Origin of the sequence: Streptomyces sp. NPDC021562 (assembly GCF_040640875.1) — a bacterium.
In the GTDB taxonomy this organism is placed as follows: domain Bacteria; phylum Actinomycetota; class Actinomycetes; order Streptomycetales; family Streptomycetaceae; genus Streptomyces.
Genome location: NZ_JBFACN010000006.1, coordinates 1 through 56,517 on the forward strand (window position 1 = coordinate 1; position 56,517 = coordinate 56,517).

The 56,517-nt window shown below is 72.3% G+C and carries 51 protein-coding genes (1 of these 51 only partly in view); 20 read left to right on the forward strand and 31 right to left on the reverse strand.

Translation table 11 applies throughout. The features are described from left to right. Positions 1-664 precede the first annotated feature (664 nt). Positions 665-1,711: a tryptophan--tRNA ligase gene (trpS, locus tag AB0G52_RS10915; protein WP_361335825.1), complete on the forward strand. Its 1,047-nt coding sequence runs from the start codon at positions 665-667 to the stop codon at positions 1,709-1,711. A 30-nt stretch (positions 1,712-1,741) separates the two neighbouring features. Here the strand turns inward: trpS and proC are convergent, their stop codons facing one another. The 6 genes from proC to AB0G52_RS10945 form a co-directional block, all read right to left on the reverse strand. Next, on the reverse strand, positions 1,742-2,554 hold the full coding sequence (gene proC / locus AB0G52_RS10920) for a pyrroline-5-carboxylate reductase (protein WP_132889322.1): 813 nt from the start codon (positions 2,552-2,554) through the stop codon (positions 1,742-1,744). A gap of 103 nt (positions 2,555-2,657) precedes the next feature. Next, the gene (locus AB0G52_RS10925) at positions 2,658-3,440 is read right to left on the reverse strand and encodes an ABC transporter permease (protein WP_361335829.1); all 783 of its coding nucleotides are present in this window, start codon (positions 3,438-3,440) and stop codon (positions 2,658-2,660) included. After that, entirely contained in the window at positions 3,437-4,246 is an 810-nt protein-coding gene (locus AB0G52_RS10930) for an ABC transporter ATP-binding protein (protein ID WP_132889324.1), read from the reverse strand. Before AB0G52_RS10930 ends, AB0G52_RS10925 begins: the two co-directional genes overlap by 4 nt. An 86-nt stretch (positions 4,247-4,332) precedes the next feature. Continuing rightward, entirely contained in the window at positions 4,333-5,130 is a 798-nt protein-coding gene (locus AB0G52_RS10935; protein ID WP_361335832.1) for a class I SAM-dependent methyltransferase, read from the reverse strand. A gap of 91 nt (positions 5,131-5,221) precedes the next feature. Further along, complete coding sequence (locus AB0G52_RS10940) at positions 5,222-5,728, reverse strand: EamA/RhaT family transporter (RefSeq protein ID WP_132889326.1); 507 nt, start codon at positions 5,726-5,728, stop codon at positions 5,222-5,224. 55 nt (positions 5,729-5,783) lie between these two features. Further along, complete coding sequence (locus AB0G52_RS10945; RefSeq protein WP_132889327.1) at positions 5,784-6,104, reverse strand: SH3 domain-containing protein; 321 nt, start codon at positions 6,102-6,104, stop codon at positions 5,784-5,786. Between the two features lie 180 nt (positions 6,105-6,284). Between AB0G52_RS10945 and AB0G52_RS10950 the strand changes: the two genes are divergently transcribed. Continuing rightward, positions 6,285-8,405, forward strand: coding sequence for a serine/threonine-protein kinase (locus AB0G52_RS10950; protein ID WP_361335836.1), 2,121 nt, complete (start codon positions 6,285-6,287; stop codon positions 8,403-8,405). A gap of 65 nt (positions 8,406-8,470) precedes the next feature. Here AB0G52_RS10950 and ilvD read toward each other — a convergent pair whose 3' ends face one another. From ilvD to AB0G52_RS10970, 4 genes are all read right to left on the reverse strand, one after another. Next, positions 8,471-10,324: a dihydroxy-acid dehydratase gene (ilvD, locus tag AB0G52_RS10955; protein ID WP_132889329.1), complete on the reverse strand. Its 1,854-nt coding sequence runs from the start codon at positions 10,322-10,324 to the stop codon at positions 8,471-8,473. A gap of 145 nt (positions 10,325-10,469) precedes the next feature. After that, entirely contained in the window at positions 10,470-11,087 is a 618-nt protein-coding gene (locus AB0G52_RS10960) for a TetR family transcriptional regulator (RefSeq protein ID WP_132889330.1), read from the reverse strand. Next, complete coding sequence (locus tag AB0G52_RS10965; RefSeq protein ID WP_132889331.1) at positions 11,084-11,914, reverse strand: sugar phosphate isomerase/epimerase; 831 nt, start codon at positions 11,912-11,914, stop codon at positions 11,084-11,086. The genes AB0G52_RS10960 and AB0G52_RS10965 overlap by 4 nt, the downstream gene beginning before the upstream one ends. 88 nt (positions 11,915-12,002) lie before the next feature. After that, on the reverse strand, positions 12,003-12,935 hold the full coding sequence (locus AB0G52_RS10970; RefSeq protein WP_361335839.1) for a Ppx/GppA phosphatase family protein: 933 nt from the start codon (positions 12,933-12,935) through the stop codon (positions 12,003-12,005). Between the two features lie 80 nt (positions 12,936-13,015). Between AB0G52_RS10970 and AB0G52_RS10975 the strand changes: the two genes are divergently transcribed. After that, a complete protein-coding gene (locus AB0G52_RS10975; RefSeq protein ID WP_132889335.1) occupies positions 13,016-13,882 on the forward strand; it encodes a hypothetical protein in 867 nt (288 codons plus the stop codon). Positions 13,883-14,000: 118 nt separating this feature from the next. Here the strand turns inward: AB0G52_RS10975 and AB0G52_RS10980 are convergent, their stop codons facing one another. Further along, positions 14,001-15,698: a hypothetical protein gene (locus AB0G52_RS10980; RefSeq protein ID WP_361335842.1), complete on the reverse strand. Its 1,698-nt coding sequence runs from the start codon at positions 15,696-15,698 to the stop codon at positions 14,001-14,003. Positions 15,699-15,905: 207 nt separating this feature from the next. On the opposite strand from AB0G52_RS10980, the gene radA reads away from it, so the two are divergent. Continuing rightward, a complete protein-coding gene (gene radA, locus AB0G52_RS10985) occupies positions 15,906-17,315 on the forward strand; it encodes a DNA repair protein RadA (protein ID WP_132889338.1) in 1,410 nt (469 codons plus the stop codon). Positions 17,316-17,395: 80 nt separating this feature from the next. Next, positions 17,396-18,520: a DNA integrity scanning diadenylate cyclase DisA gene (disA, locus tag AB0G52_RS10990; RefSeq protein ID WP_132889339.1), complete on the forward strand. Its 1,125-nt coding sequence runs from the start codon at positions 17,396-17,398 to the stop codon at positions 18,518-18,520. 103 nt (positions 18,521-18,623) lie between these two features. Here disA and AB0G52_RS10995 read toward each other — a convergent pair whose 3' ends face one another. After that, positions 18,624-19,478 carry a hypothetical protein gene (locus AB0G52_RS10995; protein WP_361335846.1) on the reverse strand — a complete coding sequence of 285 codons (855 nt, stop codon included), beginning with the start codon at positions 19,476-19,478 and terminating at the stop codon, positions 18,624-18,626. Positions 19,479-19,669: 191 nt separating this feature from the next. On the opposite strand from AB0G52_RS10995, the gene AB0G52_RS11000 reads away from it, so the two are divergent. From AB0G52_RS11000 to cseC, 5 genes are all read left to right on the forward strand, one after another. Further along, on the forward strand, positions 19,670-20,545 hold the full coding sequence (locus AB0G52_RS11000; protein ID WP_132889341.1) for an A/G-specific adenine glycosylase: 876 nt from the start codon (positions 19,670-19,672) through the stop codon (positions 20,543-20,545). 282 nt (positions 20,546-20,827) lie between these two features. Next, positions 20,828-21,367 carry a SigE family RNA polymerase sigma factor gene (locus AB0G52_RS11005; protein ID WP_132889343.1) on the forward strand — a complete coding sequence of 180 codons (540 nt, stop codon included), beginning with the start codon at positions 20,828-20,830 and terminating at the stop codon, positions 21,365-21,367. Then, positions 21,355-22,020 (forward strand): hypothetical protein, encoded by a 666-nt coding sequence (locus tag AB0G52_RS11010; RefSeq protein WP_132889345.1) that lies wholly within the window; start codon positions 21,355-21,357, stop codon positions 22,018-22,020. Before AB0G52_RS11005 ends, AB0G52_RS11010 begins: the two co-directional genes overlap by 13 nt. Positions 22,021-22,059: 39 nt before the next feature. After that, on the forward strand, positions 22,060-22,764 hold the full coding sequence (cseB, locus tag AB0G52_RS11015; RefSeq protein WP_132889347.1) for a two-component system response regulator CseB: 705 nt from the start codon (positions 22,060-22,062) through the stop codon (positions 22,762-22,764). An 11-nt stretch (positions 22,765-22,775) separates the two neighbouring features. Continuing rightward, entirely contained in the window at positions 22,776-24,134 is a 1,359-nt protein-coding gene (cseC, locus tag AB0G52_RS11020) for a two-component system sensor histidine kinase CseC (RefSeq protein ID WP_132889349.1), read from the forward strand. A gap of 304 nt (positions 24,135-24,438) precedes the next feature. Here the strand turns inward: cseC and AB0G52_RS11025 are convergent, their stop codons facing one another. Beyond that, the gene (locus tag AB0G52_RS11025; RefSeq protein ID WP_132889351.1) at positions 24,439-26,037 is read right to left on the reverse strand and encodes an MDR family MFS transporter; all 1,599 of its coding nucleotides are present in this window, start codon (positions 26,035-26,037) and stop codon (positions 24,439-24,441) included. Positions 26,038-26,197: 160 nt separating this feature from the next. Here AB0G52_RS11025 and AB0G52_RS11030 point away from each other — a divergent pair, with 160 nt between their 5' ends. Continuing rightward, entirely contained in the window at positions 26,198-26,797 is a 600-nt protein-coding gene (locus AB0G52_RS11030) for a TetR/AcrR family transcriptional regulator (RefSeq protein WP_361335852.1), read from the forward strand. On the opposite strand, the gene AB0G52_RS11035 is transcribed toward AB0G52_RS11030, so the two are convergent. Further along, positions 26,794-27,345: a M23 family metallopeptidase gene (locus AB0G52_RS11035; RefSeq protein ID WP_361335855.1), complete on the reverse strand. Its 552-nt coding sequence runs from the start codon at positions 27,343-27,345 to the stop codon at positions 26,794-26,796. The two genes, AB0G52_RS11030 and AB0G52_RS11035, sit on opposite strands and share 4 nt — an antisense overlap. 384 nt (positions 27,346-27,729) lie before the next feature. Between AB0G52_RS11035 and AB0G52_RS11040 the strand changes: the two genes are divergently transcribed. Continuing rightward, entirely contained in the window at positions 27,730-30,843 is a 3,114-nt protein-coding gene (locus AB0G52_RS11040; protein WP_361335857.1) for an NACHT domain-containing protein, read from the forward strand. Between the two features lie 107 nt (positions 30,844-30,950). Here the strand turns inward: AB0G52_RS11040 and AB0G52_RS11045 are convergent, their stop codons facing one another. Beyond that, the gene (locus AB0G52_RS11045) at positions 30,951-33,476 is read right to left on the reverse strand and encodes an ATP-dependent Clp protease ATP-binding subunit (RefSeq protein ID WP_132889358.1); all 2,526 of its coding nucleotides are present in this window, start codon (positions 33,474-33,476) and stop codon (positions 30,951-30,953) included. A gap of 429 nt (positions 33,477-33,905) precedes the next feature. On the opposite strand from AB0G52_RS11045, the gene AB0G52_RS11050 reads away from it, so the two are divergent. Next, positions 33,906-34,571 carry an SCO3374 family protein gene (locus AB0G52_RS11050; protein ID WP_361335861.1) on the forward strand — a complete coding sequence of 222 codons (666 nt, stop codon included), beginning with the start codon at positions 33,906-33,908 and terminating at the stop codon, positions 34,569-34,571. Here AB0G52_RS11050 and AB0G52_RS11055 read toward each other — a convergent pair. The 10 genes from AB0G52_RS11055 to AB0G52_RS11100 form a co-directional block, all read right to left on the reverse strand. Continuing rightward, positions 34,550-34,885: an Lsr2 family protein gene (locus AB0G52_RS11055; protein WP_132889364.1), complete on the reverse strand. Its 336-nt coding sequence runs from the start codon at positions 34,883-34,885 to the stop codon at positions 34,550-34,552. The genes AB0G52_RS11050 and AB0G52_RS11055 overlap by 22 nt on opposite strands. Positions 34,886-35,156: 271 nt before the next feature. Then, positions 35,157-35,690 carry an amino-acid N-acetyltransferase gene (locus AB0G52_RS11060; RefSeq protein WP_132889366.1) on the reverse strand — a complete coding sequence of 178 codons (534 nt, stop codon included), beginning with the start codon at positions 35,688-35,690 and terminating at the stop codon, positions 35,157-35,159. A 9-nt stretch (positions 35,691-35,699) separates the two neighbouring features. Beyond that, a complete protein-coding gene (locus AB0G52_RS11065) occupies positions 35,700-36,122 on the reverse strand; it encodes a BlaI/MecI/CopY family transcriptional regulator (protein WP_361335865.1) in 423 nt (140 codons plus the stop codon). 131 nt (positions 36,123-36,253) lie between these two features. Continuing rightward, entirely contained in the window at positions 36,254-36,436 is a 183-nt protein-coding gene (locus AB0G52_RS11070; RefSeq protein WP_132889370.1) for a hypothetical protein, read from the reverse strand. Positions 36,437-36,576: 140 nt separating this feature from the next. Further along, positions 36,577-37,197 (reverse strand): hypothetical protein, encoded by a 621-nt coding sequence (locus AB0G52_RS11075; RefSeq protein ID WP_361336203.1) that lies wholly within the window; start codon positions 37,195-37,197, stop codon positions 36,577-36,579. Between the two features lie 542 nt (positions 37,198-37,739). Beyond that, positions 37,740-38,537: a type III pantothenate kinase gene (locus AB0G52_RS11080; RefSeq protein WP_132889372.1), complete on the reverse strand. Its 798-nt coding sequence runs from the start codon at positions 38,535-38,537 to the stop codon at positions 37,740-37,742. 4 nt (positions 38,538-38,541) lie between these two features. Then, positions 38,542-39,528, reverse strand: a complete 987-nt coding sequence (gene nadC / locus AB0G52_RS11085; RefSeq protein WP_361335869.1) for a carboxylating nicotinate-nucleotide diphosphorylase — start codon at positions 39,526-39,528, stop codon at positions 38,542-38,544. Positions 39,529-39,533: 5 nt separating this feature from the next. After that, positions 39,534-41,255 carry an L-aspartate oxidase gene (locus tag AB0G52_RS11090; RefSeq protein WP_361335872.1) on the reverse strand — a complete coding sequence of 574 codons (1,722 nt, stop codon included), beginning with the start codon at positions 41,253-41,255 and terminating at the stop codon, positions 39,534-39,536. Beyond that, the gene (gene panC, locus AB0G52_RS11095; RefSeq protein ID WP_132889377.1) at positions 41,252-42,253 is read right to left on the reverse strand and encodes a pantoate--beta-alanine ligase; all 1,002 of its coding nucleotides are present in this window, start codon (positions 42,251-42,253) and stop codon (positions 41,252-41,254) included. The genes AB0G52_RS11090 and panC overlap by 4 nt, the downstream gene beginning before the upstream one ends. Then, positions 42,250-43,206, reverse strand: coding sequence for a DUF2520 domain-containing protein (locus AB0G52_RS11100; protein WP_132889379.1), 957 nt, complete (start codon positions 43,204-43,206; stop codon positions 42,250-42,252). The genes panC and AB0G52_RS11100 overlap by 4 nt, the downstream gene beginning before the upstream one ends. Before the next feature lie 149 nt (positions 43,207-43,355). Between AB0G52_RS11100 and AB0G52_RS11105 the strand changes: the two genes are divergently transcribed. Next, positions 43,356-44,570 (forward strand): beta-eliminating lyase-related protein, encoded by a 1,215-nt coding sequence (locus tag AB0G52_RS11105; protein ID WP_361335876.1) that lies wholly within the window; start codon positions 43,356-43,358, stop codon positions 44,568-44,570. Between the two features lie 58 nt (positions 44,571-44,628). Further along, positions 44,629-45,729, forward strand: coding sequence for a DUF5937 family protein (locus AB0G52_RS11110; protein ID WP_132889383.1), 1,101 nt, complete (start codon positions 44,629-44,631; stop codon positions 45,727-45,729). Positions 45,730-45,894: 165 nt separating this feature from the next. Here the strand turns inward: AB0G52_RS11110 and AB0G52_RS11115 are convergent, their stop codons facing one another. Beyond that, positions 45,895-46,482, reverse strand: a complete 588-nt coding sequence (locus tag AB0G52_RS11115) for an NAD(P)H-dependent oxidoreductase (RefSeq protein ID WP_361335879.1) — start codon at positions 46,480-46,482, stop codon at positions 45,895-45,897. A gap of 90 nt (positions 46,483-46,572) precedes the next feature. Here AB0G52_RS11115 and AB0G52_RS11120 point away from each other — a divergent pair, with 90 nt between their 5' ends. Continuing rightward, positions 46,573-47,061, forward strand: coding sequence for a MarR family transcriptional regulator (locus tag AB0G52_RS11120; RefSeq protein ID WP_361335882.1), 489 nt, complete (start codon positions 46,573-46,575; stop codon positions 47,059-47,061). A gap of 42 nt (positions 47,062-47,103) precedes the next feature. Here AB0G52_RS11120 and AB0G52_RS11125 read toward each other — a convergent pair whose 3' ends face one another. Both AB0G52_RS11125 and AB0G52_RS11130 read right to left on the reverse strand, forming a co-directional pair. Further along, positions 47,104-47,778: a response regulator transcription factor gene (locus AB0G52_RS11125; protein WP_132889389.1), complete on the reverse strand. Its 675-nt coding sequence runs from the start codon at positions 47,776-47,778 to the stop codon at positions 47,104-47,106. 84 nt (positions 47,779-47,862) lie between these two features. After that, complete coding sequence (locus AB0G52_RS11130) at positions 47,863-49,068, reverse strand: sensor histidine kinase (protein WP_132889391.1); 1,206 nt, start codon at positions 49,066-49,068, stop codon at positions 47,863-47,865. A gap of 118 nt (positions 49,069-49,186) precedes the next feature. Between AB0G52_RS11130 and AB0G52_RS11135 the strand changes: the two genes are divergently transcribed. After that, positions 49,187-50,209 (forward strand): SAM-dependent methyltransferase, encoded by a 1,023-nt coding sequence (locus AB0G52_RS11135; RefSeq protein WP_132889393.1) that lies wholly within the window; start codon positions 49,187-49,189, stop codon positions 50,207-50,209. Positions 50,210-50,213: 4 nt separating this feature from the next. On the opposite strand, the gene AB0G52_RS11140 is transcribed toward AB0G52_RS11135, so the two are convergent. Continuing rightward, a complete protein-coding gene (locus tag AB0G52_RS11140; RefSeq protein ID WP_361335887.1) occupies positions 50,214-51,365 on the reverse strand; it encodes an NADH-quinone oxidoreductase subunit D in 1,152 nt (383 codons plus the stop codon). Between the two features lie 31 nt (positions 51,366-51,396). On the opposite strand from AB0G52_RS11140, the gene AB0G52_RS11145 reads away from it, so the two are divergent. Continuing rightward, entirely contained in the window at positions 51,397-51,900 is a 504-nt protein-coding gene (locus AB0G52_RS11145) for a PH domain-containing protein (RefSeq protein ID WP_132889397.1), read from the forward strand. After that, positions 51,897-53,225: a PH domain-containing protein gene (locus tag AB0G52_RS11150; protein WP_361335890.1), complete on the forward strand. Its 1,329-nt coding sequence runs from the start codon at positions 51,897-51,899 to the stop codon at positions 53,223-53,225. Before AB0G52_RS11145 ends, AB0G52_RS11150 begins: the two co-directional genes overlap by 4 nt. A 360-nt stretch (positions 53,226-53,585) precedes the next feature. Here the strand turns inward: AB0G52_RS11150 and AB0G52_RS11155 are convergent, their stop codons facing one another. After that, complete coding sequence (locus AB0G52_RS11155; protein ID WP_361335892.1) at positions 53,586-54,815, reverse strand: hypothetical protein; 1,230 nt, start codon at positions 54,813-54,815, stop codon at positions 53,586-53,588. A gap of 97 nt (positions 54,816-54,912) precedes the next feature. Next, positions 54,913-56,037, reverse strand: coding sequence for an alpha/beta hydrolase-fold protein (locus tag AB0G52_RS11160; protein WP_361335895.1), 1,125 nt, complete (start codon positions 56,035-56,037; stop codon positions 54,913-54,915). Positions 56,038-56,261: 224 nt separating this feature from the next. Between AB0G52_RS11160 and AB0G52_RS11165 the strand changes: the two genes are divergently transcribed. Then, a protein-coding gene (locus AB0G52_RS11165; protein WP_361335898.1) for a phosphatidylglycerol lysyltransferase domain-containing protein crosses the window boundary here: on the forward strand, positions 56,262-56,517 show its 5' end (the start). Its footprint extends 1,556 nt past the window's final position; the window shows 256 of its 1,812 coding nt (coding positions 1-256); its start codon is at positions 56,262-56,264; the stop codon falls past the right edge of the window.

Genomic DNA, 56,517 nt, shown 5'->3' on the forward strand with positions numbered 1-56,517 from the left:
TGAGTTCTCAAGGAACGGTCGCTTCCTTTGTACTCACCCTCTCGGGCTTTCCTCCGGGCTTCCCTTCGGTCTTGCGTTTCCGACTCTATCAGATCTTTTTCCGATCCGATTTCCTCGGTGCTTTCCAGGTTCCCGCTCTCGCGTTTCCCTTTCCGGCGCTTCCGACTCTATCAGATCCTTTCGGCCCTGATCCCCAGTCAGCGGGGTTTGTCATCCCGACTGTTGGGCCGTTCCGACGAGTGAGACTTTAGCGGATTCCCGGCCTCCGAGCTAATCGGGGGCCGCGTCCTTTCGAACGTGGATTCCTCATTTCGCGAATACGCACGCCGAAGCAACACGACACCATGGCGCCGATTGCTGGTTGGTACTTGCGGAATGGCTGTCCGGGGACCGACCGGGGTCGGCGCTCACGTCGGACAACTCGGAGAACACTACGTAGCCACTCGGGGTGTGTCAACTTGCGGCAGCGCGGCATCCCGGCGGCGTATGGTGGCCGACATGACTACGCGTACGTGTACCCAGCAGTGGTGGGCCGCCTGACGGCGGCCGCGCTCACGTACGTATCCAACGGCCGCCGCCTCGGCGGCCGTTCGTGTTTCTCCCTCCGGAACTCCTGAGGGCCGGCCGCCCGGGACGGCGGCTCCGGCCAGGAGGTGGAGAAGGAATGACACGGGTCTTCAGCGGGATCAAGCCGACCGGGCACCTGACCCTGGGGAACTACCTGGGGGCCATGCGGCAGTGGGCCGCGGTGGACCAGCACCGGGCCGACGCCGTGTTCTGCGTCGTGGATCTGCACGGGATGACCGTGGACCACGACCCGGCGCGGTTGCGCAGGCTCACCCGGCAGGCGGCGACGCTGCTGCTGGCGGCGGGGCTGGATCCGGAGCTGTGCACCGTGTTCGTCCAGAGTCACGTCGACGAGCACACCCGGCTGTCGTACCTCATGGAGTGCGTGGCGACGGACGGTGAGATGCGGCGGATGATCCAGTACAAGGAGAAGGTCGCGAGCGAGGGGACCCGGGGGCGCGGGGTGCGGCTGTCCCTGCTGACCTATCCGGCGCTGATGGCCGCGGACATCCTGGCGTACGGGGCGGACGAGGTTCCGGTCGGCGACGACCAGACGCAGCACGTGGAACTGACGCGGGACCTGGCGGTGCGGTTCAACCAGCGGTACGGGCACACGTTCGTGGTGCCGAAGGCGACGGTGGCGACCGTCGCAGCGCGGGTGATGAACCTGCAGGATCCGACGTCGAAGATGGGGAAGAGCGACGACTCGGGGCCCGGGATCGTCTACCTGCTCGACGAGCCGGACGTGATCCGGAAGAAGGTCATGCGGGCGGTGACCGACAGCGGGCGGGAGATCGTGTACGACCGGGAGGAGCGGCCGGGGGTCGCGAACCTCCTGGAGATTCTCGCTGCGTGCACGGACGGGAACCCTGAGTCACTGGCAGCCGTTCACGATTCGTACGGCGCTCTGAAGCGGGCCACCGCGGAGGCGGTGGTGGAGGTGCTGAGGCCCGTGCAGGCCAGGCACAGGGAGTTGTGTGCCGATCCGGGTTATGTGGAGGAGGTGCTGCGGCATGGGGCGGACAAGGCGCGGGCGATCGCCCGGCCGATCGTCGATACGGCGTACCAGGCGATCGGGCTGCTGCCGCCGGGGGCCTTCTCGGGGACGGCCGCACCGGAGCCGGCGGTGAACGCGGCGCGGTAGTCCGCCGTCCCCTTGGGGTGGGCCCGGGCCTCAGTCCTTGTTGCCGGAGGCCAGCTCGCGGCTGCGGTCGCGGGCTGCCTCCAGGGCTGCGATGAGGGCGGCCCGGACGCCGTGGTTCTCCAGTTCGCGGATGGCGTTGATGGTGGTGCCGGCGGGGGAGGTGACGTTCTCGCGGAGCTTGACGGGGTGTTCGCCGCTGTCGCGGAGCATCACGGCGGCGCCGATCGCCGACTGGACGATCAGGTCGTGGGCCTTGTCGCGGGGCAGGCCGAGCAGGATGCCGGCGTCGGTCATGGCCTCGACCAGGTAGAAGAAGTACGCCGGGCCCGAGCCGGAGAGGGCGGTGCAGGCGTCCTGCTGGGACTCGGGGACGCGCAGGGTCTTGCCGACGGCGCCGAAGATCTCCTCCGCGTGGGCGAGGTGGGCGGCGGTGGCGTGGCTGCCGGCGGAGATGACGGACATCGCCTCGTCGACGAGGGCCGGCGTGTTGGTCATGACGCGGACGACCGGGGTGCCCGTGGCGAGGCGCTCCTCGAAGAAGGAGGTGGGGATGCCTGCGGCGCCGCTGATGACGAGGCGGTCGGCGGGCAGGTGGGGGGCGAGTTCGTCGAGGAGGGTGCCCATGTCCTGGGGCTTGACGGTGAGGATCAGGGTGTCGGCGGTCTTCGCGGCCTCGGCGTTGGTGACCGGGGTGACTCCGTGGCGGGCGCGGAGTTCTTCGGCGCGTTCGGGGCGGCGGGTGGTGACCAGGAGGTCGGCGGGTGCCCAGCCGCCGCGGATCATCCCGCTGAGCAGGGCTTCGCCGATCTTGCCGGTGCCGAGGACTGCGACTTTCTGACTCATGCGGTTCAGTCTGGCACCGGCCTCGGGGCGGCGGGGATGGCTGTCCGCTGGACGGACGCGCGCCGGTGTCCTGGCCGCGTCGTGGGTACGACGTCCTCGGTGGCTAGTCCGTGCGGCGCTTCAGGGTGGCGGCTCCCAGGATCAGGACGAGCAGGGCGCAGCCGGCGACGATCAGGATGTCCCTGACGAAGGCCGTGGTCATGTCGGTGTGGTGGAGGACCTCGTTCATGCCGTCGACGGCGTAGGACATGGGCAGGGCGTCGGAGACGGCTTCCAGGACGGGGTGCATGTCGGAGCGAGGGGTGAAGAGGCCGCAGAGGAGGAGCTGGGGGAAGATCACCGCGGGCATGAACTGGACCGCCTGGAATTCCGAGGCCGCGAAGGCCGAGACGAAGAGTCCGAGGGCCGTGCCGAGCAGGGCGTCGAGCAGGGCGACCAGGAGCAGGAGCCAGGGTGAGCCGGTGACGTCGAGGCCCAGGAACCAGACGGCCAGGCCGGTGGCCAGGGCCGACTGGACGATGGCGAGGATGCCGAAGGCGAGGGCGTAGCCGGCGATGAGGTCGGCCTTGCCGAGGGGCATGGCGAGGAGGCGTTCGAGGGTGCCGGAGGTGCGTTCGCGCAGGGTGGCGATGGAGGTCACCAGGAACATGGTGATGAGCGGGAAGATCCCGAGGAGCGAGGCGCCGATGTTGTCGAAGGTGCCCGGGCTGCCGTCGTAGACGTAGCGGAGCAGGACCAGCATCAGGCAGGGGATGAGGAGCAGCAGCGCGATCGTGCGGGGGTCGTGGCGGAGCTGGCGCAGGACGCGGGCGGCGGTGGCGGTGGTGCGGGAGAGGTTGAGGACGCTCACGGGTGCGGCCGGGGTGGTCGCCTGCTGGGTGGTCATCGTGCCGTTTCCTTTGCGCGGGACTGGGCGGCCGCCGCGTCGACGAGGTGGAGGAAGGCGGCTTCGACGGTGTCGGAGCCGGTGCGGGTGCGGAGGGCTTCGGGGCTGTCGTCGGCGAGGATCTCGCCGTCGCGCATGAGCAGGAGGCGGTGGCAGCGCTCGGCCTCGTCCATGACGTGGGAGGAGATGAGGAGGGTGGCGCCGCGGTCGGCGGCGATGGCGTGGAAGAGCTGCCAGAGGTCGCGGCGCAGGACGGGGTCGAGGCCGACGGTGGGTTCGTCGAGGACGAGGAGTTCGGGGGCGCCGAGCAGGGCGACGGCCAGGGAGACGCGGTTGCGCTGGCCGCCGGAGAGGTTGCCGGCGAGGGCGTCGGCGTGGCTGGTGAGGTCGACTTCGCCGAGGACGCGTTCGACGTCGGTGCGGCGGTCGGCGGTGGGACGGGCGGGGTCGAGGACGGAGCCGAAGTAGTCGAGGTTCTGGCGGACGGTCAGGTCGTCGTAGACGGAGGGGGCTTGCGTGACGTAGCCGATGCGGGTGCGCAGGGTGGGGTGGCCGGCGGGGCTGCCGAGGACGTCCAGGGTGCCGGTGACCCTGGCCTGGGTGCCGACGATCGCTCGCATCAGGGTCGACTTGCCGCAGCCGGAGGGTCCGAGCAGACCGGTGATCTGCCCTCGGGGGACGGTGAAGTCGAGGCCGCGCAGGACGGTGCGGGGGCCGCGGGTGACGACGAGGCCGGTGGCCTGGACGGCGGGGGGCAGGGCTGTGCTGCCGGGGGCCTGGGGCGGCTCCGGCGAGTAATTCACCATGTGATGAATAATGCGCCGGGGGGAGGGGGCCGTCAAGGAGCGGGGTGCGCACCACTGCCGACCCAGGACACGTCGCCCGGTCCGGCTCAGTCGTTGCGGGCGACGAGGAGGAGGACGTCGTATGTCTCCTCGACGACCGCGTCCGGGAAGGCCTTCAGGAGGTGGGAGCGTTCCTCGGCGAGGAAGGCGGTGCGGCGGTCCTCGGGGATGACCAGGAACGCCGAGTGGCTGCCGATGTTGGCGAGGTGGGTGTCGACGGAGACGCGGCGGCTCCAGCGGACCTCGCGGCGGGTGAAGCGGAGGCGGCCGCTGGGGTCGGCGAGGTCCGTGCGGTCGGCGGTGCCGCGCTTCTCGGCGGCGGTGGCCACGCCGAAGAAGCGGCTCAGGCGGTCGTCCTGGGCGGCGATCCAGTCGACGTCGAGGGGGGTGGTGTTCCACCACAGCGCCAGCGCGCCGCCGGGACGCAGGACGCGCAGCGCCTCCGGCACGGAGCGGGCGGTGTCGGTCCAGTGCCAGGCCTGGGCGTAGGTCAGGAAGTCGGCGGTGTCGGCGGCGAGCGGGAGGGCGTTGCCGTCGCCGCGGACGATCGGGATGTCGGGAAGGGTGGCCCGGAACTGCGCCGCCATGCCCTCCCCCGGCTCCACCGCGAGCACGTCGGCGCCGCGCGCGTGCAGCAGGGCGGTCGCGATGCCGGTGCCCGCGCCGACGTCGACCGCCGTGGCCCCGGCGAGGGACCGGCCGGCCTCTTCCTCGACGGCGTCGAGGAGGGCGGGCGGGTAGGAGGGGCGGTTCGCGGCGTACTGGGCCGCGGCGGCGTTGAAGGAGTGGGCGCGGGAGGTGTCGGAGGGGGTGGGGGCCGGGGGGCGTGACTGGCTCGTGGTCATGCGGTCATCGTCCCGGTGGCGGGGCGGGGGCGACAGGGGATTTCCGAGCGGGCGGCTCGGGTGGCGCACGGGGCGCACCGTGCGTGCGGGCTCAGCGCTTCCGCTTCTTCTTCGAGGGGTTGCCCGTGCGGCGGGTGGTGCGGCGTTCGTGTTCCTGGACGGCGGTGTCGTACTCGGCGCGGTGGAGTTTCTCGCCGGGGGCCTCGGTGAGGGAGCGGAAGAAGTAGGCGAGCAGGGAGCCGACGAAGCCGATGGCGAGCAGACCGCGCAGGGAGGCCTGGCGTTCGGGGTCGGGGCGCTTGCCGAAGGAGTCCCAGGTGGTGCGGAAGGCGAGGGCGCTGCAGATGGCGAACATCGCGACGACGAGGACGGTGACGAAGGTCCCGGTGTCGGCGAGCTGCAGGCCCTCGTAGGCGAGGCGCAGGACCAGGCAGGAGGCGACGGCGGCGGCGAGCGAGCCGATGGCGACGCCGGTGCGGCGGGCGGTGTAGCCGTCGTCGTGGTGCACCCAGGACGTGCCGAAGAAGCGGAGGGGCTCGGGGCGGGGGCCGCCGGCGGAGCCCGCGGGGCCGTCCGGGGTGCCTGTTTCGTCGCTCACGGGACGATTATGGCGCCGGGGGTGCCGCGGGCTCCGGTCCGGGGCTGGTGCGGGCTCAGCCGCAGCGGTCGGCCACGTAGCCGTCGCTGCCGGTGTGGACGTAGGTGTCCGAGACGTATTCGCCGTTGTCGATGTTGTCCCAGATGTTCGACGTGCCGTAGTAACCGGAGACCGTGGTGCCGGGAGTCTGGCAGAAGATGGGGACGCGGGTGCCCTCGGGGAGGGTCCGCGTGATGCTGTAGTTGGTGCCGGGGCCGCTGCGGACGTTGAGGCGGACGCCCGGCGCGACCGCGTATGTCGCGACGGATGCCGCCGACGCGGTCACGGCCGCGCCCTCTCCGCTGCTCCCGGCTTCCTGCACGTGCTCGACAGACATGTGGTACTCCCCCCACTGGACCCATGAGTGCCATGGAGTCCCGTTGATTCCCCTGGATCGAGCCACGAAACACCCGTCCGCAACTCGAACGCGGAGGCTAGCAAGCCGCCTCTGTGTCGCACGAGTCATCGACTAGGCTCCGTGCGTCGCGCTCCGCGGAAACAGCACGGGGGTGGTCCCTTGACGCCACAGCGCAACACCGGAGCGGGCGCGGAAGCGGAACTTCCCGAGTACGCCGGGCACTACCGCCTGGAGTCCTGCCTGGGCTCGGGTGGCATGGGCGTGGTGCATCTGGCCCGCAGCACCTCGGGGCTGAAGCTCGCGGTGAAGGTCGTGCATGCCGAGTTCGCCAAGGACCGTGAGTTCAGGGGGCGTTTCCGGCAGGAGGTGGCCGCCGCGCGCAAGGTCAGCGGTGCCTTCACCGCTCCCGTCGTGGATGCCGATCCGGAGGCCGAACGGCCGTGGATGGCCACCCTCTTCATTCCCGGCCCGACGCTCTCCGAGCATGTGAAGCGGAACGGGCCGATGTCCCCCGCCCAGTTGCGCCGACTGATGGCGGGGCTGGCGGAGGCGCTGGGCGACATCCACCGGGTCGGCGTGGTGCACCGGGATCTCAAGCCGAGCAACGTGCTGCTCGCCGAGGACGGTCCCAAGGTCATCGACTTCGGGATCTCCCGGCCGAAAGACAGCGAGCTGCGCACCGAGACCGGCAAGTTGATAGGCACCCCGCCGTTCATGGCGCCCGAGCAGTTCCGGCGGCCGCGTGAGGTGGGGCCCGCCGCGGACATCTTCGCGCTGGGGTCGGTGCTGGTGCACGCGTCGACCGGGCGGGGTCCTTTCGACTCGGACAGTCCGTATGTCGTCGCCTACCAGGTCGTGCATGACGAGCCGGACATCACCGGGGTGCCGGAGGAGTTGGCTCCGCTGGTGCTGCGGTGCCTCGCCAAGGAGCCCGAGGACCGGCCGACGCCCGACGAACTGATGCGGGAGATCAGGTCGTTGGCCGCGTCGTACGACACGCAGGCGTTCATACCGGCACAGCGGATCAAGGACGGGGACGGCGTCGGTGATGCGCCGGAGGCGCCGTCCCCCGCCGCGCCGGAGCCGAAAGCGCGAGGGCCGTGGCAGGCCACCCGGCGGCGGGTGGCCTTCGCCGCCGGGTCGGGCGTCCTGGTCCTGGGCGGCCTGGTCGGCTCGGCGCTGTGGCCCGGGGACAGCGATCCGAAGCCCGTGGGCAGCACCGGACATGGCACCACGACCGCGTTCGAGGCGTGGCAGGCGGACGCGGGGACCAAGGACGGCACCGGGATGCCGCACTGCGTGGCCGGGGCCGGGAAGCTGCTGTGTTTCCGGTCGGGTCTGGCCTTCGCCCTCGACCCTGCCGACGGACATCTGCTGTGGCGGCACAGGGTCGTGGAGGAGCGTACGAGCGGCTCGCCGTTCCTGTCGGGCGGGCTGCTGCTGTTGCCGACGGACGGGGGCCGGCACGTCGAAGCCCTGGATCCCGCCTCGGGTTCGTCGCGGTGGACGCTGGACCTTCCCGCGTCCCAGAGCCTGGAGGCCACCCGGAGCATGCTGGTGGCGGTCGGGTCCGACGGGGTGCTCAGCGGCGTGGACAGCGGGTCCGGCCGTACGCGGTGGAGCCGGCCGCTGTCAGGTGGCGGCGCGCCGTCCCTGGACGCGTTCGCCGGAGATCCGCTGGTCTACGCGTCCAGCACCTCCGACCACGGCACGCACACCGTGGTCACCGCGCTCGATCCGGCCACCGGCGCCGAGCGATGGGAGGCCCGGCTGGCAGGGGATCTGCGGCCGGTCGGCAGTGCGGGCGGGTCCCTGTTCCTGCTGTCCGTGAAGACCTCCGCCGGGGAGACGGACGGGGTCGTGCGCTACACCCCGGCCTCCGGAGCGAACCGTCGGGTGGCGCTGCCGGTGCCCCGGGTGGCGCCGGGGGCCACGGTGCGCGGTGACGTGGTCAGTCTGCTGTCCGCCGGCGGTTCGCTGGAGTCCGTCGACGTGGAGAGCGGCAAACAGCTCTGGTCGCTCCAGACCTCGGTGAGCCGGGGCTCGGCGCCCGTGACCGACGGCCGGTACGTCTACTTCACCGCGGCCGACGGACGCCTGCTCGCCGCCGACGCCCGCAAGGGGACCCTGGCCGGCCAGACCCCGGCGCGGCTCGGCGCGAACGCGAGTGAGGTCACGGCGTCGCTGCCGGCTCCGCTGATCCTCGACGCCCACGTCTACGCCACCGCCCCCGACGGCACCGTGTTCGCCGTGGACGCGCGGGATCCGCGGGGCTGGTGACGTCGTAGGGACGGAGCAGGGGCCGCTCCCGTGCGGGAGGCGGCCCCTGGTCAACCCGTCGGGGTTCAGCCCAGCTTGGACACGTCGCGGACCGCGCCCTTGTCGGCGCTGGTGGCCATCGCCGCGTAGGCCCGGAGCGCCGCCGAGACCTTGCGCTCGCGGTTCTTCGGGGCGTACGCGCCGTTCAGGGCCTGCTCGCGGCGGGACAGCTCGGCCTCGTCGACGAGGAGCTCGATCGTGCGGTTCGGGATGTCGATGCGGATGCGGTCGCCGTCCTCGACGAGGGCGATCGTGCCGCCGGAGGCCGCCTCGGGGGAGGCGTGGCCGATGGAGAGGCCCGACGTGCCGCCGGAGAAGCGGCCGTCGGTGATCAGGGCGCAGGTCTTGCCGAGGCCGCGGCCCTTGAGGAAGGACGTCGGGTAGAGCATCTCCTGCATGCCGGGGCCGCCCTTGGGGCCCTCGTAGCGGATCACGACCACGTCGCCGTCCGTGACCTGCTTGTTGAGGATCTTCTCGACGGCCTCCTCCTGCGACTCGCAGACGACCGCGGGGCCCTCGAAGGTCCAGATGGACTCGTCGACGCCGGCCGTCTTCACCACGCAGCCGTCGACGGCCAGGTTGCCCTTGAGGACCGCGAGGCCGCCGTCCTTGGAGTAGGCGTGCTCGACGCTGCGGATGCAGCCTTCCGCCGCGTCCTCGTCCAGGGCCTCCCAGCGCTCGGACTGGGAGAAGGCCTCGGCGGAGCGGACACAGCCGGGGGCCGCGTGCCACAGCTCCACGGCCTCGGGGGACGGGGAGCCGCCCCGCACGTCCCAGGTCTTCAGCCAGTCCGCCAGGGAGGGGCTGTGGACGGAGTGCACGTCCTCGTTGAGGAGGCCGCCGCGGTGCAGTTCGCCGAGGAGGGCGGGGATGCCGCCGGCGCGGTGCACGTCCTCCATGTAGTAGGTGCGGGTCTTGGCCACGTTCGGGGCGACCTTCGCGAGGCAGGGGACCCGGCGGGAGACCGCGTCGATCTCGTTCAGGCCGAAGGGGACGCCCGCCTCCTGGGCGGCCGCCAGCAGGTGCAGGATCGTGTTGGTCGAGCCGCCCATCGCGATGTCCAGCGCCATCGCGTTCTCGAAGGCCGCGAAGGTGGCGACGGAGCGGGGCAGGACCGTGTCGTCGTCCTGCTCGTAGTAGCGGCGGGTGATGTCCATGACCGTGCGGGCCGCGTTCACATAGAGCTGCTTGCGGGCCGTGTGGGTGGCCAGGACCGAGCCGTTGCCGGGGAGGGAGAGACCGATCGCCTCGGTCAGGCAGTTCATCGAGTTGGCGGTGAACATGCCGGAACAGCTGCCGCAGGTCGGGCAGGCGTTCTCCTCGATGCGGAGGATGTCCTCGTCGGAGATCTTGTCGTTCACCGCGTCGGAGATCGCGTCGACGAGGTCGAGGGTGCGGACCGTGCCGTCCACCAGGGTCGCTCGGCCGGCCTCCATGGGTCCGCCGGAGACGAAGACCGTCGGGATGTTCAGGCGCAGGGCGGCCATCAGCATGCCCGGGGTGATCTTGTCGCAGTTGGAGATGCAGACCAGGGCGTCGGCGCAGTGCGCCTCGACCATGTACTCGACCGAGTCCGCGATCAGGTCGCGGGAGGGCAGGGAGTACAGCATGCCGCCGTGGCCCATCGCGATGCCGTCGTCCACGGCGATCGTGTTGAACTCGCGCGGGATGCCGCCGGCCTCCGTGATCGCCTCGGAGACGATCCGGCCGACCGGCTGGAGGTGGGTGTGGCCCGGCACGAACTCCGTGAAGGAGTTCGCGACGGCGATGATCGGCTTGCGGCCGATGTCCGCACCGGGTACACCGGAGGCGCGCATAAGGGCGCGGGCGCCCGCCATGTTGCGACCGTGGGTGACAGTGCGTGACCTCAGCTCGGGCATCGTCGCTCGCTCCTTCAGACAGATAGGGCTGCTGACGAGCGTACGCCCGTTGCCCACGGCTCGGGACGCGCCGTCCGGAATGCGGGACGGATGTCTCAGGATGTCCCAGCGGGCAGGCCGGTGACCGGCCGGACCGGGGACGCGGTCAGGGAGCAGTCAAGTGCCCCTGCACCACCGGAGCGACCCGCGCCACGATCTGCTCCAGGTCCGCCGACGCCAGCGGCTCCACCTTGATCACATAGCGCAGCATCGCGCAGCCGACCAGTTGCGCGGCCGCCAGTTCGGCGCGCAGCTCCGCGTCCGGGAGGTCCACCTGTCCGGCGATCCGGCGCAGCAGCTGGGTGGCGATCAGGCGGCGGAAGACAGCGGCCGCGGTCTCGTTGTTGACGGCGGAGCGGACGATCGCCAGCAGGGGCGTACGGGTGGTGGGGTTCTCCCAGACACCGAGGACGAAGCGGGTCAGGCGTTCGCCGACGCCGTCCGGCGGGCCGTCGGCGAGCGCGGCGGGCGCGTTCAGCGCGGGGGCGAAGACGACCGAGATGGCGGCCTCGAAGATCTGTTCCTTGGTGCCGAAGTAGTGGTGGACCAGGGCGGAGTCGACCCCGGCCGCCTTGGCGATGCCGCGTACGGACGTCTTCTCGTAGCCCCGTTCGGAGAACTCCTCGCGGGCGGCGGCGAGGATGCGGTCCCGGGTGCCGGCCGACTCGGTGCGCGGCGGCCGGCCACGGCGGCGGGCGCCGGGGCCGTGGTCGGCGTCGGTCATCGGCGGGGCACCCGCACCGCGGAGGCCAGATGCAGGCGGGTGAAGGCCAGCGCCTCCGCGAGGTCGGCCTCGCGCTCCGCGCCGGACATCGCGCGCCGGGTGTTGACCTCGATGACGACGTGCCCGTCGAAGCCGGTGAGCGCGAGGCGCTCCAGCAGCTCGGCGCAGGGCTGGGTGCCGCGTCCCGGCACCAGGTGCTCGTCCTTGGCGGAGCCGCGGCCGTCGGCGAGGTGGACGTGGCCGAGCCGGTCGCTCATGCGGTCGAGCATGGCCAGGGCGTCCACGCGGGACGTCGCGGCATGGCTGAGGTCGATCGTGAAGTGCCGGTAGTCGTCCTTGGTGACGTCCCAGTCGGGGGCGTACGCGAGCATCTCGCGGTCGCGGTAGCGCCACGGGTACATGTTCTCCACCGCGAACCGTACGTCCGTCTCGTCGGCCATCCGCCAGATCCCCTCGACGAAGTCGCGGGCGTACTGGCGCTGCCAGCGGAACGGGGGATGGACGACGACCGTGGAGGCGCCCAGTTTCTCGGCGGCGGCCCGGGCCCGCTGGAGCTTGACCCAGGGGTCGGTGGACCAGACCCGCTGGGTGATCAGCAGACAGGGGGCGTGCACGGCGAGGATCGGGATGCGGTGGTAGTCGCTGAGCCTGCGCAGGGCCTCGATGTCCTGGCTGACCGGGTCGGTCCAGACCATGACCTCCACGCCGTCGTAGCCGAGGCGTGCGGCGATCTCGAAGGCCGTCGCCGTCGACTCCGGGTACACGGAGGCCGTGGAGAGCGCGACCTTCGCATCCGGGATGCGGACGACGTCCCTTGGATTTGCCACGAGGGACAGGTTACGGGGTGCGGGCGGGTGGGCACGGGGCGGCTGCTCGCCGTTGTGACCACCGCCATGCTCCGCGCCCCCGGAGCGGCTACGCCGAACCCATGTGATCAAGTCGCCGCAGGATCACGCCTTCCCGCAACGCCCACGGGCAGACCTCCACGCTCTCCACCCCGAACAGGTCCATCGCGGCCTCCGCCACCAGGGCGCCCGCCACCAGCTGGTTCGCCCGGCCCTCCGACACCCCCGGGAGCGCGGCGCGCTGTGCCGTGTTCATGGCCGCCAGCCTCGGGACCCAGGTCTCCAGGGAGTTCCGCTTGAGTTCGCGCTGCACGTAGAGGCCCTCGGCGGAACGGGCCGCGCCGGCGATGCGGGCCAGCTGCTTGAACGTCTTGGAGGTGGCGACCACGTGGTCCGGGGCGCCGAAGCGGCTGAACTCGCCGACCGTGCGGGCGATCTCGGCGCGGACATGGCGGCGCAGGGCCCGTATGTCGTCGGCGGCCGGCGGGTCGCCGGGGAGCCAGCCCGCGGTGAGCCGGCCGGCGCCGAGCGGGAGGGAGACCGCCGTGTCCGGTTCCTCGTCGATGCCGTAGGCGACCTCGAGGGAGCCGCCGCCGATGTCCAGGACCAGCAGCTTTCCGGCGGACCAGCCGAACCAGCGGCGTACGGCGAGGAAGGTCAGCCGGGCCTCCTCGGCGCCGGTGAGGACCTGGAGCTCGACGCCGGTCTCGGCCTGCACGCGCGCGAGGACGTCGTCGGCGTTGCTGGCCTCGCGTACGGCGGAGGTGGCGAAGGGCAGCAGGTCCTCGACGCCCTTGTCCTCGGCGGCCTGCAGGGCGTCCTTGACGACAGCGACCAGTTTCTCGACCCCGTCGGGGCCGATCGCGCCGTTGCCGTCGAGGAGCTGGGCGAGGCGCAGCTCCGACTTGTGCGAGTGCGCCGGCAGCGGGCGCGCGCCGGGGTGTGCGTCCACCACCAGCAGATGCACCGTGTTAGATCCCACGTCGAGGACACCGAGTCTCATGTACGGAACTGTACGGAACGCTGCTGGGAGCGGGTGTCGAGCAGTCCCCGCGGGGACCTTCGGCGACTTACCCTGGACGGGTGCCAAAGACGAACAAGACGAAGGACCACAAGGGCGCCAAATCAGCCGAGGGTTCTTCGCGGGTGAAGCCGCCGCGGCCGTCGAAGACGCCGAAGCTGTCCAAGAAGGCCCTGGCCGCGGACGAGAAGGGGCTCGACTTCCCGCGCGCGTGGGTGGAGTTCCCTGATCCGGCGGACGACGAGCAGGTGTTCCGCTGCGATCTGACCTGGCTGACCTCCCGCTGGAACTGCGTCTTCGGCAGCGGCTGCCAGGGCATCCAGGCGGGCCGCGCGGACGACGGCTGCTGCACGCTGGGCGCGCACTTCTCCGACGAGGACGACGAGAAGCGGGTCGCCGAGCACGTGGCGCGGCTCACGCCGGAGATCTGGCAGCACCATGCCGAGGGCACGCGGGACGGCTGGGTCGCGGAGGACGAGGAGGGTTCCCGCCAGACGCGTCCCTTCCAGGGCTCGTGCATCTTCCAGAACCGTCCCGGGTTCGCGGGGGGCGCGGGCTGCTCGCTGCACATCCTGGCTCTGAAGGAGGGCCGGGAGCCGCTGGAGACCAAGCCGGACGTCTGCTGGCAGCTGCCGATCCGCCGGACCTACGACTGGATCGACCGCCCCGACGACACCCGCGTCCTGCAGATCTCGATCGGCGAGTACGACCGCAGGGGGTGGGGTCCGGGCGGCCACGACCTCCACTGGTGGTGCACGTCGGCGACGTCGGCGCACGGCGCGGGCGACCCGGTGTACGTCTCGTACCGCCCCGAACTGACCGAACTGATGGGCAAGGCGGGCTACGACCGTCTGGTGGAACTCTGCGAGCAGCGCCTGTCCTCCCAGCTGCCGCTCCTGGCCCCCCACCCGGCAGACCCCACCGACTGACACACGGGCAACCACGGCCACCACGGCGGCCAAGGCGGCCACGGCCCGGCCCGGCACCGCCGCCCTCCGCCGCCGTGGCCGAGCACCGTCGCGGCGGGGCCGTTCGGAAGGGGCGGGGTCACTGGGGCGGCGGAGGGGTCCCGGTGTCGGAGGGGGTGGGTGAAGCCGACGGGGTGGGAGTGCTGGGGTCCGATTCGGTCGGGGTCGGGGACGGGGTTGACGGTGGGGGGTCGCCGGCCGGGGGCGGCGGCTGGGTGGGGGTGGTGGCCGTCGGTGTCGGCGTCGGTCCCTGCGAAGGGGGCGGCTTGGGGCCCCGGCGGGACGGCGGAGCCATCCCGTACCCGTCGATCGACACCACCGCCCCCGCGGGCGCCACCGCCACCCGCGCGCTCCAGTGCCCCGACGGCTCCCGCAGATGGTCGACGTACACCTTGACCGTGGACGACTCGCCCGGCCGCAGCGTGCCCGAGGACCGGGAGAAGTACAGCCACCCCGTCGAGGTGGACAGCGACCACCGCACCGGCGCGTCCCCGCCCGCCGCGAGCGTGACCAGGGTCGTGTCGCCGTCGCTCTCGGCCGTCACGGTGAGGTGCCCCGCGCCGGCCTGCTTCCGGCCGGCCCCCAGCACGCTGATCACCTCCACCGACACGTCGGCCTTCCCGCCCCCGCCGATCCGCGGTCCGGGTCCGGCGTTCCCCGCGTTCTCGTACCCGCCGCCCCCGGTGCCGGCTCCACCGCCCAGGACGCCGGAGCCGGCGGCCTCCCGTGCGGTCGCGGACGGCCCGTCCTGCCCCTCCCCCGTCGGCGAGCCCCGGTAGGCGGCCCACAGGGCGAGCACCGGCGCCGCCACCACCGTCGCCACGACGGTCGTCGTGACGGCACGCGCGCGCAGCCGGTCCCGGCGGGCCGCGCGGTCCTTGGGGTCCATCGGGAAGCCGCGCCGGTCGAAGCGCGGCAGCGCCGCCCCGCGCGCGCGTGGCCGGTGTGCCATCGCCCGGTGCAGGTCCGCGCGGGGCGCCTCGAGGACGGGCAGTTCCGCGGGGGTGGTCATCGCGCCGGGCCACCGGCCGGGGGCCGCGCGTTCGGCGGTGCGGCGGCAGCGCGGGCAGTCGTCGACGTGCCGGACCAGTTCCCGGCGCAGGGCGCTGCTGAGCACCAGCTGACTGTCCCCGGTGAGGTGGGACACGCTCGGGCAGCCGCCGGTCTCGACGACGGCGAGGGCCGCGCGGGTGCGTTCCACCTCGCAGGCGGCGGAGGCGAGCAGTTCGCGGGCGCCGGCGAGGTCCATGCCGAGGACGGCGGCGACCTCCTCGACGGTGAGGTGGTGGCGTACCGCGAGTTCGAGCGCCTCGCGCTGCTCGGGGGTGGTGCCGGCCGCCTCGGGCCAGGCGAGCAGGGCGAGTTCGCGGCGCCGCTGTTCCTGGTCGTCGGTGGGGACCTGCGGTTCGGGGGCGATGTGGCGGCCCGCCGCGTGGGTGGCCTGACGTTTCTGCTTGGCCTGGGCCAGCCCGCGCAGACAGGCCCAGCGGGCCAGTGCGTACAGCCAGGCCCTGCGGTCCCCGGCGGCCTGCGGGACGCGCTGGCCGCGCCGCTCGGCGAGGGCGAGGACGTCTCCGAGGGCGGCGGTGGCCGCGTCGTGGTCGCAGAGCACCGAGAGGCAGTAGGTGAACAGCCCGTCGAGGTACGGCTCGTAGCGCGCGGCCGGTCGCTGCGCCAGCGCGCGCGCCGCCGTACGGTCGCGCGCCGCGTGCGCCTCCCGGTGCGCGCGGTGTGCACCGGTCGTGCGGGTCGAGGTCTCCGGAGTGCTGCTCATCACCCGTGCGACCGTAGGCGGCGGCGTAACGTCCCTTCTTGCGGCTTGAGCACTTTTAATCCGTACGGGTGAAACGATCCCTCAATAGGGGACAGGAGGCCTCGATTCGGTGGCTCGTTCCCGACGGGGCATGGCCGGGACCGGTCCACCCACACCCGTCACAGGAGCCACCCAGGACCCGTTGTCGGTGGCGGGGGCTACGGTTTCCGCATGGCCACCCGTACCAAGACCGCCAAGGACCGCCCGTCGTACCGCTGCACCGAGTGCGGCTGGCAGACGGCCAAGTGGCTCGGCCGCTGCCCCGAGTGCCAGGCCTGGGGGACGATCGAGGAGTACGGCACGCCCGCGGTCCGTACGACGGCACCCGGCCGGGTCACCACCTCCGCGGTGCCGATCGGCCAGGTCGACGGCCGTCAGGCCACCGCCCGCACCACCGGCGTGCCCGAGCTGGACCGGGTCCTCGGCGGCGGCCTGGTCCCCGGCGCGGTCGTGCTGCTGGCGGGCGAGCCCGGCGTCGGCAAGTCCACGCTCCTGCTGGACGTGGCGGCCAAGTCGGCGAGCGACGAGCACCGCACCCTCTACGTCACCGGTGAGGAGTCCGCGAGCCAGGTCCGCCTCCGCGCGGACCGCATCGGTGCCATCGACGACCACCTGTACCTGGCCGCCGAGACCGACCTGGCCGCCGTCCTCGGCCACTTGGACGCGGTGAAGCCGTCGCTGCTGATCCTGGACTCGGTGCAGACGGTCGCCTCCCCGGAGATCGACGGCGCGCCCGGCGGGATGGCCCAGGTGCGGGAGGTGGCCGGCGCCCTCATCCGCGCCTCCAAGGAGCGGGGCATGTCCACGCTCCTGGTGGGCCATGTCACGAAGGACGGCGCGATCGCGGGACCGCGGCTGCTGGAACACCTGGTGGACGTCGTCCTGCACTTCGAGGGCGACCGGCACGCGCGCCTGCGCCTGGTCCGCGGCGTCAAGAACCGGTACGGCGCCACCGACGAGGTCGGCTGCTTCGAACTGCACGACGAGGGCATCACCGGTCTCGCCGACCCGAGCGGACTCTTCCTGACCCGGCGCGACGAACCGGTGCCGGGCACCTGCCTGACCGTGACCCTGGAGGGCCGCCGCCCGCTGGTCGCCGAGGTCCAGGCGCTCACGGTGGACTCGCAGATCCCCTCCCCGCGCCGGACCACCTCCGGTCTGGAGACCTCCCGGGTCTCGATGATGCTGGCGGTGCTGGAGCAGCGCGGCCGGATCAGCGCGCTCGGCAAGCGGGACATCTACTCCGCGACGGTCGGCGGGGTGAAGCTCTCCGAGCCCGCCGCCGATCTGGCCATCGCCCTCGCGCTGGCCTCCGCCGCCAGTGACACCCCGCTTCCCAAGAACCTCGTCGCCATCGGTGAAGTCGGCCTCGCGGGCGAGGTCAGACGGGTCACCGGCGTCCAGCGCAGGCTCTCGGAGGCGCACCGGCTCGGCTTCACGCACGCGCTCGTGCCGGGCGATCCCGGCAAGGTCCCGCCGGGCATGAAGGTCCTGGAGGTCGCCGACATGGGGGACGCGCTGCGGGTGCTGCCGCGCTCCCGTCGCCGGGAGGCCCCACGGGAGGCGGAGGAGCGCCGGTAGACTTTGCCCTGGTCTCGCCCGTCCGTACGAACCGAGTGCGGGTGCGGCAGCGCCTCAGAACCTGCGACCGGAGGAGTGCAGTGGCAGCCAACGACCGGGCATCGGCTCCCGGAAAGTCCGGCGGGAGTGCCGGTTCCGAGGGCCTGATGCGCGCCTCGCTGAGCGCCGTGGCTCCGGGCACCGGCATGCGGGACGGCCTGGAGCGGGTCCTGCGCGGCAACACGGGCGGGCTCATCGTGCTCGGCTTCGACAAGACGGTCGAGGCGATGTGCACGGGCGGTTTCGTGCTGGACGTCGAGTTCACGGCGACCCGGCTGCGCGAACTGTGCAAACTCGACGGGGGGATCGTGATCTCCTCCGACCTGTCGAAGATCCTGCGGGCGGGTGTCCAGTTCGTCCCGGACGCGACGATCCCGACGGAGGAGACGGGCACCCGGCACCGGACGGCGGACCGGGTCTCCAAGCAGGTCGGCTTCCCGGTGGTCTCGGTCTCCCAGTCGATGCGGCTGATCGCCCTCTACGTCGCCGGGCAGCGCCGGGTCCTGGAGGACTCGGCCGCGATCCTCTCCCGCGCCAACCAGGCGCTCGCGACCCTGGAGCGGTACAAGCTCCGCCTGGACGAGGTCGCCGGGACGCTGTCGGCGCTGGAGATCGAGGACCTGGTGACGGTCCGGGACGTGTCCGCCGTCGCCCAGCGCCTGGAGATGGTCCGCCGGATCGCCACGGAGATCGCCGAGTACGTGGTCGAACTGGGCACCGACGGGCGGCTCCTGGCCCTCCAGCTGGACGAGTTGATCGCGGGCGTCGAGCCCGAGCGTGAGCTGGTGGTCCGGGACTACGTGCCCGAGCCGACGGCGAAGCGGTCCCGCACGGTCGACGAGGCGCTCTCCGAACTGGACGCCCTGAGCCATGCGGAGCTGCTGGAGATGCCGACCGTGGCGCGGGCGCTGGGGTACACGGGATCGCCGGAGGCGCTGGACTCGGCGGTGTCGCCGCGCGGCTTCCGGCTGCTGGCGAAGGTGCCTCGGCTGCCGGGGGCGATCATCGACCGGCTGGTGGAGCACTTCGGGGGCTTGCAGAAGCTGCTCGCCGCGAGTGTGGACGACCTCCAGACGGTGGACGGGGTCGGGGAGGCCCGGGCGCGGAGTGTGCGCGAGGGACTGTCGCGGTTGGCGGAGTCCTCGATTCTTGAGCGGTACGTCTGATTTCGCCTGCCGGCTCGGGCGGTTGGGGCGGTTGGGGCGGTACGGCGACCGCGGCCCGGTGGGGGCCGATCGCGCAGTTCCTCGCGCCCCTTGCGGGGCGCCCCTAGTCCGCCGACAGGACGAACGACGCCTGGGCCTTCGGGTAGCCCGGGACCGCCGCCTGCAGGAGGTACGTACCCGCGCCGGCCGATCCCGCCGGGGGCGTCGCGCACTGGGCCGCGCTCGGCTTGCGGTCCCACTTCAGGGTGTACGTGATGGTGCTGCCGGCCGGCACCCGGTACCACCGGTTCCCCGCCGTCCTCGGGCAGTCGGCGGAGGACCAGTAGCTGTTGTCCGCGGACGACGCGGTGATCGTCAACACCGCGTTCTTCGGGCCGAGATCGATCTTGCAGTCACCGGACGAGGTGTTCTTCGCCGCGAGTTCGAAGGTCGGCGTCTGCTCCGGCGAGTACGAGTTGTGCAGGCTCTTCAAGGTCAACGTCACCGCGCCCGCGGTGCAGTTGGGGAGGGCGGACGACCCCGGCAGCGAGGCGACCGTACCGCCGGAGCCGGAGGTCACGTCGCCGCCCGAGCCGGCCGAGGCACCGGCCGAACCGGCGGAACCCGACGAGCCCGACGTCGAGCCGCCTCCCGTACCGCCCGAACTCCCGTCGCCCGTACCCGAGCCGGCACCGGCACCGCCGCCGGACCCGGATCCCGACCCGCCCCCGCTCGACTCGTCCCGTCCGCCGGGGGCCTGGCTGATCGCGGGCCCGCTGCCGGAGGGGCCCGGCGTGATGGTGGACACGGGATTCTTGCCGTTGGACCCGTCGGCGCCCTTCTTGCCGCCCCCGCCGCCCGACGTCACGATCCATGCGATCAGCAGCGCCAGCACGACGACCGCGGACAGCATGACGGCCCTCCGTCGCCAGTAGATGGAGGAGGGAAGCGGCCCGACCGGATTGCGCAGAGATCCCACGGCGCAAACTGTACGAGAGATCCATGCGCTTCCTCGCCCCACCCGCCGCCCGAACCTCAACTTTTCCGGATCATCATTCCGGCAACTCCCGTCAGCCCGGCTCTTCTTCGCTGTCGACGCCGTCAACTCCGGCCTCGTCACCCACCGCGTCCGCCCCGGTCGTCGCGGAACGTGGCAGGATCGGAAGGGTCATGACTGAGAAGCTGCACACCCCTGTGATCGCCTGGTTCGACGCCCATGCCCGCGACCTCCCCTGGCGCCGCCCGGAAGCGGGCCCGTGGGGTGTGATGGTCAGCGAGTTCATGTTGCAGCAGACGCCGGTCAGCCGCGTGCTGCCGGTGTACGAGCAGTGGCTGGCCCGCTGGCCGCGCCCCGCCGACCTCGCCGCGGAGGCGCCCGGCGAGGCCGTCCGCGCCTGGGGCAGGCTCGGCTACCCGCGCCGCGCCCTGCGGCTGCACGGCGCCGCGGTCGCCATAACGGAACGGCACGGCGGCGACGTACCCACCGACCACGCGCAGTTGCTCGCGCTGCCCGGGATCGGCGAGTACACGGCCGCGGCCGTCGCGTCGTTCGCGTACGGGCAGCGGCACGCCGTGCTGGACACGAACGTGCGGCGGGTGCTGGCGCGGGCCGTGACCGGGGTGCAGTACCCGCCGAACGCCACCACCGCCGCCGAGCGCAGGCTCGCCCGTGAGCTGCTGCCGGCGGACGAGCGGACCGCGGCCCGCTGGGCCGCCGCCTCCATGGAGCTGGGCGCGCTGGTGTGCACGGCGAAGAACGAGACGTGCCCGCGGTGCCCGATCGCCGCGCAGTGCGCCTGGCGGCTGGCCGGCAAGCCGGAGCACGAGGGGCCGCCGCGGCGCGGGCAGACGTACGCCGGTACCGACCGCCAGGTGCGCGGCAAGCTGCTCGCCGTCCTGCGCGAGGCGCACGCCCCCGTGCCGCAGACGGCGCTCGACCGGGTGTGGCACGAGCCGGTGCAGCGGGCGCGCGCCCTGGACGGACTGGTCGCGGACGGACTGGTGGAGCCGCTCGCGGGCGGTCTGTACCGGCTTCCGCTGGGCTGACGCACAGCCACATCACAGCGACCGGGGTCATGTTACGACCCCGACGACCAGGCAAATACCCCGATAATCGGGCATACCTCCTCGCCTCCTTACCCCGAACCTACTTCCGTTACACAACCGACGGACAGCCGATTGCTAGCCGCAGGCTGCTCCGCACAGCCCCGTGACAACGACTCCGTAGCTTCGTTCCTGTGCCCGCCAGGACCGCGGGACAGCAGTGACCACAGCAGGAACTCAGGGGCCGAGGGGCCGGGGAAAACGGGGATCGGGAGGCGGTTGATCATGGCGCAGGGCGAGGTGCTCGAATTCGAGGAGTACGTCCGCACCCGGCAGGACGCGCTGCTGCGCAGCGCCCGCCGACTGGTCCCGGATCCCACGGACGCCCAGGACCTGCTCCAGACCGCACTGGTACGGACGTACGGCCGCTGGGACGGCATCGCCGACAAGAAACTCGCGGACGCCTACCTGCGCCGCGTCATGATCAACACGCGGACCGAGTGGTGGCGGGCCCGCAAGCTGGAAGAGGTCCCCACCGAGCAGATGCCCGACGCCTGCGTGGACGACGCCACCGAGCAGCACGCGGACCGCGCTCTCCTCATGGACATTATGAAGGTTCTGGCTCCGAAGCAGCGTAGCGTCGTGGTGCTGCGACACTGGGAGCAGATGTCCACGGAGGAGACGGCCGCCGCCCTCGGCATGTCGGCCGGTACGGTCAAGAGCACGCTGCACCGGGCGCTCGCCCGGCTCCGCGAGGAGCTGGAGTCCCGCGACCTCGACGCACGCGCGCTGGAGCGTGAGGAGCAGGAGCGTTGCGCGGCCTGACCGACGCGGGGCCCGACAGGGGCCCGGCGGGCGCACAGGCGGTGGTCACGGCGGCGGCCGTGGTCGCCGCCGTCGCCCTTTTCGCCGCGGCCTGCGGCACCGGTGGCACCGGCGCCCGTGACGAGGGGCCGGCCCACTCCGACTCGGTCGAGCGCGCCCCGGCCGCCAAGGCTCCCTCACCCAACCCGTCGCAGACCTACGCCAAGATCGACGCGGTCGCCCTGGTGAAGGCCGACCCGGCGGTCTCGGCCACCGTGAAGCGGGACCTCAAGCCCTGCGCGGGCAACGCGTACCCGGTCGACGTGACCTACGGCGATCTCACCGGGGACCAGCTGGACGACGTCGTCGTCAACGTGCTGACCTGCGGGGACGCGGTGGGAGTCGGGGCGTACGTGTATCGCAGGGAAGACGGTTCGTACAAGAATGTCTTCAAGGCCGAGGAGTCGCCGGTCTACGCGGAGATCGACAAGGGCGACCTGAGCGTGACCAAGCAGGTGTACGAGAAGGGGGACCCCGTGTCGAGTCCCTCGGGCGAGAACGTGATCACCTACCGCTGGACCTCGGGACGCTTCGTCCAGGAGGACTTCCACCACACCGACTACGGCAACGCGGCCGGCGGCGACGCCACCGAGGACCCGACCGCCACCGGCTGACCGGGCCCCGACCCCACCACGACGACACGAGAGAGCCGGATGGCAGACCAGACCCACGTCCTGTTCGTCGAGGACGACGACGTCATCCGCGAGGCCACGCAGCTCGCCCTGGAGCGGGACGGCTTCGCGGTCACCGCCATGCCCGACGGCCTGTCGGGCCTGGAGGCGTTCCGTGCCGACCGGCCCGACATCGCCCTGCTGGACGTGATGGTCCCCGGCCTGGACGGGGTGAGCCTGTGCCGGCGGATCCGGGACGAGTCCACCGTGCCGGTGATCATGCTGTCGGCGCGCGCCGACTCGATCGACGTGGTCCTCGGCCTGGAGGCGGGCGCCGACGACTACGTCACCAAACCGTTCGACGGGGCCGTGCTGGTGGCCCGGATCCGGGCGGTGCTGCGCCGTTTCGGACACGCGAGCGGCGGTGAGAAGCCCCATGAGGACGCGGCGCCGGTCACCGGCGGTCTGCTCACCTTCGGCGATCTGGAGATCGACACGGAGGGCATGGAGGTGCGCCGGGCCGGACAGCCGGTGGCGCTCACCCCGACCGAGATGCGGCTGCTCCTGGAGTTCTCCTCGGCACCGGGGACCGTGCTCTCCCGCGACAAGCTGCTCGAACGTGTCTGGGACTACGGCTGGGGCGGGGACACCCGGGTCGTCGACGTGCACGTGCAGCGGCTGCGCACGAAGATCGGCCAGGACCGGATCGAGACGGTCCGCGGTTTCGGCTACAAGTTGAAGGCCTGAGCGAGGCGGCCATGCGGGGGTTCACCAGACACATCCGGCACAGCGGCCCGGGACTGCGCACCGGGCTCCGCTGGAAGCTGAGCGCGGCCATCGCGCTGGTCGGCGCGCTGGTCGCGGTCGCGCTGAGCCTTGTGGTGCACAACGCGGCCCGGGTCTCGATGCTGGACAACGCACGCGACCTCGCCAACGAGCGGCTGCAGATCGCCCAGCGCAACTACGAGCTGTTCGGCCGGGCGAACTTCCCCGACGTCAAGGTCAACGACCCGCTGCTGCCCGACGCTCTGCGTGACAGGGTCGACGCGGGCCGGCGGGCGACCGACGTCATCGACCACGGCAGCGGCGCGCCGGACATCTGGGCGGCCGTGCAGGCCAAGGACGGGCGGGTGCTGTCCCTGCACGGCACCTTCCCGAACCGCAGCAGCAACGTCCTGCGGGACCTCGACCAGGCCCTCGTCATCGGCTCCATCGCGGTGGTCCTCGGCGGCAGCGCGCTCGGCGTGCTGATCGGCGGGCAGCTCTCGCGCCGGCTGCGCAAGGCGGCGGCCGCGGCCAACCAGGTCGCCCAGGGCGAGCCGGACGTGCGGGTGCGGGAGGCCATCGGCGGGGTCGTGCGGGACGAGACCGACGACCTCGCGCGCGCGGTGGACGCCATGGCGGACGCGCTGCAGCAGCGGTTGGAGGCCGAGCGGCGGGTGACCGCCGACATCGCGCACGAGCTGCGTACGCCGGTGACGGGGCTGCTCACGGCGGCCGAACTGCTCCCGCCCGGCCGCCCGACGGAACTGGTCCTGGACCGGGCGAAGGCGATGCGCACCCTCGTCGAGGACGTCCTGGAGGTGGCCCGGCTGGACAGCGCCTCCGAGCGGGCCGAGCTGCAGGACATCATGCTGGGCGAGTTCGTCTCCCGGCGGGTGGCGGCGAAGGACCCGGCGGTCGAGGTGCGAGTGGTGCACGAGTCGGAGGTAACCACCGATCCGCGGCGGCTGGAGCGGGTGCTGTTCAACCTGCTCGCCAACGCGGCCCGGCACGGCAGGCCGCCGATCGAGGTGACCGTCGAGGGCCGGGTCATCCGGGTCCGCGACCACGGCCCCGGCTTCCCCGAGGAACTCCTCGCGGAGGGCCCGAGCCGGTTCCGCACCGGCAGCGCGGACCGCGCGGGCCAGGGGCACGGCCTGGGGCTGACCATCGCGGCCGGGCAGGCGCGGGTGCTGGGGGCCCGCCTGACCTTCCGCAACATCCGCCCGGCGGGGGCGCCCGCGCACATTCCGGCGGAGGGTGCGGTGGCCGTCCTGTGGCTCCCCGAACACGCCCCGACGGCCACCGGCAGCTACCCGATGCTCCCGGGACCGGCCCAGGCGGGAAGCCGGTGAGAACCCTCCAGGCACCGGCCACGAGGATCTCCTCGCCGCGTGCCGTTGCGGCGGCGATCCGCTCCGGTGCGTAGAAGCCCAGGCGGGGCGCGCCGGAGGTCCGCGCGCCCCGCCGCGCCTCCCGTAGCCGCTCCCGCTGGTCGGGTTCGACGCCCTCGATCGGCCGCAGGAGCGTGGTGACCGGCGTCGATCCCGGGGCGAGCCGACGGCCGCGGCGCTGACAACGACGACGGCGCCGGCCGGCTGGGGAACCAGCCGGCCGGCGCCGTTGAGCCGCGTCGTCAGACGTCGGTGGGCCGCGTCGTCAGACGGCCTCGGCCAGCTGGATCGGAGCCGCTTCCTCGCTGGTCGCCGGTCCGCTCTTGAGCGGCACCTCCTTGACGAACACCGCCGCCACCAGCACCACCACGGCGATCACGGCCCCCAGCAGGAACGCGGAGTGCGTACCGGCCGACACCGCGTGCTGGTAGGCGTCCCGCACCGGGGCGGGCAGCTTCGCCAGGCTCGCCGCGTCCAGCGAGGCGGACTTCTCGGTGGCCTTGGCCGCCAGCGCCCCGCCCCGCTCGGACATGACGTGCTTGACCCGGTCGTTGAAGAGCGCGCCCATGATGGCGACACCGAAGGAGGAGCCGAGCGTCCGGAACAGGGTGGTGGAGGAGGACGCGACGCCCATGTCCTTCATCTCCACGCTGTTCTGCGCGACCAGCATGGTGATCTGCATCAGGCAGCCCATGCCGAGGCCGACCACGGCCATGTACAGCCCGGAGGTCAACCGGGTGGTGTCGGTGTCCATGGTGGACAGCAGGTACAGCCCGACGGCCAGCAGCACACCGCCCACCAGGGGGAAGATCTTGTAGCGGCCGGTGTTGGTGGTGACCCGCCCGGCGACCATCGAGGTCACCAGCATCGCGCCGAGCATCGGCAGCAGCAGCAGCCCGGAGTTGGTCGCGGACGCGCCCTGCACGGACTGCTGGTAGAGCGGCAGGAAGAGCGTGGCGCCGAACATCACGAAGCCCACGATGAAGCCGATGACCGACATGAGGGTGAAGTTGCGGCTGCGGAAGATGTGCAGCGGCAGCACCGGCTCCGCGGCCTTGGTCTGCCAGAAGACGAAGCCGACGAGTGCGGCGACACCGATGGCGATCAGTTCCATGATCCGCGCGGACGTCCAGGCGTACTCGGAGCCGCCCCAGGTGGTGACCAGCACGATGGAGGTGATGCCGAGGGTCAGCAGCCCGGCGCCCAGGTAGTCGATGCGGGCCTTGTTCCGCTTCTTCGGGAGGTGCAGTACGACGCTGATGGCGGCCAGCGCGATCACGCCCAGCGGCAGGTTGATGTAGAACGCCCAGCGCCAGCCCCAGTTGTCGGTGATGGTGCCGCCGACCAGCGGGCCGCCGATCATCGCGAGCGCCATGACGCCGGCCATCATGCCCTGGTACTTGCCGCGCTCGCGGGGCGGTATCAGGTCACCGATGATCGCCATGACCCCGACCATCAGACCACCCGCGCCGAGCCCCTGAACGGCCCGGAACCCGATCAGCTCGCCCATGTTCTGGGCCATACCGCTGAGCGCGGAGCCGATCAGGAAGATGACTATGGAGGTCATGAAGGCGCCCTTGCGCCCGTACATGTCGCCGAGCTTGCCCCAGATCGGGGTCGCCGCGGCGGTCGCCAGGGTGTACCCGGTCACCACCCACGACAGGTGCTCGAGGCCGCCCAGCTCGCCCACGATCGTCGGCATCGCGGTGCCCACGATCATGTTGTCGAGCATCGCGAGCATCATCGCGATCATGAGCGCGAGCAGTACGACCCGTACGCTCCTCGGCTGTTTCTCCGACTGCTCCGCCGGCTCCGGTGCCCCCGGAGTCTCCTGGCCGGTAACGGCCGCCTGGGTGTCCGCCATCTCTCCCACTCCCCCTGGCGACAGGTACTTACTTGCCGCCCGGCTAGTTCACTACACTGGGAAGGTAAACCTGTCACTAGCCGGGCGTCAAGTAAGTTTCCCGGGGCGGACGACGGCGTCCGGCGGGACGAATTTTCGCGGGAGTGCGAGGAGTAAGAGGATGGGCGTCACCATGGACGGCACCAAGCAGCAGCGCCGCGGCAACACCCGCCAGCGCATCCAGGACGTCGCGCTCGAACTCTTCGCCGAGCAGGGCTACGAGAAGACCTCCCTGCGGGAGATCGCCGAGCGCCTCGACGTGACGAAGGCGGCCCTGTACTACCACTTCAAGACCAAGGAAGAGATCCTGGTCAGCGTCTTCGAGGATCTGACGCAGCCCATCAGCGACCTGATCGAGTGGGGCAAGGACCAGCCGCACACCCTGGAGACCAAACAGGAGATCGTCCGGCGCTACAGCCAGGCGCTCGGCGACGCGGAGCCGCTGTTCCGGTTCATGCAGGAGAACCAGGCGACGGTCCGGGAGCTGCGCATCGGCGACACCTTCAAGGACCGGATGCGCGGCCTGCGGAACATCCTGATGGACCCGGACGCTCCGCTGACCGACCAGGTCCGCTGCGTCAGCGCGTTGTTCACGCTGCACGCCGGCATGTTCGTGATGCAGGACATCGAGGGCGACCTCCAGAAGAAGCGGGAAGCCGTTCTGGAGGTCGCCATGGGCCTGGTGACCCAGGCCCACCAGGGTTCGGACCGGCCCGCTTAGACGGTCACGCCCTGGGCGCGCAGGAAGGCGACCGGGTCGATGGCGGAACCGTAGTTCGGCGTCTTGCGGATCTCGAAGTGCAGGTGCGGGCCGGTGGAGTTGCCGGTGCTGCCGGACAGGGCTATGTGCTGACCGGTCCCCACGACCTGCCCGACCCTGACGTCGATGCGCGAGAGGTGCGCGTACTGCGAGTACTCGCCGTTGGCGTGCTTGATGACGACGGCGTTGCCGTACGCGGGGCCGTCGCCGGCGCCGTTGCCGCCGGCCTTGACGACGGTGCCGCCGTGGGCGGCGACGACCTCGGTGCCGGTGGGCACGGCGAAGTCCTGGCCGCTGTGCCGGGCGACCCACATGCCGCCGGCCTGGTTGAAGGTGGCGGAGAGCGTGTACTTCTTCACCGGGTCGACCCAGGCGGCGGCGCTGGAGGTGGCGGCCGACGCGACACCCGAGCCCACGACGGCCGTCACCGCGGCACCGGCGGCCAGAACGGCGGCACGCTTGCGGAGCGAGGACGAACGGGGGGCACGGAGAGCGGCGCGCAGGGACATCGGAACCTCGTGGGGTAGGCAACAGGAAACCCACCGGCACACCGGCTCGTTCGCCGGCCGTGCACCGGGTGGGCCCTTCCTTGGTAACCCGGAGGCCGCCCCCCGCTCAAACACCCCGTCTACGGCACTTCGTAGTATCAGCCCCCAAAACCGGCGCTTTCTTGACAGAACCGCCGACCGCACCACCCCGTCCCGACGCCGCGACACCACCGCCGCGTCCGGCCGTCCCACCACTTCACCTCGCCCAGAGGTCCCACTATCCCGGCTAGTACCGGACATTTCCCCCGTGCGCTATGTCACCAGCAGCCGGGATCCCACCCCGCGGAAATGTGACGCCCACTACGCTGACCAGCGGCGTTCGCGCGACTACGGGGGTGGGCGAGGATGGACCCGGCGGTTCTCGGTACCAAGCTGGCGTCGAGCCTGATGGGCTCGCTGGTCAGAAGGCTGTTCGTGCCGGACGGGCCGGGCGCCGCCCTGGTCGACCGGCCTGTCCGGCTCTCGGCGCTGCTGTCCCTGACCGGCGAACGGCGCACCCTGACCGGCAAGGAGCTGCGACGCCTCGCGCGCGTCCTGGTGTCACGGACCACCGACACCCCCGGCGAACGGCCCTTCCCCGCGGAGGAGACGGAGGCGGTCGCGTCCGCCCTCGCCGACCGGCTGCTGGCCCTCGGCGATCTCGACATGGACGATGTACAGGCCGTACGGCTGGGTCACCGGGAGCTGGCCCGCACCCTGCGGCACCGCGCTCCGGCCCCCGGCCTCTCCGCCGACGCCGACCTCTTCCTCGACTCGCTCACCGGTCTGGCCTGTCTGCATGTCCTCGACTTCTTCAGTCGGCGCTCCACCTTCGTGCCCCGGACGCTCATGGAACAGACCCGCGTCCAGTCCGAGCTTCTCGCCAGGACGGACGAGCTCATCGCCCGCACCCCGCCCGCCGACGGCGCGGACCCCGCGTTCGAACGGCGCTACCTCGCGCACGTCACGACCCGGCACGGGGGACTCACCATCTACGGCATCGACCTGGTCGACTCCCCCGACCGCTGGCCCCTCGACGCGGCCTACCTGAGCCTCCAGGCACTGGGCCCCGCCGAGGGCACCGAGCCGACGGGCCCGGGCGACACCCCAGTCACCGCCACCGAACGGCCCCGGCCCGCGGACCAGGCCCTGGCCGAACACGACCGGGTACTGCTGCGCGGGGTCGCCGGCTCGGGTAAGACCACGCTCGTACAGTGGCTGGCGGTCACCGCGGCCCGCGGCGAGCGCGGCGACCGCATCCCCTTCGTCCTCCCGCTGCGTACCCTGGTCCGCCGCGCCGACGGCCTCCCGGTTCCTGACGCCTTCCTGGCCGCCGTACGCGTCCCCTTCCACGCGGTCCAGCCGGCCGGCTGGGCGGACCGGGTGCTCACCGCCGGCCGAGGTCTGCTCCTGGTCGACGGCCTGGACGAGATCCCGGAACGCGACCGCGAAGGCACCCGGCGCTGGCTGCGCGAACTGCTGGACACCTACCCCGGCAACCAGTGGCTGGTCACCTCCCGCCCGTCCGCCGTACGCGAGGACTGGCTGGCCGCCGACGGTTTCGGCGAACTCGTCCTCACCCCGATGGGACCGGACGAGACGGCCGCGTTCATCACCCGCTGGCACACCGCCGCCCGCGCCGACGCCGCCGACCTCGACCGCCTCGACGCCTACGAACGCTCGCTGCTCGACGCCGTACGGACCAAACCGGACCTCGGCCGGCTCGCCACCAACCCCCTGATGTGCGGCCTGATCTGCGCCCTGCACCGCGACCGCCGCGGCTATCTCCCGCACGGCCGCCAGGACCTGTACGAGGCGGCCCTGTCGATGCTGCTCACCCGCCGGGACGAGGAACGCGACATGTTCCGCGACGACTCCTCCGGCATCCGGCTCGGCGAACGCCCCCAGGTCCAGCTGCTCCAGCGCCTGGCCTACTGGCTGATCCGCAACAACCAGTCGGAGCTCGACCGCGAGCGCGCGGAGCGCATCATCGCGGACGTCCTGCCGTCCCTGCCGGCCGCCGCCGCCCAGGGCGACGCCCGGGCGATCCTCGCCCACCTGCTGCTGCGCAGCGGCCTGCTCCGAGAGCCCGCCGTGGGCACCCTGGAGTTCGTGCACCGCACCTTCCAGGACTACCTGGGTGCGAAGGCGGCGGTGGAGGACGGCGACTTCGGCCTGCTGGTGCGGGGCGCGCCGGACGAGCAGTGGGCGGACGTCGTCCGCATGGCCGTGGCCCATGCCCGCCCCCGGGAACGGGCCGAGTTGCTACGGGACCTCGCCGACGCGGCCACGCGGCTGACCGGACCGGCCGCCACCCGGGTTCGACTGCTCGCTCTGGCGTCTCTGGAACACGCGACCGAACTGGACCCCGCCGTGCGCGGGGCCGTCGAGCGCAACGCGGCCGAGCTGATCCCGCCACGCACCACCGAGGAGGCCCGCGCCCTCGCCGAGGCAGGACCGCTCGCCCTGGAGTTGCTGCCCGGACCGGAGGGGCTCAGCGACGCGGAGGCCCGCGCGGTGGTCGTCACGGCGTCCCTGATCGGCACGGACGCGGCCCTGCCCGTACTGGCCCGGTTCCGGTCCCACCGGGCGCTGCGGGTACGAGCCCAGCTCGCCTGGACGTGGCACCGCTTCCCCGCCCGCCGCTACGCCGACCAGATCATCGCCCACCTGCGGAGCGAGGACGACCTCTACTTCACCGCCCACTCGGCGGACCACCTGCGCATTCTGCGCGACCTCGGCGGCCGTCCACGCGTGCAACTGGTCGGTGACCTCGACCCGGCCGGGCTCGACGCGGCCACGGTGACCAAACTGACCGTCAGGGACAACGCCTACATGGAGGATCTGCGCGGCCTGTCCCACCTGCACCGCCTTGTCCATCTCGACCTGGCCAGATGCCGTGTCGCGGGCGGCCTCGCCCCGCTGGCCGCCCTGCCGCTGTCGTGGCTGTCGATGGACCTCGTCACCGGGCTGGAGGCTCCGGACGCGCTCCATGCGCTCGCCGCCTCGCGAACGCTGGACCAGCTCGACCTCGGGATCACCCTGAGGGCCGACTCCCTCGACGCGGCGCTGCCCACCGGGCTCCCGCTGCGCTATCTGCGGTTCACCAAGGGGGCGCTGCGCCACACGGGCCTGCGCGGGCTGCACCGCTTCGCGACCCTGCGGCAGCTCAGTCTCGCCTCGCTTCGGGACGGCCTCACCGCCGCGGACCACGAGGAGATCGCCCGGCTGCCCGCCCTGTGGGAGCTGCGGATCAACTGGCAGGCCGTCGGCTGGCACGGCCCGCCCCTGCGCGGCGTCACCGGACTGCGGCTCAACAACGTCACCGGCACCGAGGACCTCTCGGGGATCCGGACCTTCTTCCCGAGCCTGCGCAAGGTGACGCTGGTCCTGTCCCCCGGTCTGCCGGAGGTACCGGAGCGCCTCCTCACCGAACTCCCCGTCACCCCTGTCGTGCAGAGGGTCGACGGCGTGGTGTGACGCACACGTGTGGCCGCCTGGGCCTGGGGATCCCCGCGCCACGGCATGCGACAGGGGCCGGTGCTTCGAAAAGCACCGGCCCCTGTCGTCGGCTCACCCCGGAAGGGCTACGCCTCCTTGCTCAGGTTCGGTCCGGCTCCGCCGGCCGCCTGCTCGATCGGCGGGACGTCCGGGAGTGCCGACTTCTCCTCGCCGCGGAAGGTGAAGGTCGCGGTGTCGCCCTCGCCCTCCGTGTCGACGACCACGATGTGGCCGGGACGCAGCTCGCCGAAGAGGATCTTCTCCGAGAGCGTGTCCTCGACCTCGCGCTGGATCGTGCGGCGCAGCGGACGCGCGCCCAGCACCGGGTCGTAGCCCTTCTTGGACAGCAGCTCCTTGGCGGACTGGGAGAGCTCGATGCCCATGTCCCGGTCCTTCAGGCGCTCGTCCACCTTGCTGATCATCAGGTCGACGATCCGCAGGATGTCCTCCTGCGTGAGCTGCGGGAAGACCACCACGTCGTCGACGCGGTTGAGGAACTCGGGCCGGAAGTGCTGCTTGAGCTCGTCCTGGACCTTGTTCTTCATGCGCTCGTAGTTGGTCTTCGTGTCACCCGAGGCCGCGAAGCCCAGGTTGAAGCCCTTGGAGATGTCCCGGGTGCCGAGGTTGGTCGTCATGATGATGACCGTGTTCTTGAAGTCCACGACCCGGCCCTGGGAGTCGGTCAGCCGACCGTCCTCCAGGATCTGCAGCAGGCTGTTGAAGATGTCCGGGTGGGCCTTCTCCACCTCGTCGAAGAGGACGACGGAGAACGGCTTGCGGCGGACCTTCTCGGTCAGCTGGCCGCCCTCCTCGTAGCCCACGTAGCCGGGGGGCGAACCGAAGAGACGCGACACCGTGTGCTTCTCGCTGAACTCCGACATGTCGAGGGAGATCAGCGCGTCCTCGTCACCGAAGAGGAACTCGGCGAGGGCCTTGGACAGCTCGGTCTTACCGACACCGGACGGGCCGGCGAAGATGAACGAGCCACCGGGGCGCTTCGGGTCCTTCAGACCGGCACGCGTACGGCGGATCGCCTTCGACAGCGCCTTGACGGCGTCGACCTGGCCGATGACCCGCTTGTGGAGCTCGTCCTCCATGCGCAGCAGGCGGGACGACTCCTCCTCGGTCAGCTTGAAGACCGGGATGCCGGTGGCCGTGGCGAGGACCTCGGCGATCAGCTCGCCGTCGACCTCGGCGACGACGTCCATGTCGCCGGCCTTCCACTCCTTCTCCCGCTTGGCCTTGGCGGCCAGGAGCTGCTTCTCCTTGTCGCGGAGGGAGGCGGCCTTCTCGAAGTCCTGCGAGTCGATCGCGGACTCCTTGTCCCGGCGGACGGCGGCGATCTTCTCGTCGAACTCGCGCAGGTCCGGCGGCGCGGTCATCCGGCGGATGCGCATCCGGGAACCGGCCTCGTCGATCAGGTCGATCGCCTTGTCCGGCAGGAAGCGGTCCGAGATGTAGCGGTCGGCCAGGGTGGCCGCCTGGACCAGCGCCTCGTCCGTGATGGAGACCCGGTGGTGGGCCTCGTACCGGTCACGCAGACCCTTGAGGATCTCGATCGTGTGCGGCAGGGACGGCTCGGCGACCTGGATGGGCTGGAAGCGGCGCTCCAGGGCCGCGTCCTTCTCCAGATGCTTGCGGTACTCGTCCAGGGTGGTGGCACCGATGGTCTGCAGCTCACCGCGGGCCAGCATCGGCTTCAGGATGGAGGCCGCGTCGATGGCGCCCTCGGCGGCACCCGCACCGACCAGCGTGTGCAGCTCGTCGATGAACAGGATGATGTCGCCGCGGGTGCGGATCTCCTTGAGCACCTTCTTCAGGCGCTCCTCGAAGTCACCGCGGTAGCGGGAGCCGGCGACCAGGGCGCCGAGGTCCAGGGTGTAGAGGTGCTTGTCCTTGAGGGTCTCGGGCACCTCGCCCTTGACGATGGCCTGGGCGAGGCCCTCGACGACGGCGGTCTTGCCGACGCCGGGCTCACCGATCAGGACCGGGTTGTTCTTGGTACGGCGGGACAGCACCTGCATGACCCGCTCGATCTCCTTCTCGCGCCCGATGACCGGGTCGAGCTTGGACTCACGAGCGGCCTGGGTGAGGTTCCGGCCGAACTGGTCGAGGACCAGGGACGTCGAGGGGGTGCCCTCGGCAGGGCCGCCGGCGGTGGCGGTCTCCTTGCCCTGGTAGCCGGAGAGCAGCTGGATGACCTGCTGCCGCACCCGGTTGAGATCAGCGCCCAGCTTGACCAGGACCTGGGCGGCGACGCCCTCGCCCTCTCGGATCAGGCCGAGCAGGATGTGCTCCGTGCCGATGTAGTTGTGGCCCAGCTGAAGGGCCTCGCGGAGCGACAGCTCCAGGACCTTCTTGGCACGGGGGGTGAAGGGGATGTGCCCGGACGGGGCCTGCTGGCCCTGGCCGATGATCTCCTCCACCTGCTGGCGGACCGCCTCGAGCGAAATCCCGAGGCTCTCAAGGGCCTTGGCGGCGACACCCTCACCCTCGTGGATCAGGCCCAGGAGGATGTGCTCGGTGCCGATGTAGTTGTGGTTGAGCATCCGGGCTTCTTCCTGAGCCAGGACGACAACCCGCCGCGCGCGGTCGGTGAACCTCTCGAACATCGTTAATCGCTCCTCAGAGCGGTCAGGCAGTGGGGGGAACTTCCCCTCCCTGTCCTTCCGCAGCTTAGTCCCGCAAGCGGGGACCGCTCATTCCAACTGCCGACACCGTCGATGGCCTCCTGACCCCGAACGCCGACATCTGCTCCAACCCGATGGTGCGAGACGATGTTCCCGCAGGCCAGGCAGTTACCCCTTCCGCCAGTACGCCGATGGCGAACGTGAGACGGCCTCGCATGCGTGTCGCCCCCTCCCACTAGGGATGTCTTACCCGCAGCGACGGACGGTCCATGCCGTGAGCCCCCCGTCCCTCCGCTATGGGCGAACAACCTTGCGCCGCTCCGGACGCCCGCACGGCGCCCACCACGAGACACTGCGCAGTCACGAGCGTACCCAGCGTAACTCTGGCCGCCCTCGGGCGTTGCAGGGGGCATGGCTGGCACGCTCCCCCTGGCTGCTTCCACGGTCCCTCACCCCCGTCGTCAGCTCGGTCCCGATTCCGGTTCCGCCCGGGGCGGTTCCGTCGGTGCGCCTCGCGACCCCCGGTGGCCGGGCCCGCTGCGGCACTGGTACGAGAACGATCTGGGGTGGGCGACAGTGCCCGCGCCGCCCGGCGAACCGCTACGGCTGGTCACGGGCGTGCGCTTCGATGTGCTCGACGTGCCGGCCGAGGCGGGCGTCATGGCGCTCAGGCATCTGACGCCGGGCTCTCCGGTGGCCCTCCAGGACGAGCGGATGCGGCTGCTGGTGGCCGCGGGTGGCGCGGAGGAGCTGCCGGGGCTGCTGGAGTGGCTGGAGTGGGGCGCGCTGGACCTCGACGTGCGGGCGCTGGGCGCGCGGGGCCGGATGGACGCGCCGGGCCGGCCCGGACATGCCGAGGACCTCGCGGAACCCGTACGGGGGGCCGCCGTCTGGTTGCGACCCCCCGGGCCGGGGTGCGAGGTCGAGGCCTCGCTGCCGACGCTGTCGGCCGCGGGGCGCGTCGGGGGCGCCCCCGATCTCGTGCGTGTGGTGGAGACGGTGGCCACCGAGTGCCACCGCATCCGGCTGCGGCGTGCGGGCCGCGAGCCGGGCCGTCAGGCGTTGGCGTCCTCGTAGGCCTGGCGAATGGTCGCGGGAACACGGCCGCGGTCGTTCACCTCGTAGCCGTTCTCCTTCGCCCAGGCGCGGATCTGCGCGGTGTCCTGGCTGCCGCCGGAAGCCGCACGGGCCTTTCCGCGCCCGCCCGAGGAACGGCCGCCGGTACGCCGGCCGCCCTTGACGTAGGGGTCGAGGAGATCACGCAGCTTGTCCGCATTGGCCGTCGTGAGATCGATCTCGTACGTCTTGCCGTCCAGCGCGAACGTCACGGTCTCGTCCGCCTCGCCGCCGTCGAGGTCGTCGACAAGAAGGACCTGAACCTTCTGTGCCACCGGATTTCCTTTCATCGAAAACGTGAGGGCCGGGGGTCCGCGGCGTCCGCCGTTACGCCGTCCCCTGTTATATGCAGTACTGCAGTACGTCGGAAAGCAAACCGCTTTTGCGAGGAAAACACAAACCCCTGGGAGAGACCGGGGGGCCCGCTCCCACGCGGAAACATGCGCGTTTCGGACATAGGGCACCGGGGCAAGGCGGGGTGCCCGGAATAGCGGGCCGATCTTCCGCCGATCTCCTGCCCATCTCTGCCCCGGCGGCCCTTGGCGATCACAGATGCAGAAGCATCCGGCTGTTGCCCAAGGTGTTCGGTTTCACTCGTTCGAGTCCGAGGAACTCCGCGACGCCCTCGTCATAGGAACGCAACAGCTCCGCGTAGACATCGGTGTCCACCGGCGTCTCGCCGATCTCCACGAAGCCGTGCTTCCCGAAGAACTCGACTTCGAAGGTCAGACAGAAAACGCGGCGAACACCGAGCCAACGCGCGGTCTCCACCAACTTCTCCAGCAACTGGTGACCGACACCGGCGCCCTTGAGGCCCGGCTTCACCGCGAGAGTGCGCACTTCCGCGAGGTCTTCCCACATCACGTGCAGTGCACCGCAGCCGACCACCTCGGCGTTGTCGTCGCGTTCGGCGACCCAGAACTCCTGGATGTCCTCGTAAAGCGTGACCGTCGCTTTGTCGAGCAGGATGCGGTCGCGGACGTACGCGTCAAGGAGGCGGCGCACCGCCGGGACATCGCCGGTCCTGGCCCGCCGGACGGTGATGGCTTTTGCGGTGACTTCGGGGCGCATCGCTGACATGAGCGGACGCTATCGCCCTCCGTGGTCCACCACAGAGCCGGGGTTCTCCTCTTCCGGACGTTCGGCCCTATCCGGGCCCTGCACGATGCGTACGGCGTCGCGCAGCGCCTGGCGCTGTTCGTCGCTCATCATCCCGAAGAAGGCGACGAGAGCGGCGGCGGGGTTGTCACTGTGCGACCAGGCTTCGTTCATCAGAGCGGCGGCGTAGGCGGCCCTGGTGGAGACGGCCTCATATCGATAGGCGCGTCCTTCGGCCTCGCGGCGGACCCAGCCCTTCTGATGGAGATTGTCCAAAACGGTCATCACCGTGGTGTAGGCGATGGACCGTTCCTGCTGGAGGTCTTCCAGGACTTCTCGAACGGTCACCGGGCGGTTCCACTTCCACACCCGCGTCATGACCGCGTCTTCGAGTTCTCCCAATGGGCGAGGCACAGCTCAGACAATAGTGGGAGATCCCACCAAAGGCGTGCCGGACGTGCACCTTCGCCGACAAAGGCGAACAAAAAGGGCGTGCACCTCCCAGAGTGCCGACGGGGAGGGCGGACCGGGGCGGGCCCGACGGGTCAGGCGTCGGCCTTCGGGGCGGCGGCCTGCCGGGCGGTCTCCGCGTGGGCGAGGGCGGCGTCGACGGCGGCGTCCTCCTTGGCCTTGGCGGCTCCGCCCTGGGTCTTGACGATCACCCGGACCAGGCCGATGAAGAAGATGGCCATGACGACCGGAGGCAGGAGCGCGGCGGCATATTCCATGCGTCCAGAGTAGCCACGGCGGACCGGGCGAAAGGTGCGGGGTGGGCGAACCGGTCCGCAAACCCCGCGAGCTGCCGTTTTCCCCACCCACCCGCGTGTCCCCCACGCCCCCGGCGGCCGGGTGGGGCGTGGCCCGGGGTTCAGCCCGCGGCGAGCTGGCGCGGGGACTCGGCGGGGGGCGGGGTGGGGCGGCGGCGGGGGAACACCTCGCCCGGGGTGGGGATGGGGCGCTTCGGCACGGCGGGCTCGGGAGTCGCGGGCCGCGGGGCGGGCCGCTCGGCGGGCTTCTTCTCCTTCGGCTTGCGCTCCGGCCCCTCGGCCACACCGCCCGGCAGGGCCGCCAGGCGGGCCCTGGAGAGCGGGACGGCGGGCGCCGGCACCCTGCGGGCACCCTGCGCGAGGCGGGCCCGCACGTCGCGCTCGGCGAGGTCCTGGCACCGGTCGAGCAGCGCGGCGGCGGCGGGGTTGCCACGCAGCGCCCGCAGCGCGGCGAGATCGTCCGGGGTGGGCCGGTGCCCGGCGGTCAGGACCTCCTCCAGGAGGGCCAGGTAACCGGTGGCGGTCCCCGGGAGGGCGGCCCGGTACCGGGCGAGGTCGGCCACCAGGAAGGCGCGCAGCCGGGCCGCCTCGCGCGTCGCCTCGTCGAGCGACTCGGCGAGCCGATGACAGTGCTTGATGTCGTCGGCGGAGGCGGGGCCGGGGTGAAGGGCGAGGGCGAGAGCACGGCGGAGCACGCGCAGCTCCTCCGCGCCGAACGCCATGCCGCCGCGGGATCCGTAGGGCGTGGGCATGGACCGAAGATACGCGTAAATCAGACAAACCAGACACAGGGTGCGGGTGTGGCGCGACAGGGGCCACCCACCTAGCCGCCTCCCGACGGGGGCCTCGCGCGGGACGGTGGGAGCGGCCGGAGCGGCACGGAGGGGACGGACAGCAGGCGCGGCACGGCACGGGCGACGCGGACGGTGGGCGCGGCACGGACGACGCGGACGGTGGGCGCGGCGAGGGCGACGCGGACGGTGGGCGCGGCGCGGGCGACGCGGACCTGCGGGCACGGCGCGGAGGGGGGCGGCGCGGACGGCTCGGACAGCGGGAACGGCTCGGGCGGCGCGGACCGCGGGCGCGGCTCGGACGGCGCGGGCGAGGCAGACGGCGGGAGCGGCGCGGACCGCAGGCACGGCGCGGAGGGGGGCGGTGCGGGCAGTGCGGGCGGCTCGGACAGCGGGAACGGCTCGGGCGGCGCAGCCGGATCCCTCCGACCGCGCTGCCCGGTGCCACGCCGTGCGCCGCCCGGGGCGGCGGTCTACGGTCGTGACACGTTCCGCTCGTACACCAGTCGCAGGCCCACCAGCGTCAGCCACGGCTCGTGCTCGTCGATCACCGAGGACTCGCCCAGCACCATCGGCGCCAGCCCGCCCGTCGCGATCACCGTCACGTCGTCCGGGTCGTCCGCCAGCTCCCGGGCCATCCGCCCGACCACCCCGTCGACCTGCCCGGCGAACCCGTACACGATGCCCGCCTGCATGGCCTCCACCGTGTTCTTCCCGATCACGCTCCGCGGCCGGGCCACCTCGATCTTCCGCAGCTGGGCGCCCTTGACGCCCAGGGCCTCCACGGAGATCTCGATGCCGGGCGCGATCACCCCGCCGACGTACTCCCCGCGCGCGGACACCGCGTCGAAGGTCGTCGCGGTGCCGAAGTCGACGACGATCGCCGGGCCCCCGAACAGCTCGACGGCCGCGACCGCGTTGATGATCCGGTCCGCGCCGACCTCCTTCGGGTGGTCGGTCAGGACCGGCACCCCGGTCTTCACCCCGGGCTCGACGAGAACCGCGGGCACGTCGCCGTAGTAGCGCCGCGTGACCTCGCGCAGCTCGTGCAGCACGGACGGCACGGTCGCGCAGATCGCGATCCCGTCGATGCCGTCGCCGAGCTCGTCGCCCAGCAGCGGGTGCATGCCCATCAGGCCCTGGAGGAGCACCGCCAGCTCGTCGGCGGTACGGCGCGCGTCCGTGGAGATGCGCCAGTGCTCGACGATGTCCTCGCCGTCGAAGAGGCCGAGGACGGTGTGCGTGTTGCCGACGTCGATCGTGAGGAGCATGGCGTCACTCCGCCGCGCGCAGGTCCAGGCCGATGTCCAGGATCGGCGAGGAGTGGGTCAGGGCGCCGACGGCCAGGAAGTCCACGCCGGTGTCGGCGTACGCCCGCGCGTTGTCCAGGGTCAGCCGCCCGGACGCCTCCAGGAGCGCGCGGCCGTGCACGAGGGCGACGGCCTCCTCGCACTCGCCCGGCGTGAAGTTGTCCAGCAGGATCAGGTCGGCGCCCGCGTCGACGACCTCGCGCAGCTGGTGCAGGGTGTCCACCTCGACCTCGATCGCCAGGTCGGGGAAGGCCTCGCGGACGGCCTTGAAGGCCTGGGCGACGCCACCGGCGGCGAGCACGTGGTTGTCCTTCACGAGGGCCGCGTCGGAGAGCGACATGCGGTGGTTGACGCCACCGCCGCAGCGCACCGCGAACTTCTCCAGGGAGCGCAGCCCCGGGGTGGTCTTGCGGGTGTCGCGCACGCGCGTGTCCGTGCCTTCGAGGGCGTCGGCCCACGCGCGCGTGGCGGTGGCGATGCCGGACAAACGGTTCAGGATGTTGAGCGCGCTGCGTTCGGCGGTGAGCAGGTCACGGGTGCGGGTGGTGATCGAGAGCAGCTTCTGCCCGGCCTCGACCCGGTCGCCGTCCTCGACGTGCCGCTCGACCTCGAACTCGTCGGTGCAGACCACGGAGACCACGGCCTCGGCGACTCGGAGGCCCGCGACGACGCCCGCCTCGCGCGCGACGAAGTCGGCGGTCGCCACGGCCTCCTCGGGGATCGTCGCGACGGTGGTCACGTCCACGCCGTTGTCCAGGTCCTCCTGGATGGCCACGTTCGCGATGTCCTCGACCTCCAGGGGGTCGAGTCCGCCGGCGGCGAGGAGTTCGGCGAGGGCGGGGTCGAGCCCGCACACCATGTACTCTGCGGCCCCCTCGTCGCCATCGGCGCCGCAGGCACAGCCGTCGCCGCAACCGCCGCCGTCGGCGAGGGGAAGATCGTTGGTGCTCACGTCTGTCACTGCTCCTGGGATGGCTGGTGCGGCCGGGTCGGGGGGAAGTCTGCGGTGTCGGTGGTGCGTACGGCCAGCGAACGGTCCGGATTGAGCCGTACGACGATGTGGCGCCGCCAGTTCGCGTCGTCGCGGTCGGCGTGGTCCTCGCGCCAGTGGCAGCCGCGGGTCTCCGCACGGCGGAGGGCCGCCTCGACGAGCACGCGCGCGACGCACAGGAGGTTGGTGGCCTCCCAGGTGTCGACGCCGGGCTCGGCGGTCTTGCCGTTCTCCGCGAGTGCCTCGCGGGCCTCGGTGTGCAGGCGCTGCAGCTGCTCGGCGGCCCTGGTCAGGGACTCGGCGGAGCGCAGGACGCCGGCGCCCTCGGTCATGATCCGCTGGATGGCGAACCGGGCCTCGGGGGTCTGCAGGGGGTGGTCGGGCTCGTCGGGGTGCGGGACCGGGACGGGTACGCGCGCGTGGAGGAGGTCCGCCGCGTGCTGCTCCGTGATGTCGGCGACGATGCGCTCGGCGTAGACCAGGCCCTCCAGGAGGGAGTTGGACGCGAGTCGGTTCGCGCCGTGCACGCCGGTGCACGCGACCTCTCCGCAGGCGTACAGGCCGGGGACGGTCGTGCGCCCGCGCGCGTCGGTGCGCACGCCACCGGAGGCGTAGTGCGCGGCCGGCGCTATCGGGATGGGCTCGGTGACCGGGTCGATGCCGTGCGCCCGGCAGGCGGCCAGGATGGTCGGGAAGCGGTGCTCCCACATGTCCGCGCCGAAGTGCCGGGCGTCCAGGAACATGTGCTCGGCGTCCTGCTCCTGCATGCGCCGCGTGATGGCCTTGGCGACGATGTCCCGGGGCGCCAGCTCGGCCAGTTCGTGCTGCCCGACCATGAAGCGCACGCCGTCCGCGTCGACCAGGTGCGCGCCCTCGCCGCGCACCGCCTCGGAGACCAGCGGCTGCTGGCCCTCCGCGTCGGGGCCGAGGAACAGCACGGTCGGGTGGAACTGCACGAATTCGAGGTCGCTGACTTCCGCGCCCGCGCGCAGCGCCAGCGCCACGCCGTCGCCCGTGGACACCGCCGGGTTGGTGGTCGCGGAGAAGACCTGGCCCATGCCGCCGGTCGCGAGGACGACCGCGGGGGCGTGCACGGCGCCCACGCCGTCGTGCTGGCCCTCGCCCATCACGTGCAGGGTCACGCCCGCCGTGCGCCCCTCGGCGTCCGTCAGCAGGTCGAGCACCAGGGCGTTCTCGATCATGCGCACGCCCCGCGCGCGAGCCGCTTCCACCAGCGCGCGGGAGATCTCCGCGCCGGTAGCGTCGCCGCCCGCGTGGACGATCCGGCGCCGGTGGTGGCCGCCCTCGCGGGTGAGTTCGATGTCGCCGTCCGCGTCGGTGTCGAAGTGGGCGCCGGTCGAGATCAGCCGTCGTACCGCGTCCGGGCCCTCGGTGACGAGGATCCGGACGGCGTTCTCGTCGCACAGGCCGACGCCCGCGACCAGGGTGTCGTCCAGGTGCTGTTCGGGGGTGTCGCCCTCGCCCAGGGCCGCGGCGACGCCGCCCTGCGCCCAGCGCGTGGAGCCGTCGTCGAGGAGTGCCTTGGTGACGACGACCGTGGTCAGTCCCGCGGCCTCGCAGCGCAGGGCGGCGGTCAGGCCGGCGACGCCGGACCCGACGACCACCACGTCGGCGTCGATGGACCATCCGGGGGCGGGCGCGTGCAGTCGTATGCCGGTACTGGTCACGAGGCGGCTCCGGGGGCGGCGAAGGTGAGGGGGATGTTGTCGATCAGCCGGGTGGTGCCGACCCGGGCGGCGACGGCGAGGACGGCCTCACCCGTGAAGTCGTCGTCGATCTCGGTGAAGTCGGCGGGGTCGACCAGGGCGAGGTAGTCCAGTTCGAGCGGCGGGTCGAAGTGCACGCCCTCGTCCAGGACGGCCCGGGCGGCCGCGCGGACGGCCGCGGCGGCGTTCGGCACCGCCTTGGCGACGGCGTGCGCGTCGGCGGCGGCGCGGGACTCCCCTATGGCGCTGAGGGCCTCGGCACGCGCGCGCGTGGAGGGCACCTCCAGGGCCCGCGCGCGCAGCGCCTCCTGCGCCGCGTGCCGGTCGCGTCCGGCGAACAGCGCGCGGGACAGGGTGAGCGCCGTGCGCCGCTCGTCGGCCGACAGGTAGCGGTTGCGGCTGGACAGCGCGAGTCCGTCGGCCTCGCGCACGGTCGGCACGCCGATGATCTCGATGCCGAAGTTCAGGTCGCGCACCATGCGGCGGATCACGGCCAGCTGCTGGGCGTCCTTCTGCCCGAACAGGGCCACGTCGGGCCGGGTGAGGTGCAGCAGCTTGGCGACGACGGTGAGGACGCCGTCGAAGTGCCCGGGACGCGAGGCGCCCTCCAGGAGGTCGCCCATCGGCCCCGCGGTGACCCGCACCTGGGGCCGGCCGCCCGGGTAGACCTCGTCGACCGAGGGGGCGAAGACGGCGTCGGCGCCCGCCTGTTCGGCGAGCTTCAGATCGGCTTCCAGCGTGCGCGGATAGCGGTCGAGGTCCTCGCCCGCCCCGAACTGCAGCGGGTTGACGAAGACCGTGACGACGACCTCGCCGTCCGGGCCCGCGGCTTCGCGCGCGGCGCGGATCAGCGTGGCGTGGCCCTCGTGCAGGGCTCCCATGGTCATCACGACGGCGCGGCGGCCGTGGCGCTCCCGCGCGCGCAGTTCGTCTGCGGTGCTCAGCAGGGCGGTCGTCATCGGGCGTTCCCCTCGGTGCCGTCGGTGCCGTCGGTGCCGTTCCCGTCGACGGCACGGTTCGCGAGGACGCCGAGGAGGTCCTCGGCGAGCTCCGGCTTCAGCAGACCGTGCGCCAGGGCGCGGTCGGCCGTCGCGCGGGCCATCGCCAGGTAGCCGTCGACGGCCTGCGGGGCGTGCCTGCGCAGCTCCGTGACGTGCGCGGCCACGGTGCCCGCGTCCCCGCGCGCGACCGGCCCGGTCAGCGCCGCGTCACCGGAGCGCAGGGCGTTGTCCAGGGCCGCGCCCAGCAGCGGGCCGAGCATCCGGTCGGGGGCCTCCACACCGGCGGTGCGCAGCAGGTCCATGGCCTGGGCGACCAGGGTGACCAGGTGGTTCGCGCCGAGCGCGAGGGCCGCGTGGTAGAGCGGGCGGTTCTCCTCCAGGATCCACTCCGGCTCGCCGCCCATCTCGATGACCAGGGCCTGCGCCGCCAGCCGCAGCTCCTCGGGCGCGGTGACGCCGAACGCGCAGCCGGCCAGCCGCTGTACGTCCACCGGTGTCCCCGTGAAGGTCATCGCGGGATGCAGGGCCAGCGGCAGCGCGCCCGCGCGCAGGGCGGGGTCGAGGACCTTCGCGCCGTACCGTCCGGAGGTGTGCACCAGCAGCTGTCCCGGGCGTACCGCGCCGGTCTCGGCGAGGCCCGTCACCAGGCCCGGCAGGGCGTCGTCGGGGACGGTCAGGAGCACCAGGTCGGCGCGCTGGAGGACCTCGGCGGGCGGTACCAGCGGGACGTCGGGCAGCATCGCCTCGGCGCGCCGCCGGGAGGTGTCGGAGACCCCGGAGACGGCGACCGGGCGGTGCCCGGCGAGCTGCAGGGACGCGGCGAGTGCGGGGCCGACGCGGCCGGCGCCGACGACGCCCACGGTGAGGCGTGCGGGGCGGTCGCTGGGGTCTGGGTGTTGGACTGTACTCACGCGACGGTGGCCTTCCCGTTCCAGTCCGCTCTGGGTACCGGACGATTTCTCGTCATGTTAACGCTATCGGGTCCGGGTGCGGTTGGCCGTCCACAGGCTGTGGGTGACCCGTCACATCGCGCGGGAACACGCCGGGCATCATGCACGGCATGAACGACAACCCCGAGAACGAGACCGCCCCGGACGAGACCACCCCGGACGAGACGGCCCCGGACGAGACCGCCCAGGACGAGACCGCCCAGGAACGCCTCCGGGAGCGGCGCGCGGCCGCCTACCGGGCGGCCGGGCGCGTCCTCGCGCGCGTGAACCTGCGCGCCTCGCTCCGCGATCAGCTGGCGCTGCTCCAGGAGGCGGCGGCCGGGGTGTACGACCTGGACGAGGCCGTGGACGTCTACGGCAACGGCGTCGTCGAGGCGCTGGAGAAGCGGGTCGCGGCCCTGCTGGGCACGGAGGCCGCCGCGTTCTTCCCGACCGGCACGATGGCCCAGCAGGTCGCCCTGCGCTGCTGGGCGGGCCGCACCGGCAACGCCACGGTCGCCCTGCACGCCCTCGCCCACCCCGAGGTGCACGAACGCGACGCCTTCCGTGAAGTGGCCGGCCTGCGCACGGTGCGCGTCACCCGCGAGCCCCGGCTCCCCACCGCCCGGGAGATACGCGACTTCGAGGAGCCCTTCGGGGCCCTCATGCTGGAACTTCCCCTGCGGGACGCCGGTTTCGTGCTGCCCTCCTGGGAGGAGCTCACCGAGGTCGTGGCGGCGGCCCGGGACCGCGACGCGGTGGTGCACTTCGACGGGGCCCGCCTGTGGGAGACCACCGTCCACTTCGGCCGCCCCCTGCCCGAGATCGCGGACCTCGCGGACAGCGTCTACGTGTCGTTCTACAAGTCCCTCGGCGGTTTCGGCGGCGCCGCTCTGGCCGGCCCCGCTCCTCTGATCGAGGAGGCGAAGGCCTGGCGCCACCGGTACGGCGGGCTGGTCTTCCAGCAGTTCCCGACCGCCCTCGCCGCTCTCGTCGGCCTGGATCGCGAACTCCCGCGCCTCCCGGACTACGTGCGGCACGCGCGCGTGGTCGCCGCGGCACTGGGCGAGGGCTTCACGGAAACCGGCGTCCCCTGGTCGCGGGTGCATCCCGGGGAACCGCACACCCACCAGTTCCAGGTCTGGCTGCCGTACGAGGCGGACGCGCTGACGGAGGCGGCGCTCCGGCAGGCCGAGGAGACCGGCACCTACCTCTTCGCGGGCTTCTGGGCGACGAAGGGACCGGGCGTCTCGATGACGGAGGTGACGGTGACGGCGGCGGGTCTGGACTGGACGGGCGAGGAGGTACGGGCGGCGGTCGCGGACTTCGTGGCACGGTTGCCGTGAACCCCGTCGCCGAAGCGCCCGCGGGGGCGTTGTCGGTGGCGGGGTGCACGATGGGCACATGAGCGTGCGCATCGACATCGCGGGGCTGCGGCCGGAGAGGGTCGCCGTCGTGCCCTCTGCGCTGGCCGAGCTCGGCATGGCGCTGCACGCGCTGTCCGAGCCAGGGCACCATCCCGGTCTCCAGGCCTGGGTGACGGGCGTGACCGCGCGCCTGGAGCCGGACCTGGCGGACCGGATGTGCGAGGCGGACTTCCTGTGGCGGTCGACGTTCTCCGACCTGTTCCTGCCGTTCGCGGGCGTACCGGGCGCCGTCCCGGGCGGCACGTTCGCGGAGGAGCTGGACCAGCTGGACAAGCTGACGGACGGGCAGTTCGTGGACGCCGCCCTGGAGTTCACCTGCGTGTGGCCGTACGACACGAAGGCACCGGACATCCTGTCGGACCCCGTCGTGCGGCGCCGGGCGCTGGAGGTGGCGGCCTCGCGCGGCCCGCGGCAGGTCCGCTTCGCCCAGCGGCTGCTCGACGATCCGCCGAGCGTGCGCGCGTGGCTGCGCCGGTTCCTGGCTGACTGCGCGGCGGCGTTCTTCGACGAGGCCTGGTCGCGGCTGCGCCACCAGCTGGCGGCCGACGCCCGGCACAAGACCGAGCTGCTGCGGCACAAGGGGCTGGCCGAGGCGCTGGCCGCCGTCTCACCCGCGGTGACGCTCGACGAGGCCGCCTCGCGGATCACCGTGGACAAGCTGACCGACGGCCACACGGTGACGGACGTCGACGGCCTGCTGCTGGTGCCCACGAGCCTCGGCTGGCCGCACCTGATGGTGCTGCACCGCTACGGCTGGCAGCCGGTGCTGCACTACCCGGTCGGTTCACCGGAGCTGGCCACCCCGGCGTCGGTGGAGCAGTTGACGCTGCGGATGGCCGCGCTCTCCCATCCCGTCCGGATGCGGCTGTGCCGGTTCCTGGCGCGCAGCGCGTACACCACCAGCGAGCTGGCGCAGGTGCACGGCCTGTCGGCGCCGGAGGTGTCCCGGCACCTGGGGGTGCTCAAGAAGGCGGGCCTGGTCACGACGCGCCGCCGCGGCCGCTACGTGCTGCACCAGCTGGACGTCACGGTCGTCGCCCGGCTGGGCAGCGACTTCCTGGAGGGCATACTCCGCTAGGGCCTGTCTGACAATTCCCGTCGTCGCCCGGAGGGCGGCCTCGCGGCGTCAGGTGCGTGCTCTGGGGGTCCCCCCGGCCGAAGGCTGGGGGAGCGTGCATGGCGTCGCAAGGCAGGCGGGAATTGTCAGACAGGCCCTAGCGGGGGTGCGGTCCCGGACCGGGTCTCAGGCTGCCGTGGCCGGCTGCGCCCTGGCCCGGCGCACCCCGCGCAGCGCCCCGGACCAGGCGATCAGCTGGTCGAGCATCCCTTGCACGGCGGTGTCGAGGCCCTCCTGGGGTACGAAGGCACCGGTGCCGAACGAGGCGTGCGTCGAGATCGCGGGCTGGGCGCGGACCGTGGCCACCTGGAGCTCGGCGAGGACGAGCCGCAGCGCCTCGGCGGCCCGCGCCCCGGCCACCCAGCCGCCGTAGCTGATGATCCCGGCGGCCTTGTCGTTCCACTCCCGGTAGACGTAGTCCAGGGCGTTCTTCAGGGCTCCCGGGTAGGCGTGGTTGTACTCGGGGACGAGGAACACGTAGCCGTCGAAGCTGTCGATGAGCGCGCCCCATGCGCGGGTGTGGTCGTGCTGGTACTGCTGGAAGCTCGGGTTGCCGGGTTCGTCGAGGTTGCCGAGGTCGTGGTCGGCGAGGTCGACGAGTTCGTAGTCGGCGCCGCCGTGGGCACGGGCGGCCTCCAGTGCCCAGGCGGCGATCTGGTCGCCGCGGCGTCCGGGGCGGGTGCTTCCGAGGATGAGCGCGATGCGGAGCGGCATGGTCTTCCTTAACGGAGTGAGTTGATACGTCAACTCTAGAAGAGAATGAGTTGATGTGACAACACTGCTGCTCGCGGTAGTCTCGGCGACATGACGGAGACGCGAGCGCTGGAACCCGAGGAGTGGGAGCTCTGGGACACCTGGATGCGGGCGCAGCGCCTGCTCACCAGGGAGCTGGAACGCGGTCTGCAGGGCGCCTGCGGCATCTCGAAGCCCGAGTTCAGCGTGCTGGTGACGTTGTGGCAGGCCGCCGGCCGGGAGATGCGGGTCGGCGAGCTCTCCGAGTCGCTCGACTGGGACAAGAGCCGCGTCTCGCACCAGCTGACGCGCATGGAGAAACGCGGCTTCGTCCAGCGCACCCGGTACGGGGCCGACGGTCGCCGCGCCGGGGTCGGGCTCACCCCCGAGGGCCGCGACGCCGCCCGGAACGCCGTCCTCGTGCACGGCGCCAACATCCGCCGCCACTTCCTCGACTCGCTGACCCCCGAGCAGACGGCGGTCATCCGCGCCTGGAGCGGGCAGGCGGTCGAGCGCCTGGACCCGGAGCACCACGAGGCCGCCGCCGACGGCACGTCCTAGACCGCGCCCGCTCCGGACGGCGGTCCTGTCGCGCGGAGTGCGTCAGCCGAGTCCGCCGCCCGCCCGGACCAGACCGGTCTCGTAGGCGAGGACGACGACCTGGACGCGGTCGCGCAGTCCGAGCTTGGTGAGGATGCGGCCCACGTGGGTCTTCACGGTCGCCTCGGACAGCACCAGGCGGCTCGCGATCTCGCCGTTCGACAGGCCCTGCGCGACCAGCACCATGACCTCGCGCTCACGGTCGGTGAGGCGCTCCAGCTCCTGGTGCCGGGGCTCCTTGCCCGCGGAGGGCAGCATCGGCGCGAAGCGGTCGAGCAGCCGGCGGGTGGTGGACGGCGCCACGACCGCGTCGCCGCTGTGCACGGAGCGGATCGCCGCCAGCAGTTCGCCGGGCGGCACGTCCTTGAGCATGAAGCCGGAGGCGCCCGCCTTCAGTCCGGAGAAGGCGTACTCGTCGAGGTCGAAGGTGGTCAGGATGAGCACCTTGGGCGGATCGGGTTCGACGCAGATGCGCCGGGTGGCCTCCACGCCGTCCAGCTTGGGCATGCGCACGTCCATGAGCACGACGTCCACGGCGGTGGACCTCAGCACCTGGAGGGCCTCGACGCCGTCGCCCGCCTCCGCGACGACCTCCATGTCCGGCTGGGCGGCGAGCACCATCCGGAACCCGGTGCGCAGCAGCACCTGGTCGTCGACGAGCATCACACGGATCGTCATCGGCTCCTCTTCCGTTTCCGTTTGTCTGCCCACGCCCGGAATCTCCGGGGCGTGACAGGTGTCAACCGGGGGCGTGCGTCAGCGTCAATGCGCCGGTTTGAGCGGCAGCAGGGCACTGATGCGGAATCCTCCGCCAGGGCGGGGGCCCGCGTCGAGGGTGCCGCCCACCATGCCGACCCGCTCGCGCATGCCGATCAGGCCGTGGCCCTGGCCGTCGGCGCCGCCCTCCTCGTACATCTCGTGCGGGGCGCCCTTGCCGTCGTCCTCCACCAGCAGGCCCAGCCCGTCGTCGAAGTAGACCAGCCGCACGCTGGCCCCCGCGTCGGGGCCCCCGTGCTTGCGGGTGTTGGTGAGCGCCTCCTGCACGATCCGGTACGCCGTGAGCTCGACGCCGCTGGGCAGCGGGCGCGGGGTGCCCTCGACCTTGAAGTCGACGGGCAGCCCGGAGGTGCGGCACTGCTCCACGAGCTCGTCGATCTGCTCGACGTCGGGCTGCGGAACGTACTCGCCGACCTCCTTGTGCTCGCCGGTGCGCAGCACGCCCAGCAGGCGGCGCATCTCGGCGAGGGCCTGGCGGCCGGTGGAGGAGATCGTCTCCAGGGCCTTCCTGGCCTGGTCGGGGGCGGCGTCGAGGACGTAGGCGGCGCCGTCGGCCTGGACCACCATCACCGACACGTTGTGCGCCACCACGTCGTGCAGCTCCCGAGCGATCCGGGCACGCTCCGCGGCGACCGCGACCTTGGCCTGTGCCTCGCGCTCCTTCTCCAGCCGGGCGGCACGCTCCTCCAGCTGCGCGAAGTAGGCACGGCGGGTGCGCATGGAGTCGCCGAGCACCCAGGCCAGCACGAACGGCACCGTCTGGAACAGCACGATCGCGACGCGGCCGGGGAAACTCGCGTCCTGCTGCGGCCAGCGGATCTCCGCCAGGGAAGCCGCGCACAGCCCGGCGTACAGGCCGAACCGGGACGCCCAGCGCGCGCCGATCGCGGCGTTCGTGCAGACGATCACCAGCATGGCGAAGTTGGCGACGGTCGTCTCCACGTCCAGGACCAGCTGGGCCAGGCCGGTGGCCGCCGCCAGCAGCAGCATCCGCTCCGGGAACCGGCGGCGCAGCGCCACGACGACCCCCATGACGACCGACACGGCCACCATGGCGGCGGTCGAGCCGTGGTGGTCCCGCCCGTGGTCGAGCCTCCAGGCGCTCGCGCCGGAGAGCCCGAACAGGACGACGGCCCAGAAGGTGTCGACCCATGTCGGGTGCCTGCGGAGGAAGTCATAGAGGCGCTGCACGTAACCCAGAGTAGGGATGTGCGACAGGTGCAGGGGTCAACCGGAGGGCCGATCCCTGTTCCGCGCGCGTACTCCCCAAGGTGGAGAAGGTGATCACCTGTGCGCCTAGTCTGGCCGAGTGACGGATGAGGCGACGCGAGAGACGGCCGAGGACGCCCGTGGCTGGCGTGCGGCCACCGAGGCGGCCCTGTACGGCCCCGACGGCTTCTACCGCCGCCCGGAGGGCCCGGCCGGGCACTTCCGCACGTCGGTGCACGCGTCGGGGCTGTTCGCCGAGGCGGTGGCCGAGCTGCTGTGCCGGGTCGACGAGGCCCTCGGCCGGCCCGGGACGCTCGACTTCGTCGACATGGGCGCGGGCCGCGGCGAACTGGTCACCGGCGTCCTCGCCGCCCTGCCGGCCGACGTGGCGGCACGCACGCGCGCGTACGCCGTCGAGATCGCCGACCGCCCGTCCCGCCTCCCCGACCGCGTCACCTGGCTGTCCGAACTCCCGCGCACGGTCACCGGCCTGCTCTTCGCCAACGAGTGGCTGGACAACGTCCCGGTCGACGTCGCCGAGGTGGACGCGGCCGGGACGCCCCGCCTCGTCCTGGTCCGGCGGGACGGCACCGAAGTGCTCGGGGAACGGGTGTCGGGCGCCGACGCGGAGTGGCTCGAACGGTGGTGGCCGCTGGGCAGCGAGCCGGGGCAGCGCGCGGAGATCGGACTGCCCCGGGACCGGGCCTGGGCGTCCGCCGTGGCCGGCCTGCAGAGGGGGCTCGCGGTGGCCGTGGACTACGCGCACACCGTGCGCACCCGCCCCCCGTTCGGGACGCTCACCGGCTTTCGCGAGGGACGCGGGACGGCGCCCGTGCCGGACGGGTCCTGCGACATCACGGCGCACGTCGCGCTGGACGCGTGCGCGGCGCTCGACACGGCGCTCAGACTGCCCGAGCCGCTGCTGTGCACCCAGCGCGACGCCCTGCGCGCCCTGGGCCTGATCACCGCACGCCCCCCGCTGACCCTCGCCTCCACCCACCCCGCCGCCTACGTGCGCGCCCTCTCGACCGCCGGTGAGGCCGCCGAACTCGTCGCCCCCGGCGGCCTGGGCGACTTCGGCTGGCTGCTCCAGCCGGTGGCCGTGGACAACCCGCTCGGCTGAGCCGCTACTTGTCGATGTCCCCCACCACGAAGAACATCGACCCCAGGATCGCGACCATGTCCGCGACCAGGGTCCCCGGCAGCAGTTCGGTAAGCGCCTGAATGTTGTTGTACGACGCGGAGCGCAGCTTCAGCCGGTACGGGGTCTTCTCGCCCTTGCTGACGAGGTAGTAGCCGTTGATGCCGAGGGGGTTCTCGGTCCAGGCGTAGGTGTGCCCCTCGGGTGCCTTGAGGACCTTGGGGAGCCGCTGGTTGATCGGTCCCGGCGGCAGTTCGGCGACCCGGTCCAGGCAGGCGTCGGCCAGGTCCAGGGCGTTGTGCGTCTGCTCCAGGAGGCACTCGAAACGGGCCAGGCAGTCGCCCTCGGCGCGGGTCACCACCCTGAGGGTGTCGTGGAGTTCGCCGTAGGCCAGGTAGGGCTCATCGCGGCGCAGGTCGAAGTCGACCCCCGAGGCACGCGCGATGGGCCCGCTCACGCCGTACGCGTGCACGGCCTCCGGCGTGAGGGCGCCGACGCCCCGGGTGCGGCCGCGGAAGATCTCGTTGCCGAGGACCAGGTCGTCGAAGACGTCCATCCGGGAGCGCACCGCGGAGACGGCCGCACGCGCGCGTGCGGTCCAGCCGGCCGGCAGGTCCTCCTTGAGGCCGCCGACCCGGTTGAACATGTAGTGCATCCGCCCCCCGGAGACCTCCTCCATGACGTTCTGGAGCACCTCGCGCTCGCGGAACGCGTAGAAGACCGGGGTGATCCCGCCCAGTTCCAGCGGATAGGAGCCGAGGAACATCAGGTGGTTGAGCACCCGGTTCAGCTCCGCGAGCAGGGTGCGCGTCCACACCGCGCGGACCGGCACTTCCATGCCGAGCATGCGCTCGACGGCGAGCACCACGCCCAGCTCGTTCGAGAAGGCCGACAGCCAGTCGTGGCGGTTGGCGAGCATGATGATCTGCCGGTAGTCGCGCGCCTCGAAGAGCTTCTCGGCACCCCGGTGCATGTAGCCGATCACCGGCTCCGCGGAGACGATCCGCTCCCCGTCCAGCACCAGCCTCAGCCGCAGCACGCCGTGCGTGGAGGGGTGCTGGGGGCCGATGTTGAGCACCATGTCGGTGCTCTCCGTGGCGCCGCCGATCCCGACCGTCGTCTGGGTCGTAGGAGTCATGGAACCAGTCTCCCCTACGTACGCTGACCGTATGGAGACGGGGAGCCCGGCCGACGCCGGGACGACGGGTACCGAGCCGGTCTGGACGGGGCTGCCGCCCGGCCTGCTGCGGATGCGCCGGCTGCTGCTGGCGGTGTGGCTGGGGCTGACCGCCCTGGCCGTGGCGTTGCTGCTCGGCCTGCTGGCGGGCGCGGTGTGGGCGGCGTTCGCCCTGCTGCCGCTGGCCGCGCTGGCCTGGGGCTGGGTGCTGCTGGGCCGCAACTGGCGGTCCTGGCGGTACGCCGAGCGGGCCGACGACCTGCTGATCAGCCGCGGGGTGCTGTGGCACGAGGAGACCGTGGTGCCGTACGGGCGGATGCAGCTGGTGGAGGTGACCTCGGGGCCCGTCGAGCGCCACTTCGGCCTGGCCAGCGTGCAGCTGCACACCGCGGCCGCGGCCACCGACGCGACCATCCCCGGCCTCGAACCGGCCGAGGCGGAGCGGTTGCGCGACCGGCTCACCGAGCTCGGCGAGGCCCGATCGGCGGGTCTGTGAGCACGCCCGGCGCCGAGGGCGCCATACGCCCCGAGGAGGCCGTCACCGAGCGGCGGCTGCACCCCGTGACGCCGTTCCGGCGGGCGTGGGCGCCGGTCGCGGTGATCGCCGGCTGGGCGGTGCACGACCCGAACCAGGCGCAGGTCCAGCTGACGAAGCTGACCACGACCATGCTGCTCGGCGGCCTCGCCGTCCTGGTCGCGGCGGGCGCCCTCTACGGCTTCCTCACCTGGTGGTTCACCTACTTCTCGGTGACCGAGAGCGAACTGCGCATACGGACCGGCCTGTTGTTCCGGCGCACCGCGCACATCCGGCTGGAGCGGATCCAGGCCGTCGACGTCTCCCAGCCGCTCCTCGCGCGCGTGGCGGGCGTCGCCAAGCTGCGCATAGACGTCGTCGGCACCGACAAGAAGGACGAACTCGCCTTCCTGGGCCAGGGGGAGGCGCGGACGCTCCGTGCGGAGCTGCTCGCGCGCGCCGCCGGGTTCGCCCCCGAGACGGCCCACGAGGTCGGCGAGGCACCGGCGCAGGAGCTGATGCGGGTCCCCCCGAACAAGCTCGCGCTCTCCCTCGTGCTGACGGGTGCCACCTGGGGCTCGCTGGCCGCCGCCCTCGTCGTACCGCCCTTCCTCTGGATCGGCACGCACAGTGTGTGGACCGTCCTCGCCACCGCCCTGCCGCTGCTCGGCGCGGCGGCCACGGCCAGCGTGGGACGGTTCGTCTCGGAGTACGACTGGACGCTCGCCGAGTCCCCGGACGGGCTGCGCATCGACCACGGGCTGCTGGACCGGACGCACGAGACGGTGCCGCCGGGGCGGGTGCAGACGGTGCGGATCGTGGAGCCGCTGCTGTGGCGGCCGTTGCGCTGGGTCCGGGTGGAGCTGGACGTGGCGGGTTCGGAGAACTCCGTGCTGGTGCCGGTCGCCCCGCGCGCGGTCGCCGAGTCGGTCGTCGCGCGCGTGCTGCCCGGGGTGACCGTGCCCGGCGAGCTGCTGCGGCCGCCGGGGCGGGCCAGGTGGTGCGTCCCGCTGTGGTGGCGCGGCCACGGCCTGGCCGTCACGGACGCGGTGTTCGCCACGCGGCACGGACTGCTGCGCCGCAAGCTGTCGCTCGTCCCGCACGCCAAGGTCCAGAGCGTACGGCTGACGCAGGGGCCCTGGGGGCGGCTGTGGCGGCTCGCGGACGTCCATGTGGACACGGGAGCCAACAAGTCGGTCACGGCCCGCCTGCGGGACGCCGAGGAGGCCGGCGCGCTGCTACGGGAACAGGCCGAACGCTCCCGAACGGGCCGCCGAACCGCCCGCCCGGACCGCTGGATGGCCTGACGCCGCCGGGACCGCCGGCGACCTGCCGGCCGCCCGGACCACCGCATGACCTGGAGACCGCCCGAACCGCGGAAATGGGCCCGGAGACCGCCCAGACCGCGGACACGGCCCGGAGACAGCCCAGACCACCGCACAACCTGACGGCCGCCCGGACCACCGCATGACCTGGAGACCGCCCAGACCGCCGCACAGCCTGACGGCCGCCCGGACCGCCGCATGGCCCGGGGGTCGCCCAGGCCGCCGCATGGTCTGGCGGCCGGCCGGACCGCGGTCGTAGTGCCGAGCCCCCGGACGACGTGAGCCGGGACCCCGTGTGGGTCCCGGCTCGGTGTCGTCGCGGGTTCAGGAGGCTGCGCCGCTTCAGGAGGCGGCGCTGCGGAGGCCCCCGAGGTTGATCTGCTCCGTCTCGTCGTGCGCGGTCAGGTCGATGACCTGGCCGACGCCCCGGGCCCCCGGGTCCGCGGCCTTGAACTCGGCCTCGGACTCGGCCTTGTGGAGCGCGAGCGCCTCCTGGCCGACGACGTCCGCGAGGTCCTCGTTGTGCATGGTGTCGAGGCCGCCCGCCGACGCCCCCTTCTGCGTGCCGAAGAAGTCGAAACCACCGGTGACCAGCGGGCGCGGGATGGGCGCGGCCGGCAGCACGGCCACCGCGGTCGGCACCGTGAAGTGCCCCGAGGGCGGTACGGAGTTGGCGGACGGCGCGGGGGTGTCGGCGGCGTCCTCCTCGGCCTCGGCAGCCGCCGGGGCGATGCCCTCCGGGCCCTCCGGCCCGGCCGTGGTGGCGGCGACCGCGCGCGCGTGCCCGTCGGCCGCCCCGGGCTTCCCCTGTTCCTCGTCCTCCCGCGCGGCCCCGGCCTCCGGTGCCCCGGCTCCGACGGCCGGCTCCGTCCCGGCCCCGGTGTCCGCACCGGCCTCGGCCGCCGGGGCGTCACCCTGGTCGAACCGGGCCAGTGCCACCTTGGCCCGCAGGAACAGCTTGGAACCCTCCGGCGAGAAGATGCCGGGAGTCGGCTCGGTGACCGCCGCCCCGGCCTTCGGCTCCTCGCCCGCCGGCTCCGCCGCCTCCGTCGGACGGCCGGCGGCCTGCGCGGGCTCGTCCCCGCTCCGGGCGGCGGGCAGCGCGTTGGACGGTTCCGCGGCCTCGATCTCCAGCAGCCGGCGGCCTTCCAGGGCGCTGGCGCGCTCGGTCTCGGCCGTGGCGTAGCGGCGCAGCAGGGCCGCGTGCTCGTTGCGCAGCCCCGCCAGCTCCGCACGCTTGGCGCGCAGCCGCTGCTCCAGCTTGGTCCGCAGCTCCCGCGACTCCTCGAGGTCGGTCTCCAGCTCGGCGATCCGCTCCTCGTGGCGCCACTCGTCGCTCGCCCGCGCGCGCGTGAGGTCGGCCACCTGCTTGCCCGCCTCGCTGTCCCAGCGCCGCATCACCGCGGCGCCGACGGCAGCGGTGGCCGCGGCTATCGCGGCCAGGGTGCGCAGCACCGTCGGCTGGGAGGACAGCCAGGGGCCGAGAGCGCAGACGAGGGAGACACCGGCGATCGCCGACGGAGGCAACAGCCTGTGCAAGGGCGGGGAATGACGGTGGCGTCCACGTGGCATGGCCAGAAACTTACCGCGCGTAGGCGAATGATGGTGCCCCGGGCCGTAAAAACACAGCGCCGGCGAAGTCTTCGCAGGAAGCGGCGGAAGCCCGCGTTCAGCCTTCGCCCAATCGCCCGCTCATCCACTCCAGCGTCGCCGGGATCTCGCGGCGCCAGGTATTGAAGTTGTGACCTCCGCTGTCGAGGATGATCGACGAGATCCGGGTGCGGTTGGTCGCCTCCACGCGCGCGATGAATTTCAGCGTGTCCTTGTAGTCGGTTTCTCCGATCTTGCTGCTGGTGACCAGCAGGGAGGTGTCCGGAGCCGGTTCGTGGGCGAGGAACCACCACAGGTTCGCGCGGTTCTTCAGCTTCTGGTCGCCCTGGAAGAGATCACCGGTCGTGGGATCGATGGGCGCCTTGTAGGACGGGGAGAGCCCGGCGCCGGCCGCGTACGTCCCGGGGTGGTGCATCGCGAGCTTGAGCGCGCAGTAGCCGCCCGTCGAGTCGCCGAGGATCCCCCAGCCGCCCTGCTTCCCGACCCGGTAGTGCGCGCGTACGGCGTCGGGCAGGTCCTTGGCGAAGAAGGTCTCGGTCTGCGGTCCGTGCGGCACGTCGACGCACTCGGTGTCCCGGGGCGGCGCGACCGTGGGCCGCAGCATCACCAGGATCGTCGGCCGCATCCGGCCGGCCCGCACCAGGTGCTGCTCCGTGCGCGGGTAGTGCAGCTTGTCGACCAGCGCGCTCGCGGTGCCGGGATAGCCGCTGAGGACGACGGCCACGGGGAAGGTGCGCGTGCGGTACTGCGGCTGGAAGTACTCCGGCGGCAGGTACACGTACGCGGGCGTGGCGATGTGCGTCGTACGGCCGACTATGTCGACCTGCTGGACCTGACCTGCCGTGCGGGGCAGCGAACCGCCCAGGCCGTGCACCTGGGACGTGCCCACCAGGCGGACCGGGCTGCCCGCCTGGCCGCTCGCCGTGTGGTCGACGACGACACCCTGGTCGGTCTCCGTGCCCATCAGGTCCGCCCAGCTGGCATAGAAACCGAAAGCCTGGTTGACGGCGATCCCCACGCACGCGAAGAGCGCCAGCTGGGTGGCCAGCAAAAGACCGACGCGGCCGCTGACGGCACGCCAGTTCCGCCGGGCGAGCCGGGGCCACAGCCATACCGTGCCGACGAACAGCAGCACGGCGCACAAGATCGTCAATGCCAGCACTTTATTGCTCGTGAGACCCATGAGGTGCTTCCTGCCTGCGCTTTCCCCCGTGCCGCCCACTGCTTTCAGCAAGGCTTGCCCCGGGCTTTCCCTGTCCTTTGAACCGGCTTTCCGGTGGAGAGTGAACCTCTCCGCCCGAGACACCGTCCTAGAGGGCGCAATGTCGCCGGATGCCCCGATCGGCACCGGGTTCAAGGTCTCTCGCAGAACTACGGGATGCGATGTCTGTCAGGATAGATGGGGAATTGTCGAGCGAGGTTCCGAGCCGATCAGGCCGGGCGCGGCGCATAGTCCGCGGCCCCCGCCCGGAGGCCGTCCCCGCCCTGGTCGGCAGGGCGTGTGCCGTCGTGGGCGTCCTGGACATCGCGGCGGGCGTGTTCCCGCGCTTCCGGCACAGCCGTATGCACGCCATCGCGGAGGTGCTCCCCGGATCCCTCGGACCGTTCGCCGCCGCGCTCTCGCTCAGCGTCGGCGTGCTGTTGCTGCTGCTCGCGCACGGCC

Excerpts from the sequence above, each read along its gene's own strand:
- trpS (WP_361335825.1), top strand. The coding sequence starts at position 665 with ATGACACGGGTCTTCAGCGGGATCAAGCCGACCGGGCACCTGACCCTG.
- proC (WP_132889322.1), bottom strand. The coding sequence starts at position 2,554 with ATGAGTCAGAAAGTCGCAGTCCTCGGCACCGGCAAGATCGGCGAAGCC.
- AB0G52_RS10925 (WP_361335829.1), bottom strand. The coding sequence starts at position 3,440 with ATGACCACCCAGCAGGCGACCACCCCGGCCGCACCCGTGAGCGTCCTC.
- AB0G52_RS10930 (WP_132889324.1), bottom strand. The coding sequence starts at position 4,246 with ATGGTGAATTACTCGCCGGAGCCGCCCCAGGCCCCCGGCAGCACAGCC.
- AB0G52_RS10935 (WP_361335832.1), bottom strand. The coding sequence starts at position 5,130 with ATGACCACGAGCCAGTCACGCCCCCCGGCCCCCACCCCCTCCGACACC.
- AB0G52_RS10945 (WP_132889327.1), bottom strand. The coding sequence starts at position 6,104 with ATGTCTGTCGAGCACGTGCAGGAAGCCGGGAGCAGCGGAGAGGGCGCG.
- ilvD (WP_132889329.1), bottom strand. The coding sequence starts at position 10,324 with ATGCCCGAGCTGAGGTCACGCACTGTCACCCACGGTCGCAACATGGCG.
- AB0G52_RS10960 (WP_132889330.1), bottom strand. The coding sequence starts at position 11,087 with ATGACCGACGCCGACCACGGCCCCGGCGCCCGCCGCCGTGGCCGGCCG.
- AB0G52_RS10970 (WP_361335839.1), bottom strand. The coding sequence starts at position 12,935 with ATGAGACTCGGTGTCCTCGACGTGGGATCTAACACGGTGCATCTGCTG.
- radA (WP_132889338.1), top strand. The coding sequence starts at position 15,906 with ATGGCCACCCGTACCAAGACCGCCAAGGACCGCCCGTCGTACCGCTGC.
- AB0G52_RS11000 (WP_132889341.1), top strand. The coding sequence starts at position 19,670 with ATGACTGAGAAGCTGCACACCCCTGTGATCGCCTGGTTCGACGCCCAT.
- AB0G52_RS11005 (WP_132889343.1), top strand. The coding sequence starts at position 20,828 with ATGGCGCAGGGCGAGGTGCTCGAATTCGAGGAGTACGTCCGCACCCGG.
- cseB (WP_132889347.1), top strand. The coding sequence starts at position 22,060 with ATGGCAGACCAGACCCACGTCCTGTTCGTCGAGGACGACGACGTCATC.
- cseC (WP_132889349.1), top strand. The coding sequence starts at position 22,776 with ATGCGGGGGTTCACCAGACACATCCGGCACAGCGGCCCGGGACTGCGC.
- AB0G52_RS11025 (WP_132889351.1), bottom strand. The coding sequence starts at position 26,037 with ATGGCGGACACCCAGGCGGCCGTTACCGGCCAGGAGACTCCGGGGGCA.
- AB0G52_RS11030 (WP_361335852.1), top strand. The coding sequence starts at position 26,198 with ATGGGCGTCACCATGGACGGCACCAAGCAGCAGCGCCGCGGCAACACC.
- AB0G52_RS11035 (WP_361335855.1), bottom strand. The coding sequence starts at position 27,345 with ATGTCCCTGCGCGCCGCTCTCCGTGCCCCCCGTTCGTCCTCGCTCCGC.
- AB0G52_RS11040 (WP_361335857.1), top strand. The coding sequence starts at position 27,730 with ATGGACCCGGCGGTTCTCGGTACCAAGCTGGCGTCGAGCCTGATGGGC.
- AB0G52_RS11045 (WP_132889358.1), bottom strand. The coding sequence starts at position 33,476 with ATGTTCGAGAGGTTCACCGACCGCGCGCGGCGGGTTGTCGTCCTGGCT.
- AB0G52_RS11050 (WP_361335861.1), top strand. The coding sequence starts at position 33,906 with ATGGCTGGCACGCTCCCCCTGGCTGCTTCCACGGTCCCTCACCCCCGT.
- AB0G52_RS11060 (WP_132889366.1), bottom strand. The coding sequence starts at position 35,690 with ATGTCAGCGATGCGCCCCGAAGTCACCGCAAAAGCCATCACCGTCCGG.
- AB0G52_RS11070 (WP_132889370.1), bottom strand. The coding sequence starts at position 36,436 with ATGGAATATGCCGCCGCGCTCCTGCCTCCGGTCGTCATGGCCATCTTC.
- AB0G52_RS11075 (WP_361336203.1), bottom strand. The coding sequence starts at position 37,197 with ATGGCGTTCGGCGCGGAGGAGCTGCGCGTGCTCCGCCGTGCTCTCGCC.
- AB0G52_RS11080 (WP_132889372.1), bottom strand. The coding sequence starts at position 38,537 with ATGCTCCTCACGATCGACGTCGGCAACACGCACACCGTCCTCGGCCTC.
- panC (WP_132889377.1), bottom strand. The coding sequence starts at position 42,253 with ATGACGACCGCCCTGCTGAGCACCGCAGACGAACTGCGCGCGCGGGAG.
- AB0G52_RS11105 (WP_361335876.1), top strand. The coding sequence starts at position 43,356 with ATGAACGACAACCCCGAGAACGAGACCGCCCCGGACGAGACCACCCCG.
- AB0G52_RS11110 (WP_132889383.1), top strand. The coding sequence starts at position 44,629 with ATGAGCGTGCGCATCGACATCGCGGGGCTGCGGCCGGAGAGGGTCGCC.
- AB0G52_RS11115 (WP_361335879.1), bottom strand. The coding sequence starts at position 46,482 with ATGCCGCTCCGCATCGCGCTCATCCTCGGAAGCACCCGCCCCGGACGC.
- AB0G52_RS11120 (WP_361335882.1), top strand. The coding sequence starts at position 46,573 with ATGACGGAGACGCGAGCGCTGGAACCCGAGGAGTGGGAGCTCTGGGAC.
- AB0G52_RS11125 (WP_132889389.1), bottom strand. The coding sequence starts at position 47,778 with ATGACGATCCGTGTGATGCTCGTCGACGACCAGGTGCTGCTGCGCACC.
- AB0G52_RS11140 (WP_361335887.1), bottom strand. The coding sequence starts at position 51,365 with ATGACTCCTACGACCCAGACGACGGTCGGGATCGGCGGCGCCACGGAG.
- AB0G52_RS11145 (WP_132889397.1), top strand. The coding sequence starts at position 51,397 with ATGGAGACGGGGAGCCCGGCCGACGCCGGGACGACGGGTACCGAGCCG.
- AB0G52_RS11155 (WP_361335892.1), bottom strand. The coding sequence starts at position 54,815 with ATGCCACGTGGACGCCACCGTCATTCCCCGCCCTTGCACAGGCTGTTG.
- AB0G52_RS11160 (WP_361335895.1), bottom strand. The coding sequence starts at position 56,037 with ATGGGTCTCACGAGCAATAAAGTGCTGGCATTGACGATCTTGTGCGCC.